Annotated in this window: 51 protein-coding genes and 1 pseudogene (2 of these 52 running past the window's edge); 20 read left to right on the forward strand and 32 right to left on the reverse strand. The window is 71.3% G+C overall.

Annotated elements, in window-relative coordinates:
- A protein-coding gene (locus ACH5AO_RS11295) for an AAA family ATPase (protein ID WP_398923989.1) crosses the window boundary here: on the reverse strand, positions 1–910 show its 5' portion. The gene continues 200 nt to the left of window position 1, outside the view; 910 of the gene's 1,110 nt are visible here — the first part of the coding sequence; its start codon is at positions 908–910; its stop codon lies off the left edge, out of view.
- A 302-nt stretch (positions 911–1,212) separates the two neighbouring features.
- Positions 1,213–1,398, reverse strand: a complete 186-nt coding sequence (locus ACH5AO_RS11300) for a helix-turn-helix transcriptional regulator (RefSeq protein WP_398923990.1) — start codon at positions 1,396–1,398, stop codon at positions 1,213–1,215.
- Positions 1,399–1,734: 336 nt separating this feature from the next.
- Here ACH5AO_RS11300 and xerC point away from each other — a divergent pair, with 336 nt between their 5' ends.
- Together xerC and ACH5AO_RS11310 are read left to right on the forward strand one after the other, a co-directional pair.
- Positions 1,735–2,901, forward strand: coding sequence for a tyrosine recombinase XerC (gene xerC / locus ACH5AO_RS11305; RefSeq protein WP_398923991.1), 1,167 nt, complete (start codon positions 1,735–1,737; stop codon positions 2,899–2,901).
- A 157-nt stretch (positions 2,902–3,058) separates the two neighbouring features.
- Entirely contained in the window at positions 3,059–3,265 is a 207-nt protein-coding gene (locus tag ACH5AO_RS11310) for a hypothetical protein (RefSeq protein ID WP_398923992.1), read from the forward strand.
- A gap of 82 nt (positions 3,266–3,347) precedes the next feature.
- On the opposite strand, the pseudogene ACH5AO_RS11315 reads toward ACH5AO_RS11310, so the two are convergent.
- Positions 3,348–3,896 (reverse strand): annotated as a pseudogene (locus ACH5AO_RS11315) (DUF4192 family protein); the annotation flags it as partial.
- A gap of 140 nt (positions 3,897–4,036) precedes the next feature.
- Between ACH5AO_RS11315 and ACH5AO_RS11320 the strand changes: the two are divergent.
- Together ACH5AO_RS11320 and ACH5AO_RS11325 are read left to right on the forward strand one after the other, a co-directional pair.
- The gene (locus ACH5AO_RS11320; protein WP_398923993.1) at positions 4,037–6,202 is read left to right on the forward strand and encodes a RecQ family ATP-dependent DNA helicase; all 2,166 of its coding nucleotides are present in this window, start codon (positions 4,037–4,039) and stop codon (positions 6,200–6,202) included.
- Positions 6,203–6,416: 214 nt separating this feature from the next.
- Positions 6,417–7,031, forward strand: a complete 615-nt coding sequence (locus ACH5AO_RS11325) for a hypothetical protein (RefSeq protein ID WP_398923994.1) — start codon at positions 6,417–6,419, stop codon at positions 7,029–7,031.
- Between the two features lie 222 nt (positions 7,032–7,253).
- Here the strand turns inward: ACH5AO_RS11325 and ACH5AO_RS11330 are convergent, their stop codons facing one another.
- From ACH5AO_RS11330 to ACH5AO_RS11340, 3 genes are all read right to left on the reverse strand, one after another.
- Entirely contained in the window at positions 7,254–7,853 is a 600-nt protein-coding gene (locus tag ACH5AO_RS11330; RefSeq protein ID WP_398923995.1) for a hypothetical protein, read from the reverse strand.
- A 67-nt stretch (positions 7,854–7,920) separates the two neighbouring features.
- Positions 7,921–8,622 carry a ribonuclease HII gene (locus ACH5AO_RS11335; protein WP_398923996.1) on the reverse strand — a complete coding sequence of 234 codons (702 nt, stop codon included), beginning with the start codon at positions 8,620–8,622 and terminating at the stop codon, positions 7,921–7,923.
- A gap of 81 nt (positions 8,623–8,703) precedes the next feature.
- A complete protein-coding gene (locus ACH5AO_RS11340; RefSeq protein WP_398924055.1) occupies positions 8,704–9,327 on the reverse strand; it encodes a TetR/AcrR family transcriptional regulator in 624 nt (207 codons plus the stop codon).
- A gap of 183 nt (positions 9,328–9,510) precedes the next feature.
- On the opposite strand from ACH5AO_RS11340, the gene ACH5AO_RS11345 reads away from it, so the two are divergent.
- A complete protein-coding gene (locus tag ACH5AO_RS11345) occupies positions 9,511–11,058 on the forward strand; it encodes an MFS transporter (protein WP_398923997.1) in 1,548 nt (515 codons plus the stop codon).
- A gap of 301 nt (positions 11,059–11,359) precedes the next feature.
- Here ACH5AO_RS11345 and ACH5AO_RS11350 read toward each other — a convergent pair whose 3' ends face one another.
- The 3 genes from ACH5AO_RS11350 to ACH5AO_RS11360 form a co-directional block, all read right to left on the reverse strand.
- Positions 11,360–12,268: an ADP-ribosylglycohydrolase family protein gene (locus tag ACH5AO_RS11350; RefSeq protein ID WP_398923999.1), complete on the reverse strand. Its 909-nt coding sequence runs from the start codon at positions 12,266–12,268 to the stop codon at positions 11,360–11,362.
- Between the two features lie 31 nt (positions 12,269–12,299).
- Positions 12,300–12,959, reverse strand: coding sequence for a histidine phosphatase family protein (locus ACH5AO_RS11355; protein WP_398924000.1), 660 nt, complete (start codon positions 12,957–12,959; stop codon positions 12,300–12,302).
- A 118-nt stretch (positions 12,960–13,077) separates the two neighbouring features.
- Positions 13,078–13,683 carry a YdbC family protein gene (locus ACH5AO_RS11360; RefSeq protein ID WP_398924002.1) on the reverse strand — a complete coding sequence of 202 codons (606 nt, stop codon included), beginning with the start codon at positions 13,681–13,683 and terminating at the stop codon, positions 13,078–13,080.
- Between the two features lie 157 nt (positions 13,684–13,840).
- Here ACH5AO_RS11360 and ACH5AO_RS11365 point away from each other — a divergent pair, with 157 nt between their 5' ends.
- Positions 13,841–14,374, forward strand: a complete 534-nt coding sequence (locus tag ACH5AO_RS11365) for a TerD family protein (RefSeq protein ID WP_398924003.1) — start codon at positions 13,841–13,843, stop codon at positions 14,372–14,374.
- Positions 14,375–14,468: 94 nt separating this feature from the next.
- Here the strand turns inward: ACH5AO_RS11365 and ACH5AO_RS11370 are convergent, their stop codons facing one another.
- Both ACH5AO_RS11370 and nrdR read right to left on the reverse strand, forming a co-directional pair.
- Positions 14,469–17,363: a vitamin B12-dependent ribonucleotide reductase gene (locus ACH5AO_RS11370; RefSeq protein WP_398924005.1), complete on the reverse strand. Its 2,895-nt coding sequence runs from the start codon at positions 17,361–17,363 to the stop codon at positions 14,469–14,471.
- 165 nt (positions 17,364–17,528) lie between these two features.
- A complete protein-coding gene (gene nrdR, locus ACH5AO_RS11375) occupies positions 17,529–18,095 on the reverse strand; it encodes a transcriptional regulator NrdR (protein ID WP_398924006.1) in 567 nt (188 codons plus the stop codon).
- 521 nt (positions 18,096–18,616) lie between these two features.
- Between nrdR and lexA the strand changes: the two genes are divergently transcribed.
- The gene (gene lexA / locus ACH5AO_RS11380) at positions 18,617–19,396 is read left to right on the forward strand and encodes a transcriptional repressor LexA (RefSeq protein ID WP_398924007.1); all 780 of its coding nucleotides are present in this window, start codon (positions 18,617–18,619) and stop codon (positions 19,394–19,396) included.
- Positions 19,397–19,565: 169 nt separating this feature from the next.
- Here lexA and ACH5AO_RS11385 read toward each other — a convergent pair whose 3' ends face one another.
- The 3 genes from ACH5AO_RS11385 to ACH5AO_RS11395 all read right to left on the reverse strand — a co-directional run bounded on the left by ACH5AO_RS11385 (position 19,566) and on the right by ACH5AO_RS11395 (position 24,528).
- The gene (locus tag ACH5AO_RS11385; RefSeq protein ID WP_398924009.1) at positions 19,566–21,554 is read right to left on the reverse strand and encodes an ATP-dependent DNA helicase; all 1,989 of its coding nucleotides are present in this window, start codon (positions 21,552–21,554) and stop codon (positions 19,566–19,568) included.
- A 212-nt stretch (positions 21,555–21,766) separates the two neighbouring features.
- Positions 21,767–22,438: a GNAT family N-acetyltransferase gene (locus tag ACH5AO_RS11390; RefSeq protein ID WP_398924056.1), complete on the reverse strand. Its 672-nt coding sequence runs from the start codon at positions 22,436–22,438 to the stop codon at positions 21,767–21,769.
- Positions 22,333–24,528: an aminotransferase class III-fold pyridoxal phosphate-dependent enzyme gene (locus tag ACH5AO_RS11395; protein WP_398924057.1), complete on the reverse strand. Its 2,196-nt coding sequence runs from the start codon at positions 24,526–24,528 to the stop codon at positions 22,333–22,335. Before ACH5AO_RS11395 ends, ACH5AO_RS11390 begins: the two co-directional genes overlap by 106 nt.
- A gap of 808 nt (positions 24,529–25,336) precedes the next feature.
- Between ACH5AO_RS11395 and ACH5AO_RS11400 the strand changes: the two genes are divergently transcribed.
- The gene (locus tag ACH5AO_RS11400) at positions 25,337–26,551 is read left to right on the forward strand and encodes a trypsin-like serine peptidase (protein ID WP_398924010.1); all 1,215 of its coding nucleotides are present in this window, start codon (positions 25,337–25,339) and stop codon (positions 26,549–26,551) included.
- Between the two features lie 128 nt (positions 26,552–26,679).
- Entirely contained in the window at positions 26,680–27,888 is a 1,209-nt protein-coding gene (locus ACH5AO_RS11405; protein WP_398924011.1) for a trypsin-like serine peptidase, read from the forward strand.
- A gap of 488 nt (positions 27,889–28,376) precedes the next feature.
- Here ACH5AO_RS11405 and hflX read toward each other — a convergent pair whose 3' ends face one another.
- The 6 genes from hflX to miaA all read right to left on the reverse strand — a co-directional run bounded on the left by hflX (position 28,377) and on the right by miaA (position 36,632).
- A complete protein-coding gene (gene hflX / locus ACH5AO_RS11410) occupies positions 28,377–29,870 on the reverse strand; it encodes a GTPase HflX (protein WP_398924012.1) in 1,494 nt (497 codons plus the stop codon).
- A 159-nt stretch (positions 29,871–30,029) separates the two neighbouring features.
- The gene (locus ACH5AO_RS11415) at positions 30,030–31,577 is read right to left on the reverse strand and encodes a M1 family metallopeptidase (RefSeq protein WP_398924013.1); all 1,548 of its coding nucleotides are present in this window, start codon (positions 31,575–31,577) and stop codon (positions 30,030–30,032) included.
- 100 nt (positions 31,578–31,677) lie between these two features.
- Complete coding sequence (locus ACH5AO_RS11420) at positions 31,678–33,843, reverse strand: RelA/SpoT family protein (protein ID WP_398924014.1); 2,166 nt, start codon at positions 33,841–33,843, stop codon at positions 31,678–31,680.
- Positions 33,844–34,141: 298 nt separating this feature from the next.
- Positions 34,142–35,011 (reverse strand): diaminopimelate epimerase, encoded by an 870-nt coding sequence (gene dapF / locus ACH5AO_RS11425; RefSeq protein ID WP_398924015.1) that lies wholly within the window; start codon positions 35,009–35,011, stop codon positions 34,142–34,144.
- A gap of 67 nt (positions 35,012–35,078) precedes the next feature.
- Entirely contained in the window at positions 35,079–35,585 is a 507-nt protein-coding gene (locus ACH5AO_RS11430; RefSeq protein WP_398924058.1) for a hypothetical protein, read from the reverse strand.
- Positions 35,586–35,693: 108 nt separating this feature from the next.
- Positions 35,694–36,632, reverse strand: coding sequence for a tRNA (adenosine(37)-N6)-dimethylallyltransferase MiaA (gene miaA / locus ACH5AO_RS11435; RefSeq protein WP_398924016.1), 939 nt, complete (start codon positions 36,630–36,632; stop codon positions 35,694–35,696).
- A 182-nt stretch (positions 36,633–36,814) separates the two neighbouring features.
- On the opposite strand from miaA, the gene ACH5AO_RS11440 reads away from it, so the two are divergent.
- Complete coding sequence (locus tag ACH5AO_RS11440) at positions 36,815–37,078, forward strand: hypothetical protein (RefSeq protein ID WP_398924017.1); 264 nt, start codon at positions 36,815–36,817, stop codon at positions 37,076–37,078.
- A gap of 23 nt (positions 37,079–37,101) precedes the next feature.
- A complete protein-coding gene (locus ACH5AO_RS11445) occupies positions 37,102–37,374 on the forward strand; it encodes an antitoxin (RefSeq protein ID WP_398924018.1) in 273 nt (90 codons plus the stop codon).
- 74 nt (positions 37,375–37,448) lie between these two features.
- Here ACH5AO_RS11445 and ACH5AO_RS11450 read toward each other — a convergent pair whose 3' ends face one another.
- From ACH5AO_RS11450 to ACH5AO_RS11465, 4 genes are all read right to left on the reverse strand, one after another.
- Positions 37,449–38,165: a class III extradiol dioxygenase subunit B-like domain-containing protein gene (locus ACH5AO_RS11450; RefSeq protein WP_398924019.1), complete on the reverse strand. Its 717-nt coding sequence runs from the start codon at positions 38,163–38,165 to the stop codon at positions 37,449–37,451.
- A gap of 49 nt (positions 38,166–38,214) precedes the next feature.
- A complete protein-coding gene (miaB, locus tag ACH5AO_RS11455) occupies positions 38,215–39,732 on the reverse strand; it encodes a tRNA (N6-isopentenyl adenosine(37)-C2)-methylthiotransferase MiaB (protein WP_398924020.1) in 1,518 nt (505 codons plus the stop codon).
- A 576-nt stretch (positions 39,733–40,308) separates the two neighbouring features.
- Positions 40,309–40,647, reverse strand: a complete 339-nt coding sequence (locus tag ACH5AO_RS11460) for a DUF7010 family protein (protein WP_398924021.1) — start codon at positions 40,645–40,647, stop codon at positions 40,309–40,311.
- Positions 40,648–41,360: 713 nt separating this feature from the next.
- On the reverse strand, positions 41,361–41,768 hold the full coding sequence (locus ACH5AO_RS11465; RefSeq protein WP_398924022.1) for a MazG nucleotide pyrophosphohydrolase domain-containing protein: 408 nt from the start codon (positions 41,766–41,768) through the stop codon (positions 41,361–41,363).
- A gap of 87 nt (positions 41,769–41,855) precedes the next feature.
- Between ACH5AO_RS11465 and ACH5AO_RS11470 the strand changes: the two genes are divergently transcribed.
- Complete coding sequence (locus ACH5AO_RS11470; protein WP_398924023.1) at positions 41,856–42,851, forward strand: TAXI family TRAP transporter solute-binding subunit; 996 nt, start codon at positions 41,856–41,858, stop codon at positions 42,849–42,851.
- Here the strand turns inward: ACH5AO_RS11470 and ACH5AO_RS11475 are convergent.
- Together ACH5AO_RS11475 and ACH5AO_RS11480 are read right to left on the reverse strand one after the other, a co-directional pair.
- A complete protein-coding gene (locus tag ACH5AO_RS11475) occupies positions 42,830–44,263 on the reverse strand; it encodes a sensor histidine kinase (protein WP_398924024.1) in 1,434 nt (477 codons plus the stop codon). The genes ACH5AO_RS11470 and ACH5AO_RS11475 overlap by 22 nt on opposite strands.
- 9 nt (positions 44,264–44,272) lie before the next feature.
- On the reverse strand, positions 44,273–44,959 hold the full coding sequence (locus ACH5AO_RS11480; protein ID WP_398924025.1) for a response regulator transcription factor: 687 nt from the start codon (positions 44,957–44,959) through the stop codon (positions 44,273–44,275).
- A 285-nt stretch (positions 44,960–45,244) separates the two neighbouring features.
- Between ACH5AO_RS11480 and ACH5AO_RS11485 the strand changes: the two genes are divergently transcribed.
- The 8 genes from ACH5AO_RS11485 to ACH5AO_RS11520 all read left to right on the forward strand — a co-directional run bounded on the left by ACH5AO_RS11485 (position 45,245) and on the right by ACH5AO_RS11520 (position 51,752).
- Positions 45,245–46,021 carry an amino acid ABC transporter ATP-binding protein gene (locus ACH5AO_RS11485; RefSeq protein ID WP_391791146.1) on the forward strand — a complete coding sequence of 259 codons (777 nt, stop codon included), beginning with the start codon at positions 45,245–45,247 and terminating at the stop codon, positions 46,019–46,021.
- A gap of 82 nt (positions 46,022–46,103) precedes the next feature.
- Positions 46,104–46,946 carry a glutamate ABC transporter substrate-binding protein gene (locus ACH5AO_RS11490; RefSeq protein WP_398924026.1) on the forward strand — a complete coding sequence of 281 codons (843 nt, stop codon included), beginning with the start codon at positions 46,104–46,106 and terminating at the stop codon, positions 46,944–46,946.
- A gap of 109 nt (positions 46,947–47,055) precedes the next feature.
- The gene (locus ACH5AO_RS11495; protein ID WP_398924027.1) at positions 47,056–47,733 is read left to right on the forward strand and encodes an amino acid ABC transporter permease; all 678 of its coding nucleotides are present in this window, start codon (positions 47,056–47,058) and stop codon (positions 47,731–47,733) included.
- A complete protein-coding gene (locus ACH5AO_RS11500) occupies positions 47,730–48,632 on the forward strand; it encodes an amino acid ABC transporter permease (protein WP_398924028.1) in 903 nt (300 codons plus the stop codon). Before ACH5AO_RS11495 ends, ACH5AO_RS11500 begins: the two co-directional genes overlap by 4 nt.
- A gap of 293 nt (positions 48,633–48,925) precedes the next feature.
- The gene (locus ACH5AO_RS11505; RefSeq protein WP_398924029.1) at positions 48,926–50,536 is read left to right on the forward strand and encodes an FAD-dependent monooxygenase; all 1,611 of its coding nucleotides are present in this window, start codon (positions 48,926–48,928) and stop codon (positions 50,534–50,536) included.
- A gap of 104 nt (positions 50,537–50,640) precedes the next feature.
- Positions 50,641–50,712: a putative leader peptide gene (locus ACH5AO_RS11510; RefSeq protein WP_311710492.1), complete on the forward strand. Its 72-nt coding sequence runs from the start codon at positions 50,641–50,643 to the stop codon at positions 50,710–50,712.
- Between the two features lie 90 nt (positions 50,713–50,802).
- The gene (locus ACH5AO_RS11515) at positions 50,803–51,330 is read left to right on the forward strand and encodes a cysteine dioxygenase (protein ID WP_398924030.1); all 528 of its coding nucleotides are present in this window, start codon (positions 50,803–50,805) and stop codon (positions 51,328–51,330) included.
- Positions 51,327–51,752 (forward strand): rhodanese-like domain-containing protein, encoded by a 426-nt coding sequence (locus ACH5AO_RS11520; protein ID WP_398924031.1) that lies wholly within the window; start codon positions 51,327–51,329, stop codon positions 51,750–51,752. The genes ACH5AO_RS11515 and ACH5AO_RS11520 overlap by 4 nt, the downstream gene beginning before the upstream one ends.
- Before the next feature lie 382 nt (positions 51,753–52,134).
- On the opposite strand, the gene recX is transcribed toward ACH5AO_RS11520, so the two are convergent.
- The 6 genes from recX to ACH5AO_RS11550 all read right to left on the reverse strand — a co-directional run.
- Positions 52,135–52,920 carry a recombination regulator RecX gene (gene recX, locus ACH5AO_RS11525; protein ID WP_398924032.1) on the reverse strand — a complete coding sequence of 262 codons (786 nt, stop codon included), beginning with the start codon at positions 52,918–52,920 and terminating at the stop codon, positions 52,135–52,137.
- Between the two features lie 3 nt (positions 52,921–52,923).
- Positions 52,924–54,042, reverse strand: a complete 1,119-nt coding sequence (gene recA, locus ACH5AO_RS11530; RefSeq protein ID WP_398924033.1) for a recombinase RecA — start codon at positions 54,040–54,042, stop codon at positions 52,924–52,926.
- Positions 54,043–54,281: 239 nt separating this feature from the next.
- Complete coding sequence (locus ACH5AO_RS11535) at positions 54,282–55,544, reverse strand: AI-2E family transporter (RefSeq protein WP_398924034.1); 1,263 nt, start codon at positions 55,542–55,544, stop codon at positions 54,282–54,284.
- A gap of 58 nt (positions 55,545–55,602) precedes the next feature.
- Positions 55,603–55,797, reverse strand: coding sequence for a DUF3046 domain-containing protein (locus tag ACH5AO_RS11540; RefSeq protein ID WP_217128365.1), 195 nt, complete (start codon positions 55,795–55,797; stop codon positions 55,603–55,605).
- Positions 55,798–56,218: 421 nt separating this feature from the next.
- The gene (locus ACH5AO_RS11545; protein ID WP_398924035.1) at positions 56,219–56,527 is read right to left on the reverse strand and encodes an AzlD domain-containing protein; all 309 of its coding nucleotides are present in this window, start codon (positions 56,525–56,527) and stop codon (positions 56,219–56,221) included.
- Positions 56,524–56,714: the 3' end of an AzlC family ABC transporter permease gene (locus ACH5AO_RS11550; protein ID WP_398924036.1), read on the reverse strand. Its footprint extends 559 nt past the window's final position; 191 of the gene's 750 nt are visible here — the last part of the coding sequence; its start codon lies beyond the right edge, outside the window — the gene reads right to left on this strand; the stop codon is at positions 56,524–56,526. Before ACH5AO_RS11550 ends, ACH5AO_RS11545 begins: the two co-directional genes overlap by 4 nt.

Here is a 56,714-nt window from a genome sequence, read left to right on the forward strand (position 1 = left end):
TTCTCACGGTCTCGTGAGAGAGAATCACGCTCTCCGCTACCATCTGGACGCGAAGAGTGATCGACGGGAAGTTGGCGGAGTCCTTCTGCTTCTCCGACTTCATCGTGATGAGCCCGGCAGTCTTGTCGCTTTCTACCTTGATCATCGCGTCGCCTGCGCCGTCCATCGCCGACGCGCCTCGGGCGTTCTTCCCGTCGCGGCCGGTGTGGTGGACGAACAGGACGCAGGCCCCCGTCGCTTCGCGTATCCGGTCGGCGGCGGCGACGACTTGCCCCATCTGGCCGTTGCTGTTCTCGTCCACACCGACGGTGCAGCGCGCCTGGGTGTCGATGACCACCAGCACAGGGCCGGCCTCCCGGCAGACGCGCACCAAGGCGTCGAGCTGTTCGGCGTCGAGCAACTGGACGGCCACCGGCAGAAACCTGACGCCGGACATGGGTCGGCCGTAATGCCGCTCCCATGCCTTAACCCGCTTCTTGAGCCCTCGCTTGCCCTCGGCGCAGAGGTACAGCACGGTTCCCGGCCGTTTCACGGAGTGGCCGCAGAACCGTTCGCCGGTCGCGACGCACGCACTCATATGGAGCGCCAGGAACGATTTGAACGATCCGGGCGCCCCGTAGATCCAGGCGACCGTGTCCGCGTCGAGAAGGCCGTCAATGAGCGGCACCGGGTCGGGGAGGGTGTCGACGGCGTCGGCGTCGACGACATTGCGCACGAGCTTGCCGTAGACCCCCTCTTCCGCCCGGTCCTGGGCGACGGCCACCTCGGCGTCGAACGCGGCGAGAAGGTGCGGCATGAGCCTTGCGACTTCGTCCCGTATCTTCTCGGCTTCGCCGTGGTACGTCACAGCTCGTTCCGCCAGCACGGCGATAGCGGTATGCGCGGATGCATTACCGTCGGTTACACTCATGGGTGATCTCGCTTTCACTGTTCGGGGCTGGTCACCTCCGGTGCGGCGGGGTTCGCAGAAGTTGCATTGATTCCGCCCCCGGTCGACCTCTCCTGGCCGGGGGCGGAGTCGCGTTCAGGCGTCCTTTTCCTTCGCCGCTCTGCGCCGTTCGGCGAGGTGCTGCCGGTAGCGGCGGTTGTACTCGGGCTGCCGTTGCTGGCGGCATTTACGGTATTGCCGGTAGGGCTTCGGGTGCGACGGCGACGCGGGTGCCCAGTACTCGTTTCCGAGCCACGGATGACCCCTGTGGCATGTGCCGCCCGTCATGCGGCCTTCTCTACGGTGTGCTCTTCGAGCCACTTCTCGACGTCGGTGCGGCGGTAGCGCACGTGCTTGCCGAACTTGATGCGACGGGGGCCGCTGCCGTCGTAGTTGTAGCAGTAGATCGTCTGGATGGGGACGCCGAGGAATTCAGCGAGTTCCCGGATCGACAGGAGTTCGGTTGCCATGGCGCGGCCTCTCTCACGTTTCGGTGGCCTGTGATGAAATCACCATGCGCCGCCCCTCCCAGGAAAAGCGAAAGCGCCGAAAACCCCAACAACACCAATCGCGACACGCGAATTCACGGAAATTCGAGATCAACAATGCCGCTGACCTGGACATTCGGAGCCGGAAAGCCTTATCCGCTTATGTGAAGCTACAAAATCTTCGGGCAGCAGTAGGCTGGACGTGGACACCAGCACGGAATGAGCACCGCCATGGCCACCGTCGAAGATCGCTGGCATTCCCGGAATCCCCGCCGGAATGTCGACCCCTGCACCGAACACACAACCAGCAATGGCGAGTTGTTCCCCTCAGACATCCACGGCACCGGCAAGCGCTACGCCGTCCGCTGGCGGGATGAGGGGCGTCGGGAGCGGCGGAAGTCCTTCACGAAGAAGGGCGACGCCGACAAGTTCGCCCGGAAGGTCACGACCGACCTGGAACGCGGCCACTACATCGACCCCGATGCCCCGAGGATGCCGCTGCGGAAGGTCTGCGAGGGGTGGCTGGCTAGCGCCGACCACCGGCCTCAGACCGCCCAGGGAGCCGAGCGGCAGTTCCGGATCTGGGTATACCCGTACCTCGGCGACCGCGCCGTCGGCGGCCTCAAGCGCGGCGACATCGAACAGTGGCTGAAGATCCTGCGTCAGACGCTGGCCGAGTCGACGACGGCGATCATCTACGGCCGGCTCAAGGCGGTCCTCACCTGGGCGGTGCACAACGACGTGATCGTCAAGAACCCGTGCGCGGGCATCAAGGCTCCCAGCGCACGCCGCCCGGAGATCGTCCCGCTGCCGCATGAGGCGGTGGCGGCACTCGTCGCGGCGGCCCCGCCCAGGTACCGGGCGATGGTGCTGCTGGCGGCCGGGTCGGGCTTGCGGATGGGCGAACTCGTCGGCCTCGAACTCCGGGACCTCGACCTCGACAAGGGCGAGGTGCACGTGCGGCAGCAGGCGGTGCGGCTCGACCAGGGGGAGCCCTACATCGGCCCGCCCAAGACGGACAGCAGCTACCGGACGGTGCCGCTCGCCAAGGGCGTCGTGGAGGCCCTGAACGAGCACGTGAGGCGCTTTCCACCGGTACCCGTGGAACTGGTCGACCGGACCGATTCCCGCCGCCCTCACGCGCGTACGGCGCTCCTCGTCTTCGCCAACGGCAGCGGCAGGGCGGCGATCAACGGCGGCAACTGGTCCGGTGTGTGGGCGAACATGCGCACGCGGGCGAACGAGGCACTGGCAGAGGCGGACTCGCCGATACGGATACCGCAGTCGGCGTCCATGCACGATCTTCGGCACTACTACGCGTCCCTGCTAATCGCCCACCGGGAATCGATCAAGACAGTGCAGAAGCGGCTGGGGCACGCCAAGCCCTCCGTGACGCTCGACGTGTATGTGCACCTCTTCGACGAGGTCGAGGACACCACGCGCGACGCCGTCCAGAGCGCCCTCGGTGGCCTCACGATTGAGTGACGGAGGCACTACGCGCTGTGTGGTAACTTCTCCCCCGGCGGCGCTCACTTCGCGAGAAGCAGCGCCACCTCAGGAAAGGTGACGGGTTCCCTTCCTGAGGCATGCCTGGAAGCAAGGGGCCCTCACCCGGTCTATCGGGAAGAAGGGCTCCTAGTTCATGTTCACCAGCGTTTCAGCGGTGGTCATCGCGATCCTGCTCGCCGTCGTCGTCGCTCTGCTGCGCGCGCTCCTTGTCCGCGAGTCGGGCGGCTCGGGTCGTGAGGCCATCGATTCGTCCGCCCGCGCCTTCCGCTGGACCCTGGGCGTCATCGTCACGGTGATCGTGATCTACGTCGTCCCCGACGGCATCACCATGATTCAGTGAGCCGCCGTGCCGGTGTGTCCTGGTGGTGTCCGGATCATGCGGGATCAGAGACAAGTGCCTGCTCAGCGCGGCGACTGGGCCAGTACGACCAGAAGCGGCCGTCCGAGACGCACAGGGCCTCCACCACCGGGATGTCCAGGGCACCGCACTCCAGGCGCAGGGTGTGGGCGAGCGGCCCCAGCCGCTCCTTGACCTGCCGGCCCGATTCGCCCGGGCCCGGTTCGTGGCAGAGGAAGACGACCATCTGCTCGGGCCGGGCGCCCCGGCGCTCGCTGCCCGTCACCAGACCGTGGACCAGCTGCCGGGCGGCGGAGGGCCAGTCGTCGGGGTTGGCGGGGACGCCGAGCCGGGCGCGGCCGCCGAACCGGCCCCGTCCGTCCTTGTCGTGCAGGGCGACCAGCACGATGCTGTCCTCGGGACGGTAGCCGAGCAGGTAGGGCAGGGCGTCGGCGAGCTCGGCCGGGGAGCGCAGGGTGACCTGCTGTCCGTCGCCATGGCTGTCGTACGCGGTGCAGGTGATGTCCTGCGGACGCGGTGCGCGGTCTTCGTCGCCGGGTGTCCGGGGACCGGTGTCGCGTCCGCGGATGTCACCGTTTTCGGGGGATCCAGTGGTTTCGCCGTGGTTCGTCATGCGAAGACGATCTCGCGGATTGCAGCCTTCCGGTTTTCCCTGTGGATAAATCCGACCAGGGACATGTCACCGGCTTCGGGGTCCGAGGACCGCTCCCGCGCGCCCGCCCGCATGTCAGTGGTGTCCTGTTGGATGGACCCATGGAGCACACGAGCAACGCGGATCTCCGCACGGCCGCCGACGCGGTTCTCGCCCGCCTCGTCGGGGACGCCTCGGGCGGGGCCCGGCTGCGCGAGGACCAGTGGCGGGCGATCGAGGCACTGGTCGCCGACAAGCGCCGGGCCCTGGTCGTGCAGCGCACGGGCTGGGGCAAGTCCGCCGTCTACTTCGTGGCCACCTCACTGCTGCGGGCCCGGGGCAGCGGCCCCACCGTGATCGTCTCCCCGCTGTTGGCGCTCATGCGCAACCAGGTGGAGGCCGCGGCCAGAGCCGGAATCCGCGCCCGGACCATCAACTCCTCCAACAGCGAGGAATGGGAGTCCGTCCAGGCGGAGATCGCCGCGGGCGACGTCGATGTGCTGCTGGTGAGCCCGGAGCGGCTGAACAACCCCGACTTCCGCGACCAGGTGCTGCCCAGGCTCTCCGCCGCGACCGGGCTCCTGGTCGTCGACGAGGCGCACTGCATCTCCGACTGGGGGCACGACTTCCGCCCGGACTACCGCCGGCTGCGCACCATGCTCGCCGACCTCCCGGACGGCGTGCCCGTCCTCGCCACCACCGCCACCGCCAACGCCCGTGTCACCGCCGACGTAGCGGAACAGCTGGGCACGGGAGGCTCGTCGGACGCGCTGGTGCTGCGGGGCCCGCTGGACCGGGAGAGCCTGAGCCTGAGCGTGCTGCGCCTGCCGGACGCCGCGCACCGGATGGCCTGGCTCGCCGACCACCTGGACGAGCTCCCGGGCTCGGGGATCGTCTACACGCTCACCGTGGCCGCCGCCGAGGAGGTCACCGCCTTCCTGCGGCAGCGCGGGCACACCGTCGCCCCGTACACCGGCAGGACGGAGAACGCCGACCGGCAGCAGGCCGAGGAGGACCTGCTCGCCAACAAGGTGAAGGCCCTGGTCGCCACCTCCGCGCTCGGCATGGGCTTCGACAAGCCCGACCTGGGCTTCGTGGTGCATCTCGGCTCACCGTCCTCCCCCATCTCCTACTACCAGCAGGTCGGCCGCGCCGGACGCGGTGTCCGGCACGCCGAGGTGCTACTGCTGCCGGGGAAGGAGGACGAGGCGATCTGGGAGTACTTCGCGTCGCTCGCCTTCCCCCCGGAGGACCTGGTGCGCCGTACGCTCGACGTCCTCGCGCGCTCCGACCGGCCCGTGTCGCTGCCGGCCCTCGAGCCGCTGGTGGAGCTGCGCCGCTCCCGCCTGGAGACCATGCTCAAGGTGCTCGACGTGGACGGGGCGGTGAAGCGGGTCAAGGGCGGCTGGATCGCGACCGGGCAACCGTGGACGTACGACGCCGAGCGGTACGCGTGGGTGGCGCGCCAGCGCAAGGCCGAACAGCAGGCGATGCGCGCGTACGCGGCGAGCACGGACTGCCGGATGGAGTTCCTGCGGCGCCAGTTGGACGACGAGGGCGCCAAGCCCTGCGGCCGCTGCGACAACTGCGCGGGCGCGCGGTACACCCCCGAGGCCTCCTCGACCGCCCTCGAGGCGGCCCGCGTGGATCTCGGCCGGGCGGGCGTCGAGGTGGAGCCCCGGCGGATGTGGCCCACCGGGCTCCCGGCGATCGGCATGGACCTCAAGGGGCGCATTCCGGCGGGGGAACAGGCCGATCGGGGCATGGCGCTGGGGCGCCTGTCGGACATCGGCTGGGGCAACCGGCTGCGTCCGATGTTCGCGCCGCAGGCACCGGACGAGCCGGTGCCGGACGACGTCGCCCGGGCCGTGGTGGGCGTACTGGCGGACTGGGCCAAGGGGCCCGGCGGCTGGGCCCCGGGGGCGACGGAGCCCCGGCCCCGGCCGGTGGGAGTGGTCACCCTCGCCTCCCGCAGCCGACCCCGGCTGATCCACTCGCTGGGGGCGCGCATCGCGGAGATCGGACGGCTGCCGCTGCTGGGATCGGTGGCCTACACGGGCGAGGCCCGCTCCGTCTCCCGGAGCAACAGCGCGCAGCGCCTCAAGGCCCTGGACGGGGCGCTGACCGTGTCCGCCGACCTCGCCGCCGCGCTGGCCGAGACGCCGGGCCCGGTCCTCCTCGTGGACGACTACACGGAGACGGGCTGGACCCTCGCGGTCGCGGCGCGTCTGCTCCGGCGGGCCGGTGCACAAGGCGTGCTGCCTCTGGTGCTGGCCGTACAGGGCTGATGGTTCGGCCCGTCCAACAGGTGGGGATATAAGACGTGTAACACCCGATACCGGGCCGCTTCCTCAATTTGCTCGTTGCCGCATCCAAGTTCGACAGGAAGAATTGAAGGACGCACCCGCACGGCTCGCCCGCCGATCTGGTAGGGCTCCGCTGCGTGCGCGCTCCCCCGAATCCGACCCTGCCCGCAGTCCGGGCGTAGCCGAAGGGAGGACCGTGACCTTCGGATTCGCTCCGTCCTCGGCGGCATCGCTGTCGACGTCCGCCGCTTCCGCCAACCGTGTGCTCGAACCCGCGGAGTGGGCCGCCGCGGGAATCCCGCTGCTGGGCAGCCCGCGGGAGGTCGTCAGCGGACTGCACGCCCGGCACCGTCCCGGTCCGGCGACCGCGGTCGTCGCCGTGCTCGATCCGGACGAACGTGTGCGGGCGAGCGCGTCGTTCACCCGGCGCACCACCTCCGCGGACGGCTGGCTGCTCCGTAATGTACTGCTGGACCAGTTGCGCCGGGTGATCCCGCACGACCTGCGCCGCCGCACCCCGGTGCGCACCGCCGTGCTGCTCTACTGCCGCGACGGCGACGCGCGCTGGACGGAGGAGGACGGCGCGTGGATGTGGGGACTGCGCGACGCCTGCACCCTGCACGGGCTGCGCTGCGGGGCGTACATCACGCTGACCCGTGACGGGTGGCAGGTTCTCGGTGAGGGGCGCGGCGGCCGCCACCCCAGCGCCGGCTCGGCGCCGGAACCGTTTGCCACGACCACGGTGCCTCCCCGGATACCGCGCACGGGTGGCGCCGCGTCGGAGGTTCTGCGCCGCGCGGCGGCACGCTGACGTCACGGAGACGCCGTCGGGCATCCGGGCGACGCAGGGTGATGCGGGACGGACCGCACAACGGCGCGGTGCGCCGCCTCGGCACGACGCCCGCCCCGGCCCCGTGCCGGGGCGGCGGAGACGCAGGAGCATCGCTCCTCCGGTCCCGGGCACGCCGAACCGCCGATCGTGCGGACGCCGCGACCGCGGCGTCCGCGTCCGGCCGGATGCCGAGGCGTCGGCTCAGACGCCCGCGCCCAGCACCGAGTTGATGCGCTGCGGGTCGCCGCAGACGATCAGCAGGGCGCCGGCCCGGGCATGCGCCGCCGACAGGGCGGAGGCGGCCACGGATTCCGGGCCTCCGTTGACGGCGACCACGACGACAGGCCGCGCACCGGCACGCTCGGCGACCTTGGCGTCCGTGTAGAAGACGTCGTCACCGGCGTCGTGCTGGGCCCAGTAGGAGGCTTCGCCGAAGGACAGTTCGTGGGTGGCCCACGGGTGCGGGTCGCCGGTGGTGATCACCAGCACGTCGCCGGGGGCGCGGCCCGAGTCCAGCAGCAGGTCCACGGCCTCTTCGGCGGCGTCGAGCGCCCCCTGGGCCGAGGCCGGGATCAACTGGAGCTGCGGGGTGGCCGCCTTGGACGCGGGCGGGCCCGGAGGAACGGGCTTGGCCGCGTCACGCGACGCGCGCTGCACCGGTGGCGCGGGCCGCGGCGGGCCGGGGCGACCGGGACGCGACGAAGCCGCGGGGCGGGGACCGGGTACGGGGCGGGGGGTCGGCGCGGTGCGGGGACCCTGGGCACTCTCGTGAATCTGAGGCTCCTCGGGAATGAGAGGCATGAGCTGATTTTTATCAAACGTTGGTACGGCTCGCGCCGCCGGGTGGCACATGAGTACGAGCGGCCCGTCAGAAATCGAAGCCGAGTTGCCCCTCGATCTCCCGAACGCGCCCTTCTGTCCAGCTGCGGGCCTTCTTGAGGTGCCGCCACTGGGGCAGCGCATCAAGATACGCCCACGACAACCGGTGGTACGGAGTGGGGCCCCGGACCTCCAGTGCGGCCTTGTGCACGGGCGACGGATACCCGGCGTTGTCCGCAAAACCGAAGTCTGCATGGTCGGCACCCAGTTCGGCCATCATTTTGTCGCGCTGAACCTTGGCGATCACCGAGGCCGCCGCGACGGCCACGCACGACCGGTCGCCCTTGATGACCGTACGGACCTTCCAGGGCGTGCCGAGATAGTCGTGCTTGCCGTCGAGGATCACCGCGTCCGGCCGGACCGGCAGCTCCCCCAGCGCACGCACCGCCGCCAGCCGCAGCGCGGCCGTCATCCCCAGGGCGTCGATCTCCTCGGGGGAAGCGTGCCCCAGGGCGTACGAGGTCACCCAGCTCCGCAGTGTCTCGGCGAGCTCGGTGCGTCGCCTGACGGTGAGGAGCTTGGAATCGGTGAGGCCCTCCGGGGGCCTGCGCAGTCCGGTGACCGCCGCGCAGACGGTGACAGGGCCGGCCCACGCGCCGCGCCCCACCTCGTCGACACCTGCAACGATCTTCGCCCCGGTCGTGGCGCGCAGAGAGCGCTCGACGGTGTGAGTAGGTGGTTCGTACGGCATGGCGCCCTTAGCGTACGCCGCCCGTGCGGGCCCGCGACACCCCGGCCCCCGAGCGGCGCCGGCCGCTCACGGAAACCGCGGTCAGAAGCTCTCCGGCCGCAGCAGCGGAACCATCAACTGGTCGATCATCTCCTCCAGATCGACGTCCGACCATTCACTGCCGCACACCTTCGAGCGATACATCATCATCGCCGGAATGGCGTCGAAGACATATCCGTTCGCCGCGTCGGCACGCACCTCCCCCCGCTCGATTCCGCGCTCGATCACGGCGCGCAGCATCTTGATGGTGGGTTCCACGACCCCGTCGAAGATGACGGCATGGAAGCGCTCGGCCTGAAGCGTGTCACATTCGTGAATGACCGAACGCAGAGCACATCCCGGCTGGGAGAACATCGCGTCACGCGCCCGCAGGCACAGGTCCAGCAGATCCTCGCGCACGCCGCCCAGGTCCGGCGCCTCGTCGAACCGCGGCAGCCCGGCCCGCAGCGCGTCGGCGACCAGGTCCTCCTTGGACGGCCAGCGCCGGTAGACGGCGGCCTTTCCGGTCTGGGCGCCCGCGGCGACGCCCTCCATCGTCAGGCCGTTCCAGCCGACCGTACTGAGCTGCTCCAGGGCGGCATCGAGGATCGCGCGTTCCAGTACGGCACCGCGGCGGCGGGATGCGGCCGTCCGATCCTGGGCGGCCACCCAGCTCGAAGAAACCATCTGACTCTCCAACGAGCAGAGGAAGCGGGCATTCGGGGATGAAGCGCGCACCGCGCGGCGACCGAGGGGGACACGCCGAGCGGTAACGCATTAAGTGAACGCTTGCGTTCACTGTCGGGGACTCATACCGTTGACGCAACAGTGAACGCGAGCGTTCACTGACGCACTCGTGGGGGACCCATAGTGACAACCTCTCCTTTGATCCAGGACCAGAAGCCAGGCGCGGCCCGCCGGGCCGGCCGTCCCGGCATCGCACTCACCGTCATCGCGGCCTGCCAACTCATGGTGGTCCTCGACTCGACGATTGTGAACATCGCGCTGCCGCACATCCAGAACGCTCTCGAGTTCAGCACCACCGACCTCACCTGGGTGATCAGCGCCTACACCCTGACCTTCGGCGGCCTGCTGCTGCTCGGCGGCCGGGCCGGCGACATCCTCGGCCGCCGCCGCGTCTTCATGACCGGCATCCTGCTGTTCACCCTCGCCTCCCTGCTCGGCGGATTCGCCCAGGAACCGTGGCAGTTGCTGGCCGCGCGCGTCCTGCAGGGCGTGGGCGGCGCCATCGCCTCGCCCACCTCGCTGGCGCTCATCACCACCACGTTCCCGGAAGGCCCCGAACGCAACCGCGCCTTCGGCATCTTCGCCGCGGTCTCCGCGGGCGGCGGCGCCATCGGCCTCCTCGCGGGCGGCATGCTCACCGAGTGGCTCGACTGGCGGTGGGTGCTCTTCGTCAACGTGCCGATCGGCCTGCTGATCGTCGTCCTCACACCGATGTACATCAACGAGTCCGAGCGGCACACCGGCCGTTTCGACATCGCGGGCGCGGTGGCCTCGACGGCCGGTATGGCCTCCCTCGTCTACGGCTTCATCCGCGCGGCGGAGGAGGGCTGGCGGGACGGGCTGACCATCGGCTCCTTCGCGGCCGCCGTGGTCCTGCTGGTGGCCTTCGCGCTGATCGAGTCCCGGGCCAAGGAGCCGATCACCCCGCTGCGGATGTTCACCGACCGCAACCGCGCGGGCACGTACGTGATCATGCTCAGCCTGGCCGCGGCGATGTTCGGCATGTTCTTCTACATCGTCCTCTTCGTGCAGAACGTGCTCGGATACAGCCCGATCGAAGCCGGACTCGCCTTCCTGCCGGTGACAGTCGTCATCGCGCTCGGGGCCGGTCTGTCGCAGCGCTTCCTTCCCGTGTTCGGCCCCAAGCCGTTCATGCTCGTCGGGTCGGCGCTCGCCGCGATCGGACTGACCTGGCAGACGCTGATCAGCTCCGACAGTTCGTACGCCGGCGGCATCCTCGGCCCCATGCTGGTCTTCGGCTTCGGCATGGGACTGAACTTCGTGACGCTGACGCTCACCGCGGTCTCCGGCGTGGCCCAGCACGAGGCCGGCGCCGCGTCCGGACTGCTCAACGCGACCCAGCAGGTGGGCGGGTCGGTGGGACTGGCCCTCCTGACGACGGTGTTCGGCACGGCCAGCAAGGACGAGGCGGAGAAGCAGATCCCGGGCTTCCTCGCGGAAGGAACGGCGCAGCAGAAGGCGGAGTTCGCCCAGACGCAGCAACTGCCCGCCCCCTGGGGTCACGAGGTGCTCACCGAGGGCATCTCCACGGCCTTCGTCCCGGCTGCCGCGATGGCCGTACTCGCCCTGGCCACCGCCTGGTTCGTCATCCGGGTCCGCAAGAGCGACCTGGAGGCGCTGTCCGGCTCCGCCGGACCGGGCATGGGCTGAGAAGGGAACACCACGGAGCCGGCCCGGCAGCGCACCCGCCGACGTCTTCGGACTCGGCCGGCGAACGCCCGGCCGGCTCGTGCCCATCAGGGCGAACAGGACCCTGGGCAACGCCTTCACGATCACCACCACGGCCCCTCCCCCGCACCGCTCCCGTACGACAGACGTGTCTACACGTGTCAGGCCCCATGCCTCACACAGCGGACACTTCGACAACGGCCGCCGGTCACGGAGAGTTCCCGGCGTGCACAGAGAGTTCCGGACTTCGTCCTCGAGCCGGGGCGGTGTCCGGTCCCCGCCCTCAGACCGCGGTCCGCATCCAGTCCGGCAGGGGCTCGACCCGGTCGGCCCACTCCGCGGGCGGTGCCCCCGCCCTCCCGGCGGCGACCACGCCGCCCACGATCGCACAGGTCGTGTCGACGTCCCCGCCCACCTGCGCGGTCGTCCAGAACGCCCGCTCGTAGTCACCGAGGGACCGGGCCGCCGACCAGAGCGCGAAGGGCACCGTGTCGTGCGCCGTCGTACGCCGTCCGCAACCGAGCACGGCCGCGACGGTGGCCGCGTCGCCGTAGTCGAGCATGTCCCGGGCCCTGCGCAGCCCCGCACCGACCGCGCTCCTCGCGGGCACCAGCGCGATGACCCCGTCGAGGAGGGCCTCCGAGCCGGGCGGCCCGCCGGGCGCGGCGGCCAGCGCGGCCGCCGCCGCGACGGCCATGGCACCGACCACGGCCTCACGATGCTGATGCGTGGGATAGGCGGAGATCTCGGCCTGGTGGGTGGCCTGCTCCGGGTCGTCCGCGTACCAGGCGCCCAACGGCGCGATCCGCATCGCGGCGCCGTTGCCCCACGACCCCTGCCCGTCGAAGAGCGCGGCGGCGAGTTCCCGCCAGTCGCCGCCCTCGCGGACCAGTCGCAGCAGCCGGTTGACCGCGGGCCCGTACCCCCGGTCGAAGTCGTGGTGCGTGGCGAAGGACCACGCGAGGGCGTCCTGGTCGATCCGGTGGTGCGTGGCCAGGACGGAGACGACGGAGCACGCCATCTCCGTGTCGTCCGTCCACTGCCAGGGTGCCGGAGGCAGTTCGCGACGCTTGAGCAGCGGGTAGTTCACCGGCACGAAGAACTGGGAGCCGAGCGCGTCTCCCACGGACACGCCGCGCAGACTGGCCAGGGCGCGGTCCAGGCGCCCGGCGGAAGAGGAATCAGCGGTCATCGCCCTGCCACTCTATCCGGTGACCCTCTGTTCATCCGGTGATCCCGTAGGGTTCCGGATCCCGCCAGCGCCCGAAAGGCCGGTCGAGGGTGTACTTGCCGTTCTCCCCCAGAACGAGCATCCGCATCTCGGCGTTCCCCGGGTTCGAGAGCGACTCGAACTCCGCCACGGTCCAGTGGAACCACCGCATGCAGAACAGCCGCATGGCCAGACCGTGGGTGACGATCAGGACGTTCGGGGGGTGGTCGGGGGCCTCGAAGCTGCGGAACAGGCTCTCCAGGAAGCCGCCGACCCGGTCGTAGACGTCGGCTCCGGACTCCCCCTGGGCGAACCGGTAGAAGAAGTGCCCGTAGGCGTCCCGGTAGGCCTTCTGCAGACGCACGTCCTCCCGGTCCTGCCAGTTGCCCCAGTCCTGCTCGCGCAGCCTCGGTTCCTCGCGCACGCGTATCCGCTCCGGGTCGAGCCGGAAGGCGCTCAGCGTCTGGTGCGTGCGGCGGTAGGGGGAGACGTAGACGCTGACGTGTTCGCGGCCGAAGAGTTCCCGCAGCCGCTCACCCGTCTCCGCCGCCTGCCGCGTGCCCCGCTCGGTCAGGGCCAGGGCGTGATCGGGTTCGCGTTCATAGACGGAGTCATCAACATTGCCCGTTGATTCGCCGTGTCGGACAAGGACGATGCGCCGTGGTCGTGCCATGCCGAAACCCTAGATCGAGTGACGGCCGGACGAGCACCCGTGCGGGCCGTGTACGGCGTAGGTCACACACGTCCCACACCCCGCGCCACGCCGGCGCGCACCTTCGCGAGCCCGGACGTCACACCGTCCAGGCCGACTCCATCTCCACGATGTCCCCCGCCAGGGCCGCGACGTCGGCCTCCGTCTGCGCCCTCAGCGCGAGGCGCTCCACCCGCTCGGTGCGGTACTTGCCGTGCTCGGCGGCCGACCGCCACATCGACAGCACCAGGAACTCGTGCCCGGGCGCCTCCGCGAACAGTCCCCGGACCATACCGGGCGATCCGGCCATGGCCGGGTTCCAGACCTTCTCCTGCATCAGCACGAAGTGTTCCGACCGCTCCTCGTGCACGCGGCACAGCGCCACCCTGAGCAGATCGGCGTCCGTGAAACGCGGTTCGAAGCCGGTCTTCACGTCGAAACGGTGGTCGAAGAGCCTGACCTGGGCGTCCTTGAACGTGCCCGACTGGGCCGAGGCGAGCCGGTCGTGGGAGCGGGCCATGAACGAGTCGTAGAAGGCGCGGCTCTCCCAGAAGGAGAAGACGTGCGCCACGTCCGGCCGCCCCCGGCTCCAGCCTCCGCCCTGTCCGCGAAACCCCGGCTCCCCCAGAAGCCCCGCCCACTTCCGCTGCCCCCGCTCGAACCCGCGGCGGTCCACCACGGTGCAGCGAATCCACTTGACCAGCACCGCGCCATCGTAAGGCCAGGGAGCATGGCGCCGGTCACCCCCGGAGTGACTGCTTACCGTCGTCCGCCGCCACGCGCGTGGCAGGATGGACAACCCGTCGGGATTTCCCGGCAATTGGGGTGAGCGGGCAGGACGGTCACGGGGAAGGGGAAGACTGGTGAACGGCCTCAACAAGGGCATCCGTAAGGTCGAGATCGCGCTGAGGTGGGACCCGAGTCCGTCGGGGCAGCCCTCCACCGACCTGGATCTCGTCGCCGCGCCCTATCCGGCGGGCGAGACGCACGGCACTCCCGCCTACGTGGTGCACTTCGACAGTCGTTCCCCCGACGGCACCATCACGCTCAACCGGGACAGCAAGGACGGCCAGGGCTTCGGCTACGACGAGGTCATGACGCTGGAACTGGACCGGCTCGACCAGCGGTACGCGCGCGTGGTGGTGGGCGTCGTCATACAGCAGCACCAGGGCCGACGGACGTTCTCCGGGGTGGGCAACCCCGGTCTGCGCATCCGTGAGGGCTACACCGTGCTGGCCGAGGACGACTTCGGCGGCGTCCTCGGGGCCACGGCGGCGACGGTCGCGGAGTTCGTCCGGGGCGGGTCGGGGGCCTGGGAGTTCCGCCCCGGTGTCCAGGGCTTCGAGGGCGACCCGGCGGACTTCACCCGTGCGATGGGGTCCTCGCGCCGGGCCTGACCGGAAAACACCGAGGGCGGTGGCGCCGGAACACCGGCACCACCGCCCTCAGCCGTCCCTCACGTCCGGGCAGCGCCCGGACGTGCCGGCCGCGTCAGCTGCAGCCGCTGGTCGAGCCGCAGCCCTCGCAGATGTAGCAGGAACCGGCGCGCTGCATCTTCGTACCGCAGGAGAAGCACAGCGGGGCGTCGGCCTGGATGCCCAGCTGCATCTCGACCAGCTCGGCGCTGGTGTGGGCCTGCTTCGGGGCCGGCTTGACCGCCTCGGCCTCGGCCTTCGGCGTGGACACCGCCTTCAGCTCCTGGGCCCGCGGTGCCGACTGGGCCAGGCCCTCGACGTCGACCTCGTCGTCGGACGGCTCGTACGAACCGGTCTCCAGGTGGCGCTGGCGCTCCTCGGCGGAGTGGATGCCGAGCGCGGAGCGCGTCTCGAAGGGCAGGAAGTCCAGCGCCAGGCGGCGGAAGATGTAGTCGACGATCGACTGCGCCATCCGCACGTCCGGGTCGTCCGTCATGCCGGCCGGCTCGAAGCGCATGTTGGTGAACTTCGAGACGTACGTCTCCAGCGGCACGCCGTACTGGAGGCCCACCGAGACGGCGATGGAGAAGGCGTCCATCATGCCCGCGAGCGTCGAACCCTGCTTCGACATCTTCAGGAAGACCTCGCCGAGACCGTCGTCCGGGTAGGAGTTGGCGGTCATGTAGCCCTCGGCGCCGCCGACCGTGAAGGAGGTGGTGATGCCGGGGCGGCCCTTGGGGAGGCGCTTGCGGACCGGGCGGTACTCGACCACCTTCTCGACCGCGGCGCGGATCGTCTCCTCGGCCTTCTCGGTGACCTCGGCCTTCTCCTTCTCCTTGGTCTTCGCGGAGAGCGGCTGGCCGACCTTGCAGTTGTCGCGGTAGATCGCGAGCGCCTTGACGCCCAGCTTCCAGGCCTCGAAGTAGATCTCCTCGACCTCCTCGACGGTCGCCGTCTCCGGCATGTTGACCGTCTTGGAGATGGCGCCGGAGATCCAGGGCTGGATCGCGGCCATCATGCGGACGTGGCCCATCGGGGAGATGGCGCGCTCGCCCATGGCGCAGTCGAACACCTCGTAGTGCTCGTGCTTGAGGCCGGGGGCGTCGATCACATTGCCGTGGTCGGCGATGTGGGCGACGATCGCCTCGATCTGCTCCTCCTGGTAGCCCAGGCGGCGCAGGGCCTGCGGGACGGTGCCGTTGACGATCTGCATCGAGCCGCCGCCGACCAGCTTCTTGAACTTCACCAGCGCCAGGTCGGGCTCGACGCCGGTGGTGTCGCAGGACATCGCCAGACCGATGGTGCCGGTCGGGGCGAGCACGGACGCCTGGGCGTTGCGGAAGCCGTTCTTCTCACCGAGGCGGACCACGTCCTGCCATGCCTCGGTGGCGGCGGCCCACACCGGGGTGTCCAGGTCGTCCATGCGCACGGCGGTGCCGTTGGCGTCGGCGTGCTGCTTCATGACGCGCTTGTGGGCGTCGGCGTTGCGGGCGTAGCCGTCGTACGGGCCGACGATCGCGGCGAGTTCGGCGGAGCGCCGGTACGCCGTGCCGGTCATCAGGGAGGTGATGGCGCCGGCGAGGGCGCGGCCGCCGTCGGAGTCGTAGGCGTGGCCGGTCGCCATCAGCAGGGCGCCGAGGTTGGCGTAGCCGATGCCGAGCTGGCGGAAGGCGCGGGTGTTCTCGCCGATCTTCTGGGTCGGGAAGTCCGCGAAGCAGATCGAGATGTCCATCGCGGTGATGACCAGCTCGACGACCTTCTGGAAGCGGTCGACCTCGAAGGACTGGTTGCCCTGGCTGTCGTCCTTGAGGAACTTCATCAGGTTCAGCGAGGCCAGGTTGCAGGACGTGTTGTCCAGGTGCATGTACTCGCTGCACGGATTCGACGCGGTGATCCGGCCGGACTCGGGGCAGGTGTGCCAGTTGTTGATGACGCCGTCGTACTGGATGCCCGGGTCGGCGCAGGCCCAGGCGGCCTCGGCGAGCTTGCGGAAGAGCGCCTTGGCGTCGACCTCCTCGATGACCTCGCCGGTCATCCGGGCGCGCAGGCCGAACTTGCCGCCCTGCTCGACCGCCCGCATGAACTCGTCGTTGACGCGGACCGAGTTGTTGGCGTTCTGGTACTGGACGGAGGCGATGTCGTCGCCGCCCAGGTCCATGTCGAAGCCCGCGTCACGCAGGACGCGGATCTTCTCCTCCTCCTTGACCTTGGTCTCGATGAAGTCCTCGATGTCCGGGTGGTCCACGTCGAGGACGACCATCTTGGCCGCGCGGCGGGTGGCGCCGCCGGACTTGATCGTTCCGGCGGAGGCGTCGGCTCCGCGCATGAAGGAGACCGGGCCGGAGGCGTTGCCGCCGGAGGACAGCAGCTCCTTGGAGGAGCGGATCCGGGAGAGGTTCAGGCCGGCGCCGGAGCCGCCCTTGAAGATCATGCCCTCTTCCTTGTACCAGTCGAGGATCGACTCCATGGAGTCGTCGACGGACAGGATGAAGCAGGCGGAGACCTGCTGCGGCTGGGGCGTGCCCACGTTGAACCACACGGGGCTGTTGAAGCTGAAGATCTGGTGCAGGAGGGCGTACGCCAGCTCGTGCTCGAAGATCTCGGCGTCGGAGGGCGAGGCGAAGTAGCCGTGGTCCTCGCCGGCCTTCCGGTACGTCTTCACGATGCGGTCGATCAGCTGCTTGAGGCCGGTCTCGCGCTGCGGGGTGCCCACGGCTCCCCGGAAGTACTTGCTGGTGACGATGTTGACCGCGTTCACCGACCAGAAGTCGGGGAACTCGACGCCACGCTGCTCGAAGTTGACCGAGCCGTCGCGCCAGTTGGTCATGACGACGTCACGGCGCTCCCAGGCCACCTCGTCGTACGGGTGGACTCCGGGAGTGGTGTGGATGCGCTCGATACGCAGTCCCTTGCCGGCCTTGTTGCCCTTGGCTCGGGAACTCCGTGCCGGACCGCTCGCCGTCTCTGTCATGCCGCCTCCCTGTACGGGCGAAAACGCCCTGAAGTGCCCCGATTGTTCCCGTGGCACGGTGTTCTGTCTGGTGCTGCGGGCACCCACTCGTCTGCCCGCAACAGGTCTTCTGGTCGCCGCCGCCCGGCCGGTCCCCGCGTCTGGCGTGCCGGGCCGGCCCGCCGGTCAGTCGGCGGCGGGAGCGGGCGCGGGGACCTGGACGGCCCCGCCGGGCCCGCTGTCGTCTTTCCGGCCCCCCGGGGCGGCTCCCTCGCCGCCCCCGTCGTGCCTGCCGTCCGCGGCGGGCCGCTCCGCCCGCCTGAGTTCCGCGATCGCGGCCTCGAAGTCCTCCAGCGAGTCGAACGCCCGGTAGACGGACGCGAACCGCAGGTAGGCGACGAGGTCGAGTTCCTGCAGCGGGCCGAGGATGGCCAGCCCTACGTCGTGGGTGGTCAGCTCGGCGCTCCCGGTGGCCCGCACCGCCTCCTCGACGCGCTGCCCGAGCTGGGCGAGGGCGTCCTCGGTGACGGGCCGCCCCTGGCACGCCTTGCGCACACCGTTGATGACCTTGGTGCGGCTGAACGGCTCGGTGACTCCGGACCGCTTGACCACCATGAGCGAACACGTCTCCACGGTCGTGAAACGACGGGAGCAGTCCGGACACTGGCGGCGCCTGCGGATCGACGTGCCGTCGTCGGTCGTACGGCTGTCGACGACACGGCTGTCGGGGTGCCTGCAGAAGGGGCAGTGCATGAACTCCCAACCCTCCTCACAGCAGACTCGATGGCCTCGCAGGGCCTCTCGGGCCTCACGAAGCAGCACCAGCATAGGCGATCTCCAAAGGCCCGAAGACCCGGGGGACCACAACTTCTGGGCTGCTGCCGCAATCCAACCACTAGATGTGGTGATTGACTCATACATCCACGACTGCACGCGTGTCGCGCGTGTCGGGGCGGGCAGGACACGCCGGAGGACAGGGGGATGCCGTGCGGGAGGCGGGGACGGGGTGTGCGGACCCCGAAGAAAGCGGGGCCGCTCCACGCGCCACGGAGCCCCCGGTGACAGACTGAGGGCCCGCGACCGCGAGGCCGTCGCCTCAGCGGTGAAGAGTACAACCCCCGGCCCGTCCGCCCGACGGGAAGCGCGGCGACCGATACACCTTGACGAGAGATGGCGCACGACGATTCGCGATTTTTCACTCGAACGTGTGTTTGGCGCAACCTTTCGAAAGCAACTACCGTTGTGCTGCAGGGAGACCATCGAGAGGGGCCGACGTGACCACCACCGCAGACAGTGCCGCCATCACTGCCCAGGACCGCCCCCAGGGCCGGATCGAGCCGGTGCACGCGATGAACGAAGCCATGAATCCCGAGGGGCACAAGCGCTCCTTGCCGGGCCGACCTCCCGGCATCCGGGCGGACAGCTCCGGACTCACCGACCGCCAGCGCCGGGTGATCGAGGTCATCAGGGACTCGGTGCAGCGTCGCGGCTACCCGCCGTCGATGCGCGAGATCGGCCAGGCGGTCGGTCTCTCCAGCACGTCCTCCGTGGCCCACCAGCTGATGGCCCTGGAGCGCAAGGGCTTCCTGCGCCGCGACCCGCACCGCCCGCGCGCCTACGAGGTGCGCGGCTCCGACCAGGCCGCCTCCGTGCAGCCCACGGACACCGCCGGCAAGCCGGCCGCGTCCTACGTGCCCCTGGTCGGCCGTATCGCCGCCGGTGGCCCGATCCTCGCCGAGGAGTCCGTCGAGGACGTCTTCCCCCTCCCCCGGCAGCTCGTCGGTGACGGTGAGCTGTTCGTGCTGAAGGTCGTGGGCGACTCCATGATCGAGGCCGCGATCTGTGACGGCGACTGGGTGACGGTCCGCCGCCAGCCGGTGGCCGAGAACGGGGACATCGTCGCGGCCATGCTCGACGGCGAGGCGACCGTCAAGCGCTTCAAGCGGGAGGACGGCCACGTCTGGCTGCTCCCTCACAACGCGGCCTACGAGCCGATCCCGGGCGACGACGCGACCATCCTGGGCAAGGTGGTGGCCGTTCTACGGCGCGTCTGAGCACGGCGCGGGGACGGCCCGGACGGCCCGCCCCGCCCCTGACCGGGCCCCGGGACCCCTGCGCCGGTTCCGGGGTCCTGTGCTGTCCGGACGGACCGGTTGCGGCCGCCGCTTCCGACGGGTGGCGTGTGCTTCCGGTGAGGTGGCGTGCCGCGGCACGCCACCTCACTCACTGCGACGTCGTCCCCGCCTCCGCCCGTTGCGCCGTCGCGTCGATCGCGGCCAGCGACTTCCTGACCTGGTTGCGGTCCGTGGTGTACCAGAAGTCGGGCAGCGAGGCCTTCAGATAGCTGCCGTACCGGGCAGTGGCCAGCCGCTGGTCCAGTACGGCCACCACGCCCCGGTCGCCCGAGGCGCGCACCAGACGGCCGGCGCCCTGCGCCATCAGCAGCGCCGCATGGGTGGCGGCGACCGCCATGAAACCGTTGCCGCCGGCTTCCTCCACGGCCTTCTGGCGGGCGCTCATCAAGGGGTCGTCCGGGCGCGGGAAGGGGATCTTGTCCATGACCACCAGCTGACAGCTCGGACCCGGTACGTCGACACCCTGCCAGAGCGACAGCGTGCCGAAGAGACAGGTCTTCGGATCGGCCGCGAAGTTCTTGATCAGTTCGCCGAGGGTCTCCTCCCCCTGGAGGAGGATCGGGAACTCCGGGATGCGGGAGCGCAGCTCCTCGGCGGCGAGCTGGGCGGCCCGCATCGAGGAGAACAGCCCCAGGGTGCGGCCGCCCGCCGCCTGGATCAGCTCGGTCAGCTCGTCCAGCATGTCCCCGCGGTCGCCGTCACGGGCCGGGCGCGCCAGGTGCTTCGCGACGTAGAGGATGCCCTGCCGGGGGTAGTCGAACGGTGACCCCACGTCGACGCCCTTCCACCGGGGAAGGTCATCGCCTTCGGCGCCCTCGGGACCGAGCCCCAGGGAGGCTCCCACACCGTTGAAGTCGCCGCCCAGCTTCAGCGTCGCGGAGGTCAGGATCACGGAGCGTTCGGTGAAGAGCTTCTCCCGCAGCAGGCCCGAGACGGACATGGGGGCGACGCGCAGGGACGCCCCGAAGCGGTCGTGCCGCTCGTACCAGACGACGTCCCACTCGGAGCCGTGCGTGATCCGCTCCGCCACGTCGTGCACGCTCTCCACGGAGGCCAGCGCCTGTTTGCGGACCGCGTCCTCGTCCTGGACGGACTTGTCGCGGGTGTTGCCGAGGGCGGAGATGACGGTGCGGCAGGAGTCGCGCAGCGCCATGAGCGCGTATCCGAGGTCCTCCGGGATCTCCTCCAGCCGGCCCGGAAGGGCCAGCTCCATCAGCCGTTCGAACCCTTCGGCGGCGGTCTGGAGCTGGTCGGCGGCCTTCTCGTCGACGAGCTTCGCGGCGCGCCGCACCGCGCGGTTGACCTGCCCGGGGGTGAGCTCCCCGGTGGCGACCCCGGTGACCCGGGAGACCAGCTCATGGGCCTCGTCGACGATCAGCACCTCGTGCGGCGGAAGCACCGGGGCGCCCTCGATGGCGTCGATCGCGAGCAGGGCGTGGTTGGTGACGACCACCTCGGCCAGCTTGGCGCGCTCACGGGCCGCCTCGGCGAAGCACTCGGCCCCGTAGGCGCACTTCGTGGCGCCCAGGCACTCCCGTGACGACACCGACACCTGGGACCAGGCCCGGTCGGACACGCCCGGCGTGAGGTCGTCCCGGTCACCGGTCTCCGTCTCGTCGGACCAGTCGCGCAGGCGCAGCAGGTCCTGGCCCAGTCTGCTGGTGGGCGCGGCCGCCTCGAACTGGTCGAAGAGCCCTTCCTCCTCGTCCTGCGGCACGCCCTCGTGCAGCCGGTGCAGGCACAGGTAGTTGGAGCGGCCCTTGAGCATCGCGAACTCCGGGCGACGGCGCAGCAGCGGATGCAGCGACTCCACCGTGCGCGGCAGGTCACGCTCCACCAGCTGGCGCTGCAGGGCCAGGGTGGCCGTCGCCACCACCACCCGCTCCCCCTGCGCGAGCGCGGGCACCAGATAGCCCAGCGACTTTCCGGTGCCGGTGCCGGCCTGGACCAGCAGATGGGCTCCGTCGTCGATCGCCTCGGCGACGGCTTCGGCCATGGCCACCTGGCCGGGGCGCTCCGTGCCGCCGACGGCGGTGACGGCGGCGTGCAGGAGTTCGGGGAGTGAGGGCTTCGTCATAGCGCGACCACCCTACGGCCCGGCACCGACATTCGTGCGATCACCGCGAGGGCTGGGGATGTGATCAAGACGGGGGCTCCTCCGTCGGGTGGGGTGGGGGCTGGAGAGTCGCTGGGGCGGGGCACGGGCAGGTGGCCGGGGGACCGCCGCGGCGTGAGGGGGAACCGCGGCAGCGTGGGCGGCGCACCGGTCGCGAGGGCACGGGGACGGAGCTACATCAGATGGCGCAGGGAGCGGTCCCGGACCATGAGGGCGGCCCGCTTGGTGGGCAGATCGACCTCGGCCGAGAAGCGGAAGCCCGCGTTGAGGAAGGCGGTGACGGAGGGAACGTTGCGCAGGTCGGGTTCCGCGACGACACGCGGTGAAGCGGGCCTCCTGGCGAGGGCGAGGTCGGCGACCGCCCTGAGCAGGACGCTGCCGAGGCCCCGCCCCCGGTCGCCCGCGGCGCCGATGAGGACGTGGAGTCCGGTGTCGTGGGGCCGGGCCGGGTAGTGGAGGGCCAAGGGGTCGAGGTCCGCGCGGTAGACCTCCCAGTAGCTCATCGGCGTGCCGTCCAGGACGCCGAGGCACGGAACGCTGTGTCCGTCACCGGTGAGCTGGGCCCGCAGGTGGCGGGCCGTCACGGCCGGCGGTCCGGAGAGTTCCCAGTACACGGCGACGGCCGGGTCGTTCATCCACCGTGACAGAAGAGGCAGATCCCGCTCGACGCGAACGGGGACGAGCCGGAACAGGCCCGCGGGAGTGCGGGCCGGGCCCCAGGCGCCGATGTGGTCGGACATCACAGGTGCAGGGGGTTGGCGATGGTGACGTAGACGGACTGGGTGTCGACCGGGCCGACGAGTTCGTCGAGGCCGTGCAGCCGGGTCAGCAGGTTCGCCTTGCAGCGCAGGACGGGTGAGTCCAGCAGGCGGGCGGGCAGCGTGCTGCGCGTCCGGGCCGGTCCGGTGGACACCGTGGTGAGGAACCGGCGGAAGGCGGCGAGCAGCAGCCGTTCGTCGGCCAGGCGCTGGGAGCCGAAGGCGCCGATGAGCCCGAGGACGTTGTTGACGCCCAGGTAGTAGGCGAAGCGTTCGTCGGTGACCTCGTCGGAGACGAAGGTGTCGCTGTGCTCGCCGATGCCGGGCAGCCGGGCGTCGAGTTCCGCGCGTCGCGACGCGCGGAAGTAGTAGCCCTGGTTGTCCCGGTGGCGTCCGCCCGCGGGCCAGCCGTCGGCGTCCAGCAGCAGCAGGGTGTTCTGCTGGTGCGCCTCGAGGGCGATGCCGGCTTCTCCGTCCAGCCACAGCACGGGCCGCACCACGTGTTCCAGGTACCGCAGGAACCACTCGGCGGCGACGGCCGCGGACGGCCGCCCCGTGCGACCGGTGAGGCGGGTGACGATCTCGGCCAGCCGGGATCCCGTACGGCCACCGGGCCGGGGCCGCGGCGAGAGCAGTCCGGCGACGCAGGCGACGTCGTCACGCGGCTGGAACGGGTTGTGCCGGATCACCGCGTCGAGTCCGGGCACGGGGTCACCGGCCGGCGTGTCCACGGCGATCCAGGCCGGGTCCCGGACGATGTCGAAGCCGGGGTGCGCGGCCCGCCACCGCTGGGACAGTCCGGTGCGCAGCAGGCGGTGGACCTCGACCCCCCGGTGGAGTTCCTTGCGGAGGTTCTCCCGGCGGGAGTTGGTGATGCGCAGGCCCAGGGAGAGCTTGAGCATGGCCGGAGCGCCGGTCCGGTGGACGGTGCGTACGGAGGAGGTGGGGTGCCACGGAGCACCGTGGCCGCCGAGGTCCCGGAGCAGTCCGGCGTCCAGCAGCGCGGCGGCCTCGGGACGGTGGCGGATCTGGTTCAGTTGCCAGGGGTGCACGGGGAGGGCCGCGTAGCCGTCGGGCAGCGACAGTCCGGGACCGGCGAGACGTGCGGTCAGGCGGGCCGCGGGGACGGGGCGTCCGCGCTCGGTCCAGGCGGAGTCGGTGGCGAGCAGGGACGGTGCGACAGCCATCCAGTGCAGCGGGAAGGAGCCGCGCGACTCGGGAGAGTACCGCTGCGCCTCGGCGTCGGAGAGGCCCTCGCGGCTCTTCGGGTCCGGGTGCAGCGGATGCCCGAGGACGAGTGACTGTTCGGCGGCGAGGAAGAGGTCGGGGTGGTCGGCCGTGTCCGCCCGCCGGTCGCTGACGAAGGCGCTGACACGCCGTACGGAGTCGGCGACGCGCGCGACCAGGTCGGTGCCGTCGCCGGCCGGGGGACGTACCGGTTCCGGGATGCCTGCGTTCTCCCTGCCGAGGAGGGCGGCGAGCAGGACGGCGTCGACCGGTGGGGCGAGGGCCGGGGCATCGGCCAGGCGGGGAGGACCGAAGCGGTGCCAGCCGGTCGGGGACCAGTGGAACACGGGGACCAGCAGGGACGTGCCGCTGGCCGGCAGGGGGATGTGCAGGGTGTCGCCGTCCGGGGCGGGGAGGCCGGTTTCGCGCACCCAGCAGCGCAGGAGGTTCTCCAGGGCCGCCGTGTGGGCCGCCCGGCGCGGGTCGGGGTGGTCCAGGAGGTCGCTGCCGGGCCGCTCGGTGCCGGGTGGTGTTGTCCCCTGGTGGGGAGCCACGGGGTTCGTGCGGTCAGCCGGTGCGGAGGTCGTGTGCAAGGCGGGTCCTCGGGAAGTGGTGCGGTGACAGGGTGCGGGGGTTCGTGCCGTCAGCCCGTCCGTGCCCGCCGCCGGGGCGAGTGGGCTGCCGGTGTGGATGCGGGAGGCGGGCAGGGCGAGGCCGTCGCGGTGGACCACGACGGCCAGGGGCAGGCCGCCGCCGGTCACCGCGGACAGCCCCCTCGCGTCCGGCGTGGTGCCGCCGTGCTCCACGGCCCGGAAGGTGCCGGTCCGTCCGATCCCCGTGAGCGTCTCGTCGGCGATCAACGGGACGGACCGGTCGGCCGTGAGCCGCCGAGGCCGGGCGTCCGGCGCCGGGAGCGGCCCGCCGTCGTCCCGCACGGGCTCAACGATCATCCCGGCAGGACGGCGCACGTCCGGCGCGGTGCCGCCGAGCGCGGACTCCGGCCGGTGGTCGGCGAGTTCGGCACCGGCCCGTCCGGTCGCCGCCCGTACGGGCCGGAGGGCGGTGGCCACCGCGTCGTCACGGCCCGGTCCGCGGAAGCGCACGCGGGCGCGTTCGGCGAGTCCGGGGGGCGGGGTGCGCGACAGTCCGGTGACGAAGGCGCCCCTCACCGGGGTCACCGGGCCGGGGGCGTGGAGCGGTGCGCCCGAGTCGATGACGCCGCGGATCGCCTCCGGCACGGCGGGACGGTCGTGCCCGGGCGCGAGGGTCCCCGCGCCGAAGGGGCAGCCCGGACAGCACCGGCCGTCAGCGCCCTCGACGGTCGTCCCGCGCGCCCGTACCGGGACGGCCGACAGGACACCGGTCCCTCGCCCCTCGTCCGTGGATTGCGCCACCGTCCTCGGTCCTCCCCGGTGTTCCCGCCGAACCACGACACGGGGAATCCGGGTTCGGGCAGCGGATCCCCCACCCCTACCAACCGCGGACCACCCACCGGGTTACGGGTCGCTCCGGGATCCCTGCCCCGTGGACCGGCAACTCGGGGGCCACCGGCCTCAAATGGGCGTATCTCCGGAAGATCGACCAGGTCAGACGGCTTGTAGCCGAACCGTTGCCGTTCCGTCTGACGTCCCCCACGGCGAGCGCATAGTGTGTGGTGCCGTTCCCGAAGGCCGTGGGAGCGTCCCCGAACTCCGCGCGGAGCAGGGGCGGGACCACGTCCGAAGCGCCAAGTCCGTTCGTTCCAGGGGGAGTCAGATCATGCGATCCATACGGCCGTCGTCCACCACTCGCCGAGGAGGGCGGGCGCGGCGGACCTCCCCCGTTCTGGCCGCTGTCGCGCTCGCCTCGGCGCTCGCCCTCACCGCCACCGCCTGCGGATCGGGGGACACCGACGCGAGCGCCGGGGCCTCCGCGACCGCCGCCGACGACGGCAAGTTCAAGATCCCGGACGACATCAAGGACCGGCTCAAGGAACACGGGATCGACCTCGACAAGTGGAGGGACGGCGCCTGGAAGGACTGGAGCAAGGACGACTGGCTGCGCGAGGCGCAGGACTACGTCAACCCGATCATCGAGGGCCTGTGGGACCCGGACCGCATGCGGGACGCCGAGGAGCCGGACCAGGGGGTCGACGAGAGCGACATCTCCGGTGACCAGGGCGTGACGGACCCGACTCCGGAGCCGGTGCAGGCGGAGGCCGTCGCGCCGTCGTACCACGCCAACGCCCCGACTGCGGGCAAGGTGTTCTTCGACTCGCCCGAGGGCACGATGGTCTGCTCGGCCACGGTGGTGCAGGACCCGGCCAACCCGGGCAAGTCCAACATGGTGTGGACGGCGGGCCACTGTGTGCACGCGGGCAAGAAGGGCGGCTGGTACCGCAACATCGCCTTCGTGCCGTCGTACAACGACGCGGGCAGGTCGGCGAAGGAGCTGGAGACCGCCACGAAGGAGGAGGTCGCTCCGTACGGCGTCTGGTGGGGCGACTGGGCGCAGACCTCGGACCAGTGGATCGAGCAGGGCGGTTCCACGGGCGGTGACGGCGCCTCGTACGACTACGCGGTCATCCACGTGACGCCGGAGGAGGGCGGCGACGGCAAGTCGCTGGAGGAGACGGTCGGTTCGGCGCTGCCGGTGGACTTCGACGCTCCCGCGGTGCCGGACGTGGAGGAGATCACGGCGATCGGCTACCCGGCCGCCTCGCCGTACGACGGTGGGACGCTGTACCGCTGCCAGGACAAGCCCGGACGGCTGTCGCTCGACGCGTCGGACCCGACGATGTACCGCATCGGGTGCAGCATGACCGCCGGTTCGTCCGGTGGCGGCTGGGTCGCGACGGGTTCGGACGGGAAGCCGGCACTGGTGTCCAACACCTCCATCGGCCCGGTGACGTCGGGCTGGCTGGCCGGTCCGCGACTGGATGACGCGGCCAAGGGCCTGTACGACGCGGTCAGCGAGAAGTTCTCCGGTCGGTGACCGGCGCGGCCGGTCCCGCGTGCCGCCGCGCGGGACCGGCCGGGGCGACGGCACCCGGTGCCGAGGCCCCGGAGATCCACGCACGCGGCGGCAGGGCATTCATTCACGTCAACGGGGGTCATCGCACCATGCGTTCCACACGTACGTCCGCGCCGCTCGGACGCGGCCGTCGCACCATCCTCGGCGCCGCCGGGCTCGTCGTCACCCTGGCGCTCACCACGACCGCCTGCGGCGGTTCCGGGGAGGACGAGGCGAACGACAAGCCCGACGCCACCACCTCCCAGGCCGCCGGCGGCGACGGCGGCAAGGTACGGATCCCGGACGACATCAAGGACCGGCTCAAGGAGCACGGGATCGACGTCGACGAGTGGAAGGACGGCGCCTGGAAGGACTGGGACAAGGACAAGTGGCTCAGTGAGGCCGAGGACTTCGTCAATCCGGTGATCGAGGGCCTGTGGAAGCCCGACCGGATGCGGTCCGCGAAGGAGGCCGACAAGACCGTCTCGGTCAAGGACGCGTCGGCGGCCCGGGGCGTCAGTGACCCGGAGCCGGCCCAGGTCCGGGCGGAGGCCGAGAAGACGCCGTACCACGAGAACGCGGCGCCGGTCGGCAAGGTGTTCTTCGACTCCCCCGAGGGCCCCTCCGTCTGTTCCGGCACGGTCGTCAAGGACGTGAACCACCCGGGCAGGTCCAACCTCGTCTGGACGGCCGGACACTGCGTCCACGCAGGCGGCAACGGTGGCTGGTACCGCAACCTCGTCTTCGTGCCGGCCTACAACGACCTCGGCAAGTCGGAGGCGGAGCTGGGCGACGCGAGCGCCTCCGAGACCGCCCCCTACGGCAACTGGTGGGCGGACTGGGCGTCGACCTCCAACGGCTGGATCCAGGGCGGCTCGGAGTCCGGCGGCGACGGGGCCGCGTACGACTACGCCGTGCTGCACGTGAAGCCGGAGCAGGGGTCGAAGTCCCTGGAGGAGACGGTCGGCGCCGCGCTGGACGTCGACTTCTCCGCGCCGTCCGCGGCGGAGGCGGGCGAGATGGGCGCCTGGGGCTACCCGGCCGCCCCGCCCTACAACGGCCTGCAGATGTTCAAGTGCCTCGACGCCCCGGGACGGTTCTCGCTCAGCGCGGACCTGCCGACGATGTACCGCATCGGCTGCTCCATGACCGGCGGCTCGTCCGGCGGCGGCTGGTTCCGGGTACTGGACGGCGAGACGGTGCTGGTCTCCAACACCTCGATCGGCCCGATGGACAACACCTGGCTGGCGGGCCCGCAGCTCGGCGAGGACGCCGAGGCGCTGTACCAGAACATGAGCGAGACCTACGGCGGTCAGTGATCCGCACGGGGCGAAGGCACGCCTCCTGCCGTGGGCTTCCGTTCCCGTGGTCGTCGTGGCCCCCCGGTTCAGCCGCCGAAGAAGCCGCCGTGTGAGCCGGAGACGTGCTTCCGGCTCACACGGCGGGGGGAGCGACGGCCAGGCGTGCCAGATCGTCGGTGTCGGCCCGAAGACGGGTCGCCGAGGGCGTAACGGTCGCAGTGCCGCCCCCTGCCCTGTCCAGGCACCCGCGCGAGAACGGACGGATCCACGTCGCCGACCGGCTCCGGGAGAAGGCCACGGTTCGTGCGACAGCGGTGAGCCGGGCAGAAGCCCGTCGGCCGCCGTCGCCGCGGAACCGGACGGTCGCCCACGCGGAACGCTCGGCCGGGAAACCTCGGCCGAGCGCCTGCGTGAACTGCTCGCGGCCCGGTCGACACGACCACGTGTCGCGGCGCCCCCTGGGAAGCGCCGGGCAGGGGCGGGCCTTCGCCCCCGCCGTGCGTGGTTCAGCCGGCCGGGGTGGGAACGTACGGCGTGAGTTCCGCCGCCAGTTCCTCGTGCACCCGGACCTTGAGCAGGGTGCCCTCCGGGGTGTGCTCCTCGGAGATCACCTCGCCCTCGTCATGGGCGCGGGCGACCAGCTTGCCGTGGGTGTAGGGGACGAGTGCCTCGATCTCCACGGACGGGCGGGGCAGCTCGGCGTCGATCAGTGCCAGCAACTCCGCGATGCCCCGGCCGGTGCGGGCCGAGACCGCGATGGAGCGCTTCTCCACCCGCAGCAGCCGCTGGAGCGTCAGCGGGTCGGCCGCGTCGGCCTTGTTGATCACGACGATCTCGGGTACGTCGGTGGCGCCGACGTCCCTGATCACCTCGCGCACGGCCGCCAGCTGCTCCTCCGGGACCGGGTGCGAACCGTCCACCACGTGCAGGATCAGGTCGGCGTCGCCGACCTCCTCCATCGTGGAGCGGAACGCCTCGACCAGGTGGTGCGGCAGGTGCCGGACGAAGCCGACCGTGTCGGCCAGCGTGTACAGCCGGCCGCTCGGGGTCTCGGCCCGGCGCACGGTCGGGTCGAGGGTCGCGAACAGGGCGTTCTCGACCAGGACGCCCGCACCCGTGAGGCGGTTGAGCAGCGAGGACTTGCCCGCGTTGGTGTAGCCCGCGATGGCCACGGACGGCACCTTGTGGCGCTTGCGCTCCTGGCGCTTGATCTCGCGGCCGGTCTTCATCTCCGCGATCTCCCGGCGCATCTTCGCCATCTTCTCGCGGATCCGGCGCCGGTCCGTCTCGATCTTGGTCTCACCGGGACCACGGGTGGCGAGGCCACCGCCCTTGCCGCCGCCCATCTGCCGGGACAGCGACTGACCCCAGCCGCGCAGCCGCGGCAGCATGTACTGCATCTGCGCGAGCGCGACCTGCGCCTTGCCCTCTCGGGACTTGGCGTGCTGGGCGAAGATGTCCAGGATCAGGGCCGTACGGTCGATGACCTTGACCTTGACGACGTCCTCGAGGTGGATCAGCTGGCCGGGGCTGAGCTCACCGTCGCAGATGACGGTGTCCGCGCCCGTGTCGAGCACGATGTCGCGCAGTTCCTCGGCCTTGCCGGAGCCGATGTAGGTGGCGGCGTCGGGCTTGTCGCGGCGCTGGATCACGCCGTCGAGGACGAGGGCGCCGGCCGTCTCCGCGAGGGCGGCGAGCTCGGCCAGGGAGTTCTCCGCGTCCTGCACGGTTCCCGAGGTCCACACCCCGACGAGCACGACCCGCTCCAGGCGGAGCTGCCGGTACTCGACCTCGGTGACGTCCTCGAGCTCGGTGGAGAGACCCGCGACACGGCGCAGGGCCGCGCGCTCGGAGCGATCGAACTGGTCGCCGTCCCGCTCTCCGTCGATGTCGAGACTCCAGGCGACGTCCTCTTCCATCAGGGCATCGGCCCGAAGACCCTCGGGATAGGTGTGCGCGAGGCGCTTGGTGTCCTGGGAAGGGGAAGAAGAGGAGGTCATTGGGTCCTTACGTCGTCGGTAAACCTTCTGTGGCGACGGAGCCGGTCCGTGGGACCCTCCGTCACTGTCCACAACGTCCGGGGCGCCCGGGAGATTCCCGGTCCCCGAGGGGCGCGGACCTGACGATGGTCGCACGGTACGGCCCGTCTCGTCACCGTGTTATTCCCGGTCCCCGTCCGGTCGATGCGCGGGCGGGAGCGGCTTCCGGTCGGGTGTCGCGGCCCGGGCCGCGGACTTCCACTCGGGGCGGCCGGGCATCGGCGGGGTCGTGGCCCCATACAGCCAGGGGTGCAGGAAGCCGGTCAGGTCGCGTCCGGCGACGCGGGACGCCAGCCGGACGAAGTCGGAGGTGGTGGCGGTGCCGTTCCGGTGGCGGGTGACCCAGTCGCGCTCCAGGCGTTCGAAGGCGGCACGGCCGATCTCCTCGCGCAGGGCGTACAGCACGAGCGCGGCGCCGGAGTAGACGTTCGGCCGGAAGATGCCGGTCTTCCGGCCTGGCTCCGGGGGCTTCGGCGCGGCGGGCGGTCCGCCGGCCGCGCGCCAGCCGTCGGACGCCTCGTAGGCGGCCTTCATGCGTTCGTCCAGGGACCCGCCGCCCCGCTCCTGGGCGTACAGCGCCTCGTACCAGGTGGCGTGGCCCTCGTTGAGCCACAGGTCGGACCAGGTGCGGGGACTGACGCTGTCGCCGAACCACTGGTGGGCCAGCTCGTGCACCATGATCGATTCGACGTACCAGGCGGGGATGGCGGGATCGGTGAACAGGCCGCGTTCGAAGAGGGAGAGGGTCTGGGTCTCCAGCGCGAAGCCGGTGGACGCGTCGGCGAGGAGCAGGCCGTAGGTCTCGAACGGGTAGCGGCCGACCCGTTCCTCCATCCAGGAGATCTGGGCGGGGGTCTTCGCCAGCCACGGTTCGAGCTCCGCGCGGTGCGCGGTGGGCACGACGTCCCGCAGGGGCAGCCCGTGCGGGCCGGTGCGGTGCGGGACGGTGGAACGGCCGATGGAGACCTGCGCGAGTTCGGTCGCCATGGGGTGCAGGGTCTTGTACGTCCAGGTGGTGGACCCGCGGGTGCGGTCGGTGTCGGCCGGCAGGCCGTTCGCGACGGCCGTGTGGCCGTCGGGCGCGGTGATCCGGAAGGTGAACACCGCCTTGTCCGAGGGGTGGTCGTTGCACGGGAACACCAGGTGGGCGGCGTCGGCCTGGTTGGCCATGACGAGACCGTCCGCGGTGCGCACCCAGCCGCCCTCGCGGTCCTCGGCGGCCACGGGGACGCTGGTGTGCCGGACGGTGATCCGGGCCCGCTCGCCCTCGACCAGGTCGTCCGTGGGCGTGATCACCAGGTCCTCCCCGGCACTGGTGAAACCGGCCGGACCGCCGTCGACCTCGACGGAGTGGACCGTACCGTGGGCGAAGTCGAGGTTGATCCGGTCCAGGTCGGCGGTGAGGCGGGCGTCGATCGTGGTGACGGCCGGCAGCGGCCGGTCGTTGCGGCCGGGGTAGTCGAGGGCGATGTCGTACGACAGCACGTCGTACCCGGGGTTGCCCAGGTGCGGGAAGAGCCGGTCACCGATGCCGAGCGGGACGGCGGGGGCGCTCGCGGCGATCAGGCAGACGGAGACGGCGGGGGCGAGCAGCACCGTGGCCGTCCGGCGGTGACGTGCGCGACCGGTTCCGGCGCGGGGGGTTCGTCTGTGGGGGGTGCGCAGCATTCCCCACGGCTATCAGGGCGCGTGTGCGCCGTGGTGACGGCGCGCTTCCGGCCCACCCGATCGGGTAGTCGCACCGCCGCTCGGACGTTCCGTGCTCCGGTCAGGTGCCCGGTGCCTGCGGCTGGGCCCGGCTCACGTCGTACACGCCGGCCACATTGCGCATCGCGCGCATGAGAACGGGCAGGTGGGCGGCGTCCGGGAGCTGCACGGTGTAGGTGTGCCGCACCTGCTGCCGATCCGGGGGTTCGACGGTCGCGGAGACGATCTCGGCGCCTTCGAGGGCCATGGCCTCGGTGAGGTCCGCCAGCAGATGCGGCCGGACGAAGGACTCCGCGACCAGCGTGACCCTGCACTCGGCGCCTTCCCCCCAGCGCACGCCGACCTCCGCGCGCCCCGCACTCTTCATGCGCGCCACCGTGGCGCACCCGGTCCGGTGCACGGTGACCGTTTCCCCGCGCACGGCGAAGCCGGTCACCTCGTCGGGCGGTACGGGCGTGCAGCAGCCGGCGAGCCGTACGGTCGCGCCGGCCCGGTCGGCCAGGACCTGGGCAGGGGCGGGACGGCCGGGGGCCGGGGCATCCGGAGCCGGGGACGGAGCGGGGTCGTCGGCGAGCGGCCGGGCGGCCTCCTCCGGCTCGGCCCCGGGTGCCTCGTCCGGTACGGGATGGGCGGTCAGCCACCGCTGGATGGCGATCCGCGCGGCGGGGGTGTGGGCGTGCTCCAGCCACTCCCTGGAGGGCTCGGAGGCCGCGTCCTGGCCCATCAGCAACTGAACGGTGTCGCCGTCCTTGAGGACGGTGCTCAGTGTCGCCAGCCGGCCGTTGACCCTGGCCCCGATGCACGCGTGGGCGTCCTCGCCGTACTGCGCGTAGGCGGCGTCCACGCAGGTCGCACCCTCGGGCAGGCCCAGTGCGCCCCCGTCGGGGCGGAACACGGTGATCTCGCGGTCCTGGGCGAGGTCCTCGCGCAGGGTGGACCAGAAGGTGTCGGGGTCGGACGCGGCCCGCTGCCATTCCAGCAGCCGGGAGAGCCAGCCGGGCCGGGTGGGGTCGACGCGTTCGCCGTCGCTCGCGGACTGCTCCTCCGGCGGTGCGGCGTAGGGGTTGCCGAGGGCGACGACCCCGGCCTCGGCGACCTTGTGCATCTGGTGGGTGCGGATGAGGACCTCGACGACCTGTCCGTCCGCACCGGCCACCGCGGTGTGCAGCGACTGGTACAGGTTGAACTTCGGTACGGCGATGAAGTCCTTGAACTCCGAGACCACGGGCGTCATGCAGGTGTGCAGCTCGCCCAGGACGCCGTAGCAGTCGGCGTCCTCGTTCACCAGCACCAGCAGACGGCCGAAGTCGGCGCCGCGCAGCGCGCCGCGTCTGCGGGACACGCGGTGCACGGAGACGAAGTGGCGCGGGCGGATGAGGACTTCGGCGGTGATGTCGGCCTCGCGGAGCACCTTGCGCACGTCGTCGGCGACGTCGGCGAGCGGGTCGTCCGCGCGGGCGGCGTTGCGGACGACCAACTCGCGTGTGTGCTCGTACTCCTCGGGGTGGAGGATCGCGAAGACCAGGTCTTCCAGTTCCGTCTTGAGCGCCTGCACGCCGAGCCGTTCGGCGAGGGGGATCAGGACGTCACGTGTCACCTTGGCGATGCGTTCCTGTTTCTCGGGGCGCATCACGCCGAGGGTGCGCATGTTGTGCAGCCGGTCGGCGAGTTTGATCGACATCACGCGGACGTCGTTGCCGGTGGCGACGAGCATCTTGCGGAAGGTCTCGGGCTCGGCGGCGGCGCCGTAGTCGACCTTCTCCAGCTTGGTGACGCCGTCGACGAGGTAGCGGACCTCCTCGCCGAACTGCTCGCCCACCTGATCCAGCGTCACCTCCGTGTCCTCGACGGTGTCGTGGAGCAGGGAGGCGGTCAAGGTCGTCGTCTCGGCGCCGAGTTCGGCGAGGATCAGGGTCACCGCGAGCGGGTGCGTGATGTACGGCTCACCGCTCTTGCGCATCTGGCCGCGGTGGGAGGACTCGGCCAGGAGGTAGGCGCGGCGCAGGGGTTCGAGGTCGGCGTCGGGGTGGTGGGCGCGGTGGGCGTCGACCACGTGCCCGATGGCGTCGGGGAGCCGGTCGCGGGCGGTGGGGCCGAGCAACGCGGCGCGGCCCAGCCTGCGCAGGTCGAGCCGGGAACGGGCCTTCCTGCGCGACCCCGTGGGTGTGGTGACGTGACCAGATGTCACAGGGCCTGGGGTCGCAGGGTTCACGGCCTCCGCGTTCATGGGCACCTCCGGCTGCGTGGACCGGCGGACGGCGTGCCCCAGGACGGACTCGGGCTCGGGGGACGGTGTTCGTCCCCCGTCCGGGCCGGTGCTTGATGCTACCGAGCCGGACCCCCTCAGGCTGACCGCCTCCGGCCGAGCGTGAAACGGATCACCCATTCGAGCGAAGTCCGGACGGGAGTCCCTTTCACGCCATCGAGTCCTGGATCAACCATGATCTGAAGGCGTGACCCCTTCCGTACCTGCGGATACTCACATCGCGCGGACGGGAAGTTGCGATCCCCAGCCGACGCCCCGGTCAGCGCAGGGCACTCTCCAGCCACTCGGGCTCGATCACGCCCTCGGCGACGATCACCGCCGGGCCGGTCATCTCGATCTCTCCGTCGGGCCGTTCGGTGATCACGAGGGTGCCGCCGGGCACGTCCACGGTGTACGTCGCCGGGGTGCCGGTGACCCCCGGGTCGACGCCGTCGCGGCGGGCGGTGGCCACGGCGACCGCGCACGCGCCCGTGCCGCAGGAGCGGGTCTCGCCGGACCCGCGCTCGTGCACCCGCAGCGCCACGTGCCGCGGGCCGCGGTCGACGACGAACTCCACGTTCACCCCGTCCGGGTAGGCGGCGGCCGGACTGAAAGGAGGCGGGGTGTACAGGTCGCCCGCGTGGGCGAGGTCGTCCACGAAGGCCACGGCGTGCGGGTTGCCCATGTTCACGTTCCGCGCCGGCCAGCTGCGCCCGCCGACGCTCACGGTGACGTCGCCCTCGGGGAGCAGCGCCCGGCCCATGCCGACGGTGATGTCCCCCTCCTTGGCGATGTGCACGGTCTTCACACCTCCGCGCGTGGCGACCGCGATGTCCCCCTCGGACACGTGCCCGGCGCGCTGGAGGTAGCGCGCGAACACCCGCACTCCGTTGCCGCACATCTCGGCGATCGAGCCGTCGCCGTTGCGGTAGTCCATGAACCACTCGGCCTCCGCCGCCATGGCCCGCGCCTCGGGGTGTGCCGCGGACCGCACCACGTGCAGCAACCCGTCGCCGCCGATGCCCGCGCGGCGGTCGCACAGGGCGGCGACGGCGGCCGGGGACAGGTCGACGGCGTTCTCGGGGTCCGGGACGATCACGAAGTCGTTCTCCGTGCCGTGTCCCTTGAGGAAGGCGATCCGCGTGCTCATCCCCCGATCGTAAGGGGTGCCGGTGACAGCGTGTCGCCGCCGGTGGACCACCGCACGCGGGGAGACGTCAGCGGAGCCTCGCCACCCGCCAGACCGCCAGGGCCACCACCGCGGCGACCAGCACGGCGTAGGCGGCCACGACCCGCCAGTCGGGTCTGCGTCCGGAGCCCCGGGGCGGCAGGCCCGGCCAGGTGGAGCCCACCCTGCGGGCGGCCATCATGCCCCAGCCGGCCGCGCAGGAGCAGATCAGCAGCCCCAGCATGGCGATCACGGCGCCGCTGTCGCCGAAGTCGAAGGCGAGCGGGAAGGCGAACATCAGGGAGCCGAGCGCGGCCAGCCCGACGATGGGCGCGAGCTGCCAGATGCGCAGCCGGCGCTGCGGGCGCAGCTCGACCTCGACCTCGTCGCCGCCCGTGAACATCTCGTCCGGCTCGGGGCCGTCGTCGGTCACGCCGCCCTGCGTCTCGTCCGGTCCGTCCGGACTGAGGCGGTCGGTCGTCTCCTGCTCCGGTGCACCCCGCCCGGTGGTGAGGTGTTCGGTGCCGTGTGCGGTGTCGCGAGGGCCGGCCTCCATCGCCACGCGCCCTCCCAACTTAGGACTCCACTGGTCGATCGAAGCTCGATGATGGCACGGCGCCACAGGCCCGGATGACGGCCTGGGCGTCCCGATGCCAGGACGTGATCAGGCTGTAACCGGTCGTTCGACCAACGACAACGCGAGCTGCGGAAGTTCCGTCAGGTCCGCCGCGGCCCCACTCAACCAGTGCACCCGGGGATCGCGCCTGAACCATGAATCCTGACGGCGCGCGAAGCGCTTGGTGGCACGCACGGTCTCGGACCGCGCCTCTTCGAGGGTGCACTCCCCGGCGAGCGCCGCGAGCACCTGCTGGTAGCCGAGCGCGCGCGACGCCGTGCGCCCCTGGCGCAACCCCTGCGCCTGGAGTGCGCTCACTTCCTCCACCAGGCCGGCCTCCCACATCCGGTCGACCCGGCGGGCGATCCGCTCGTCCAGCTCGGGGCGGGCCACGTCGACGCCGATCTGGAGGGTGTCGTAGACCGAGTCGTGGCCCGGGAGGTTGGCCGTGAAAGGCCTTCCCGTGATCTCGATGACCTCGAGCGCGCGGACGATGCGGCGGCCGTTGCCCGGCAGGATCGCCCGCGCGGCCTCGGGGTCCGCCACGGCGAGGCGGGCGTGCAGCGCCCCCGGGCCGCGCAGCGCGAGCTCCTCCTCCAAGCGGGCCCTGACCTCGGGGTCGGTGCCCGGGAACTCCAGGTTGTCGACGGCACCGCGGACGTAGAGGCCGGAACCGCCGACGAGGACGGGCCAGCGCCCCTCGGCGAGCAGCGCGTCGATCCGCTCCCGGGCCAGCCGCTGGTACTCGGCGACGGACGCGGTGACGGTGACGTCCCAGATGTCGAGCAGGTGGTGCGGGACGCCGCCGCGCTCCTCGGGTGTCAGCTTGGCGGTTCCGATGTCCATCCCCCGGTAGAGCTGCATGGAGTCGGCGTTGACGACTTCACCGCCGAGCCGCTGGGCCAGGAATACGCCCAGATCGGACTTTCCGGCCGCAGTGGGGCCGACGACGGCGATGACGCGGGGGGCGGGGGGTGCGCTGCTCACCGATCCAGTCTCGCAAACCTTCCGCCCGGCTCTCGAACGGGTTACGTGACGCGACGGCCGCCGGGTCGTTGCCCGTTGCGAGGTTCCTGCCGCCGGATCACAGGGGCGGCTGCCCGGGTCACACGAACGGACGCACCGGGCAACGCGGAATTTCGTCCGCACGAGTAACGTATGGAGTGAATATGGGCGTTTTTGCACGGCTTTTTCGGAGGTCGAAGGCCGCGGAGGAGACGCGGACCGACGAGGTCCGGGCCGGCGAAGCCGGGGCCGGCGCGGAGAGCGCGGCCGGGGCCGCGGAGCCGAAGGGGTCGGCCGAGGCGCCGGAGACCACCGGGCCGGCGGAGAAGGAGGCCGACGAGGTCACCGGCACCGACACCGTCGAGATCCCGAAGCAGCAGTCCGCCGAGGCGGCCGACAGCGAGACCGGTGAGGGCGCCCGCACGTAGGCGGCCGCGAGGGAAGGTATGTCATGGGTCTCCTGGACAATCTGAAGGCCAGGCTCGGCCCGGCCAAGGACAAGGTCTCCGACCTCGCGCACCAGCACGAGGACAGGATCCAGCACGGCCTGGACAGGGCCGCGCGGACCGTCGACGAGCGGACCAAGGGCAAGTACAGCGACCGGATCCAGACGGGTACGGGCAAGGCCAAGGATGCCGTGGACCGGCTCGCTCACAAGAAGGACCCCGGCTCGGGCGCGGGCGGCACCACCATGCCGCCGGCCGGGCCACCGCCCGCTTCCTGAGCGGCACACCGACGGACGACCGCGGAGCACACCGAGCGCTCCCGGCCGTCCGCCGCGTTCTCCCTACGGGCCGCCTACGCCCAGGCGGCCACGAGGTAACCGACCCCGTAGAGGGCGTCCTCGTAGAGCAGCGCGCCTCCCAGGTCCGGGTTCCCGGCCGCCGCACCGGCGAGCACCTGCCAGGGGGCCCGGCCGGACACCTTCAGCTCGCGCGCCAGCCCGGTGTCCAGCGCACGCAGGGCCCCGGCGTCGGCCGCGCCCAGCGCGCGTGCGAGTTCCGCGTCGAAGGGGGCCGCGCGCTCGTCGAGGTAACCGGGCGCCTTGAGCGTGCGGCACGCGCTGGCGTCGCCCATCACCAGCAGCGCGACCCGCTCCGCCCGGCCGGCGACGGCCTCCCCCTCCTGGGCGCACCGCTCGGCCGTGAGGGATTCCCCCACGGCCAGTCCCTCCACGGGGGCGTCCGCCCATCCGGTGCGATCCAGCAGCCAGGCGCCCACGGCCAGCCCGTACGGGAGTTCCCGCCGGGCCGGCACGCCCCTGTCCGGTCCCAGCCGCACGTCCAGACCGACGCCGAAGCCCCGGAAGGATCCCGGGGTGCCCTCCGGGTAGGACTCGGGCCCCGCGCCGTCCCCCGGCCCGACGACCACGAGCAGATCGGGCCGGGCGGCGGCGAGCACGCCCAGCGCGTCCGTGCACGCGGTCCGCGCGGTGTCCAGCTCGGGGGCGGCCCCGGTGGCGATCTCCGGCACGAGCAGCGGCGGGCACGGGCAGACGGCGGCGGCGACAAGCATGATCAGCAGCCTACTGCGGCGGCCCGGAACGGTGCCGCCGCCTCACGGGTCAGTCGACGGCGCAGCCCCCGGTGGCCACCGGCAGCGGTTCGGGCACGCCCACCTTGGGCAGGCCGAGCAGCACACCCGCGGGCCGCGCCGCCTTCTCGGTGTTCCGCTTCTCCCAGGCGTCCCCCGCGCGGGTGCGGCGCACGTCGAGCACCGTGCCCTCGGCGAGGAGGTGGTGCGGGGCGGCGTACGTGATCTCGACGGTGACCACGTCGCCGGGGCGCACCTCCTGTTCCGGCTTGGTGAAGTGCACCAGGCGGCTGTCGGGGGCACGGCCGGAGAGGCGGTGGGTGGCGCCGTCCTTGCGGCCTTCGCCCTCGGCGACCATCAGCTCCAGGGTGCGGCCGACCTGCTTCTTGTTCTCCTCCCAGGAGATCTCCTCCTGGAGGGCGACCAGTCGCTCGTAGCGCTCCTGGACGACCTTCTTGGGGATCTGGCCGTCCATCTCGGCGGCCGGGGTGCCGGGACGCTTGGAGTACTGGAAGGTGAACGCCTGCGCGAAGCGGGCCTCGCGGACGACGTGCAGGGTCTGCTGGAAGTCCTCCTCGGTCTCGCCGGGGAAGCCCACGATGATGTCGGTGCTGATCGCCGCGTGCGGGATGGCGGCGCGGACCTTCTTGATGATCCCGAGGTAGCGCTCCTGCCGGTAGGAGCGGCGCATCGCCTTCAGGACCGGGTCGGACCCGGACTGCAGGGGCATGTGCAGCTGCGGCATGACGTTCGGCGTCTCGGCCATGGCGGCGATGACGTCGTCGGTGAAGTCGCGCGGGTGCGGCGAGGTGAAGCGGACGCGCTCCAGGCCGTCGATGGTGCCGCAGGCGCGCAGCAGCTTGCTGAACGCCTCGCGGTCGCCGATGTCGGAGCCGTACGCGTTGACGTTCTGGCCGAGCAGGGTGATCTCGGAGACGCCCTCGGCGACCAGGGCCTCGATCTCGGCGAGGATGTCGCCGGGGCGGCGGTCCTTCTCCTTGCCCCGCAGCGCGGGGACGATGCAGAAGGTGCAGGTGTTGTTGCAGCCGACGGAGATGGACACCCAGGCCGCGTAGGCGCTCTCGCGCCGGGTCGGCAGCGTGGAGGGGAACGCCTCCAGCGACTCGGCGATCTCGACCTGCGCCTCCTCCTGCACGCGGGCGCGCTCCAGGAGGACGGGCAGCTTGCCGATGTTGTGCGTGCCGAAGACGACGTCGACCCAGGGCGCCCGCTTGACGATGGTGTCGCGGTCCTTCTGCGCGAGGCAGCCGCCGACCGCGATCTGCATGCCGGGGCGGCTCGCCTTCTTCGGGGCGAGGTGGCCGAGATTGCCGTACAGCTTGTTGTCGGCGTTCTCACGGACGGCGCAGGTGTTGAAGACGACGACGTCCGCGTCGCCGTCGGAGCCCTCGGGGGCGCGGACGTAGCCCGCGTCCTCCAGCAGTCCGGACAATCGCTCGGAGTCGTGGACGTTCATCTGGCACCCGTAGGTGCGTACTTCGTAGGTGCGCGTGCCGCCCGCTGACTGGCTCCGGTCGATGCTGCTCATGTGCACAAGGGTAGGCGGTGCCGCGGACAGCCTCCGCCGTGCGGGCGGCTTCCTGGCCTTGGCCGGACGCGGGCGGCGGGGGTGGTGTGATGGTTCCCTCCCGGCGGCCGGAAGGCGCGTGGGAGCACGGACCGGCCCGGACACGGGGACCGGCGTGATCCGTGCCGGCCGTCGGCCCAGGGCGTCGTCCCCGGCGAAGGTCTCCTGCGGGAACGGGGACGCGTGCTCTCCGCGCGCCTCGGAGGGCGCCCGCGCGGCGAGCGTTACGGGCAGGCCCTGAACGGCGGCGCCGACGGGTCCGCTGTTCCGGTGCCCCTCACGAGAGGCCGGGCACGAAAGGACCGGGGAACCGGGCGGAGAAGGAGAACGCCCGGAAGGCTGTCGGGAACGGTCCCGGAGGCGACTTCTCGGGAATCCGTCCAAGGAATTCCCGAGCCGGCCGAAGGTACGCGATGACCGTCCTGGTCCCCCGTCCAGCACCCGCCCGGCCCGCTGAACGCGTGTGAGCGCGCGAGGTGGTGCCGGCCGGCACGAAGCAGGCCGGCACATCCCCGCGCTCGTTCCCGGGGCGGTCCGTCAGCCCCGTACGGCCAGGTGGTACGCGGAGGCCCAGAGGACCGCCGCACAGGCCAGGCCCACCACGATCCGTACGCTCTCGTCCGACGCGCCGGCCACCACCAGCACCAGGCCGACGACCGAGACGGCGGCCAGCAGCCCAGCCGTCCACCGGTACTGCCACTGGTCGTACAGGTGTGCGAGCGGGAAGAAGTGCAACCCCACGACGAGGGCGATGCCGACGGGGATGAGCTCGGGGCGGCCGGAGGCGTTGGAGCCGGCGATGACGGCGAGGACGGCCAGCACCTCGACGCCGTTGACGACACCCACCCCGCGCGCCCAGTTCTCCGGCAGGCTCACCGTCGAACAAGGGCATCCGGTATTACGAGAGGCGTAGGGACACTTGTTTCTCCGGACACCGCCTCAGCTCCCGCATCGGCGTCGCTCAGGACGCGCGGGTCCACACGGCCCTCCCCCGGAACGGCGGCACCGGCGACGGCGTCCACACCGGCCGGCCGGCGGCCGGCAGGGCGGCCGTGATCGCGTCCCTGACACCACCCTGCGGACGTATCACCGCTATTGGCGGCACCACCCGTTGGAACAGCCTCCACAACTCGTCAGGTACCAGCCGTTCGACCAAGTCGGTCATGCACGGCTCGACGAACGGTCACGCCATAAAAACGGTGCCCATGGCCGGCGAGGCCCTACGAGGTCAAACGACTGGTCGACCTTGGCAAGTCAGAGGAGCCGCGGATCGAAATCGTCCCGGCACAGCCGGAAGTGCGCCGTCTCCGCCACCTCCCGCGCGTTCGACTCATCGACGCCCCCAGGGGTGGGCGAGATGTCGAATGCCTGCTGGTTGGCATCAGCGCACGAGACCCCGCCCCGGGGCACCGCGGGGCCCGGCAGGCACACGGGAGGCCACGGGAGACACCGCCCGTGGCCTCGTGCTCTGTGACCGGGTGGCGCTACGCCGCGATGGCCACCCGGAACCGGATCGGAGCCAGAACGGCACCCCGGAAAGAGGTGCGGGGCCCGTCACCACGCTGCCGGGACAGCCGGACGGCGTCCGCTCACGCCTCCCCGCGCGGCACCCACCCCTGGCGCCGCAGCACCGCCGACACGTCCGGGGCCACGTAGTGGTCGCCCTTGAGGACCTTGCCGTCGGGGCGGCGGCTGACCTGGCCGTCGGGGCCCAGCTTGCTCATGTTGGAACGGTGGATCTCGGCGATCACCGCGTCGAGGTCGATGCCATGGACCAGCGCGGTGCCGTACGCGACGTAGACGACGTCGGCCAGTTCGTGCGCGAGCCGGTCGAGCGGGCCCGTCACCGACACCTCGGCGACCTCCTGGGCCTCCTCGGCGAGCAGCTCGCCGCGGTGCGCGGCGAGTTCCGGCGAGACCTCGGACGGTACGTCGCGGGCGTCCAGCCCGAAGGCACGGTGGAAGTCACGGACCAGGTCGGCGGGCGAAGAAGTCATGCCGCGACTGTAACGGCCGCCCACGACAGCCCTCCGCTGTGAGCTCCGCCCTGGTCAGCGGGCACCCGGGCTGGCAGGATCGCGCGCATGCCCCACACGCTGTCCCGGATCGGCAGGCGACGGGCCCTGCGGGGCGCGACCGCCGGTGTCGTGGCGCTCGGACTGCTGCTGTGGTGGCTGGCGCCCTGGAGCGAGGAGCCGCCCGGCGGGACGATCACGCTGAGCACGGGCACCCGCGCGGGGGTCTATCAGAAGTACGGCGTGCTCCTGCGCAGCTCACTCGGCAAGCACATGCCCGACCTCGACGTACGTCTGAAGACGAGTGCCGGGTCGCAGGAGAACGTGCGCCGCGTGGCGACCGGGGAGGCCGACTTCGCGATCGCCGCGGCCGACGCGGTGGAGACGTACCGGCTCAGCGACCGGCCGGGCGCCGACCGGCTGCGCGGGGTGGCCCGCCTGTACGACGACTACGTGCAGCTCGCCGTCGCGCCCGGCTCGGGCATCAAGACCGTCGACGACCTGCGGGGCAAGCGGGTCGCCATAGGGCCGCCCAAGTCGGGCGTCCGGCTCATCGCCAACCGGGTGCTCCAGGCGGCCGGCATCGACCCGGAGACGGACATCGAGCCCTCCTCCGACGGCATCGACACCGGCCCGGAGCGGCTCGGGCACGACCTGGACGCCTTCTTCTGGTCCGGCGGACTGCCCACGGACGGCCTGAAGACGCTCGCCGAGCAGTCCGCGCTCCAGTTCGTGCCGATCGACGCCGGCCTCGTCTCCAAGCTGCACGAACAGGGCGACGTCACGCGCCACTACCGCGTCACCAACATGCCGGAGTCGGCCTACCCGGGCAGTCCGCCCGGCTCGGCCGTCCCGACGATGGCGGTGTCCAACCTCCTGATCACCCGGGCGGACGCCGACCCCCGCCTCACCGAGTGGCTCACCCGCATCGTGCTCAAGAGCCGGGACAACATCGGGGCACACGTCCACTCCGCCCAGCTGGTCGACGTACGCACCGCGATCTACACCGACCCGCTCCGGCTGCACGAGGGCGCGCGCCGGTACTACCGGTCCGTCAAGCCCTGATCCGTCGCCTCACCCGTGGGGGCGTTCCTCGGCACCGTCACGGTCACCCGCAGTCCGTGCGGCTCGTGCCGCTCGTACGCGATCGAGCCGCCGCCCGCCGCGAGCAGCGCCCGCGTGATGGACAGGCCGAGGCCCGAGCCCTTGATGTTCTGGTGCCGTCCGCTGCGCCAGAAGCGGTCGCCGACGCGGGTCAGCTCCTCCTCGGTCAGTCCCGGACCGTTGTCGGTGACGACGACGGTGGACGTGTCACCGTTGGAGGCGACGGTGACCTCGACGGTCTCGCCCTCGGGCGTGAACTTCACCGCGTTGTCGATGACCGCGTCCAGGGCGCTGGACAGCGCCACCGGGTCGGCCCACGCGGTCGTCGCCGGGCAGGCTCCGGTCAGCCGGACGCCCTTGGCCTCGGCGGTGGGCGACCAGGCCGCGACGCGCTCGGCGGCCAGGGCACCGATGTCGGCGATCTGGAGGCTGGCCTCGCTGTGCTCGGCGAGCGCCAGGTCGAGCAGGTCGTCCAGGACCTGTGCCAGGCGCTTGCCCTCGGCCTGCACGGAGGCGATCTCCTCGTTGCCCTCGGGCAGCTCCAGGGCGAGCAGTTCGATGCGCAGCAGCAGCGCCGAGAGCGGGTTGCGGAGCTGGTGGGAGGCGTCGGCGACGAAGGCGCGCTGCTGCTCCAGCACGCTCTCGACGTTGTCCGCCATCTCGTTGAACGACCGGGCGAGCCGTCTGAGTTCCGGTGGTCCGCCGGCCGCCGCGACCCGGGACTTCAGCCGTCCGGTGGCGATGTCGTGGGTGGTGGCGTCCAGGATGCGTACGGGCTTGAGCACCCAGCCGGTCAGCCGCAGCGCCGCGCCGACCGCGAGCAGCATCGCGGCCGCCTCCCCCGCGGCGGTGACCAGCCAGCCCCGGAGGATGCGGGAGCGCATCTGTCCGGTGGGCGAGTCGGTGACCACGACCGCGACGACGTCGCCGTCCCGGATGACCGGTGAGGCCACCACGAGGCTGCGCCGCTGCCAGGGCCACACCTGCTCGGGGTCGTGGCTGCGGCGGCTGAGCAGCGCCTCCTCGAAGGCGTCGCGCACCTCGCCCGTGCGGGGCAGGTGCCAGTCGCGCGGCGCGTGCGCCATGGACGAGTCGCCGCGGTAGAAGACGCCCGCGCGGATGCCGTAGACCGAGTGGTAGCTGCGGAGCTCGCTGCTGAGGGTCTTGCGACGCTCGTCGATGTCGCCGCCGACCGGGTCGACGGGCTCGGTGACGAACTGGGCGAGGGCCGCGAAGCGCGCGGTGTCGTCGATCCGGTCGACGACGACCCGCTGCTGCTCCGCGCCGGCCAGGCTGACGGCCAGCGGGACGCCGAGGGCGAGCAGGACGGCCGCCATCAGGACGATGAGCAGCGGAAGCAGCCGTGTGCGCACCCGGCCCCGCTACGCCGAGGGCGCGACGAGCCGGTAGCCGACGCCGCGCACGGTCTCGATGAGGGCGGGCATGCGGAGCTTGGCCCGCAGGGAGGCGACGTGGACCTCCAGGGTGCGCCCGGTCCCCTCCCAGCTGGTGCGCCACACCTCGCTGATGATCTGCTCCCGGCGGAAGACGACCCCCGGCCGCTGGGCGAGCAGGGCGAGCAGGTCGAACTCCTTGCGGGTCAGCTGGACGGCCGAACCGTTCACGCTGACCTGGCGGGTCGGCAGCTCGATGCGGACCGGGCCGAGCCGCAGCTCGGTCTCCGTACCGCCCGTGGCCTCCTCGTGGACGGTGCGCCGGCTGACGGCGTGGATCCGCGCGAGGAGCTCCCCCGTGTCATACGGCTTGACCACGTAGTCGTCGGCGCCGAGATTGAGGCCGTGGATGCGCGAGCGCACGTCGGACCGCGCGGTGACCATGATCACCGGCGTGCTGGTGCGCTTGCGGATCTTGCCGCAGACCTCGTAGCCGTCCTGGTCGGGCAGCCCCAGGTCGAGCAGGACGACACCGAAGCCGTTGCCCTCGGGGACGAGCGCCTGGAGCGCCTCCTCGCCGCTGCGCGCGTGGGTGACGTCGAATCCGTGCCGCGCCAGTACCGCCGACAGGGCGGCGGCGACGTGGTTGTCGTCCTCGACGAGAAGCAGTCTCACCAGGGCCCCCTTCAGTTCATCGGCCGTACGCTCTCCATGTGTACAAAAACGCGTGCACGCGCGCGTGCACCTTGCAGTGACGCTGATGAACGAGGGCGGCGTCAAGAGGGTTCCGGTTGCTCTTACGTACCGTTACCCGGCCGAAATCACCCCTGCTCACAAGTGCTACGACAGGTGTCCGATTGCTATCGGATCGTGATGCTCAGATTCCCCTCAGATGTAATGACGCAGGTCTGACGGGTTACTACTGTCCTCCGAAACCGAGGAGGACGGAGCCTGAGAGCGATGACCGAAGTATCGGTGGCCAAGGAAGATGTGGCCGCGACCGGCGATCTGGTCGTCCTGAAGAGCGTCAACAAGCACTTCGGCGCGTTGCACGTACTCCAGGACATCGACCTGACGATCGCCCGTGGCGAAGTCGTCGTGGTCATCGGACCCTCCGGGTCCGGGAAGTCCACCCTGTGCCGCACCATCAACCGTCTGGAGACGATCGACTCCGGGTCGATCTCGATCGACGGCAAGCCCCTGCCCCACGAGGGCAAGGAGCTCGCCCGGCTGCGGGCCGACGTGGGCATGGTCTTCCAGTCCTTCAACCTCTTCGCGCACAAGACCGTGCTCGAGAACGTGATGCTGGGCCAGGTCAAAGTCCGCAAGAAGGACAAGAAGGCGGCCGAGGAGCGGGCCCGTGCCCTGCTCGACCGGGTCGGCGTGGGCGCACAGGCCGAGAAGTACCCCGCGCAGCTCTCCGGTGGTCAGCAGCAGCGTGTCGCCATCGCGCGGGCCCTGGCGATGGAACCCAAGGTCATGCTCTTCGACGAGCCGACGTCGGCTCTCGACCCGGAGATGATCAACGAGGTGCTGGAGGTCATGCAGCAGCTCGCCCGCGAGGGCATGACCATGATCGTCGTCACACACGAGATGGGATTCGCCCGCTCGGCGGCCAATCGCGTGGTGTTCATGGCGGACGGCCGCATCGTCGAACAGGCCTCGCCGGACCAGTTCTTCAGCAATCCGCGCAGCGACCGCGCCAAGGACTTCCTGTCGAAGATCCTTCACCACTGAGGCGCACCCCTCGCCCCGCCGACCCGCGTCACCGGACACCGCCCGGACCGCATCACTTCATCAGAGTCAAAGGATGTGCACCATGAAGCTCCGCAAGGTCACCGCCGCCTCGGCCGCCGTGTTCGCCCTCGCCCTGACCGCCACCGCCTGTGGCGGCGACGACAGCGGCGACAACGGTTCCTCCGGGGGCGGCGGCGACAAGATCAAGATCGGTATCAAGTACGACCAGCCCGGTCTCGGTCTGAAGACGCCGGACGGTTCCTTCACCGGCTTCGACGTGGACGTGGCCACCTACGTCGCCAAGGAGCTCGGCTACGAGCCCGACCAGATCGAGTGGGTCGAGACCAAGAGCGCCGACCGCGAGAACGCCCTCGCGCGCGGGGACGTGAAGTTCATCGCGGCGACCTACTCGATCACCGACGAGCGCAAGGAGAAGGTCGACTTCGCCGGCCCGTACCTGCTGGCCCACCAGGACCTGCTGGTGAAGAAGGGCTCGGACATCTCCGAGGCCACCGACCTCAACGACAAGAAGCTGTGCTCGGTGACCGGCTCGACGTCGGCGCAGAACGTCAAGAAGGACTTCGCTCCGGACGCCCAGCTCAAGCAGGTCGGCACCTACTCGGAGTGCGTCGCCGCACTGCAGAGCGGTGCCGTCGACGCGCTGACCACCGACGACTCGATCCTCGCCGGCTTCGCCGCGCAGGACCAGTACAAGGGCAAGTTCCAGCTCGCCGGCCTCAAGCTGAGCAACGAGAACTACGGCATCGGCGTCAAGAAGGGCGACACCGAGACCGTCAACAAGATCAACGACGCCCTGGAGAAGATGGTCAGCGACAAGTCCTGGGACAAGGCGGTCGAGGCGAACTTCGGCCCGGCCGAGTACAAGAACGAGCCGGCCCCGCAGATCGGCAACATCGTCAAGTAAGCCCAGGACCGCAACGCGGGTCCAGAAGGCGTGCCGCCGTCCGTCGCGATCAGGACGGCGGCGCGCCGCGTCCGCCCCGTAGGCCACACACCCGGAAGCGCGGGAGATCGTGTTCGACTTTATTTCTGACTATGACGACCCGACGTTGTTGGGTGCGTTCTGGATGACGGTGAAGCTCACCGTGTTCTCGGGCGTCGGCTCCCTGATCTGGGGCACCCTGCTGGCGGCGATGCGGGTCAGCCCCGTCCCGCTGATGCGGTGGTTCGGGACCGCCTACGTGAACATCGTCCGGAACATCCCGCTGACCGTCATCATCGTCTTCACCTCGCTCGGTCTCGCCGACATCTTCGGCATGACCATGGGAGCGCCCGACGACTTCGCGCTCCAGGGCTTCCGCCTCGCGGTGCTCGGTCTGATCGCCTACACCGCGGCCTTCGTCTGCGAGGCGCTGCGCTCCGGCATCAACACCGTGCCGGTCGGACAGGCCGAGGCGGCCCGCGCCATCGGACTGAGCTTCACCCAGGTCCTCAGCCTGATCGTGCTGCCCCAGGCGTTCCGCTCGGTCATCGGGCCGCTCGCGAACGTACTGATCGCGCTGACCAAGAACACGACGGTGGCGGCCACCATCGGTGTGGCGGAGGCCGCCCTGCTGATGAAGGAAATGATCGAGAACGAGGCACAGACGCTGCTCATCGGCGCGGTCTTCGCCTTCGGATTCGTGGTATTGACCCTGCCCACCGGCCTGATCCTCGGCTGGCTGAGCAAGCGACTGGCGGTGAAGCGGTGACCTCCGTTCTGTACGACGCCCCCGGCCCCCGGGCCAAGCGGCGCAACGTCATCCTCTCGGTCGTCTTCGTGGCCGTCCTGGCCCTCGTCCTGTGGTGGGTCTACAGGACGATGGACGACAAGGGCCAGCTGGAGTGGTCCCTGTGGAAGCCGTTCACACAGTCCGAGGCGTGGACGACCTATCTGCTGCCCGGCCTCGCGGACACGCTGAAGGCGGCGGCGCTGGCCATGGTCATCGCGCTTCCGCTGGGCGCGGTGCTCGGCATCGCCCGGATGTCGGACCACCGGTGGGTCCGCGTCCCGGCCGCCGTGGTGGTGGAGTTCTTCCGCGCCATCCCGGTGCTGCTGCTGATGCTGTTCGCCAACGAGTTCTTCGCCCGCTCCACGGACGTCACCAGTGAAGACCGGCCCCTGTACGCGGTCGTCACCGGCCTGGTGCTCTACAACGCCTCGGTCCTCGCCGAGGTGGTCCGGGCCGGCATTCTCTCCCTGCCCAAGGGGCAGTCGGAGGCGGCCCAGGCGATCGGTCTGCGCAAGAGCCAGACGATGGCCAGCATCCTGCTGCCGCAGGCGGTCACGGCGATGCTCCCGGCGATCGTCAGCCAACTGGTCGTCATCGTGAAGGACACCGCGCTCGGCGGCGTGATGCTGGGCTTCACCGAACTGCTGAACTCGCGCGGCACACTGGCGGCCAACTACGCCAACGTCATCCCGAGCTTCATCGTGGTGGCGGTCCTCTACATCATCCTGAACTTCATCCTCACCTCCTTCGCCTCCTGGCTCGAGAAGCGCCTGCGCCGCAGCAAGCGCAGCACGGGCGCGGTGCTCGGCGTGGAGGACGTCGACGACATCAACGCGGCCGAGGTGGGTGGCACGTTCGGGACCGGTGCGGAGAAGTGACGCACGCCTGACGTACGGCATGACTGTGGCCCGCCGCTCCCCGGCGGGCCACAGTCATGTCGAGTTGCCGGATGTCGTCGGCGGTACGGAGGAGCCGTACAACCCGGACTCGTGTGATGAACAGTCAAGTGGTGTGACCGGCCCCTCCCCACTTCATGATCGCCACTGTCCTTCGGTCACTTGACGCAAGCACCGGCAATAGGTTGCATACGTTCTGTGATCGTGCACCCTGCTCCATCTTCCTGTTCCTCCACGTCTCTTCGGGCGTCACTTCGAGCAGGGGGCGCCGCGCCGTGGACCCGGTGATCATCGTCGGAGCGGGGCCCGTCGGGCTCACCCTCGCGCTGGCGCTGGCACGCCAGGACGTGCCGTGCGTGGTCCTCGACGAAGGACCGGGCAAGGACGAACCCCGTCCGGCGCGCACGGTCGTCCTGCGCGAGGAGACCGCCGCGTTCATGGAGCGGCTGACCGGCGTGCCGCTCGCGCACGCCGGTGTCCGGTGGGCCGGATGGCGGTCGATGCGGCGCAAGCAGGTGACGGCCGAGGTCGCCTTCGGCGACACCGAGCCCGCGCCCCTGCACATCGCCCAGCACGTCCTGACCGGTGCGCTGCGCGCGGCCCTCGCCGGCGAACGGCTCGTCAGGATCGCCGTGAACAGCAGGCTGGACGCCATGGAGCAGGAGCCCTCGGGCGTCACCGCCCACACCCGCGGCGACACCGGCACCTGGTGGCGCGGCAGTTACCTGGTCGGCTGCGACGGCCCGCGCTCGACCGTGCGCAAGCTCCAGGACATCCGCTTCCCCGGCCGCACCGCGGTGGAACGTCACGCCGTGGCCGCCCTGCGCACCGAACTCCCCTGGTACGACGAAGTTCTGCTGCACCGCACGCCGCCGTGGCGCACCACCGGCCCCTCGGCCGGGGAGATCACCGCGCGCCCGTTGCCGGACGGGGTGTGGCGCCTGGACTGGCTGCTGCCGCCGGGCAAGGACCTGGTCACGCCCGAACTGCTGCTGGGCCGGATCCGGGAGACCCTGGCCGGCTGGTCGGGCGGCCAGACCCCGCCGTACGAACTGCTGGACACCGGGGTGCACACCGTCCACCACCGGCTGGCCCGGCGCTGGCGGGCCGACCGGGTGTTCCTCGCCGGGGACGCGGCCCATCTGCTCGGCTCGCTGGGCACGCACGGGCTGGAGGAAGGGCTCCGCGACGCCGACAACCTCGCCTGGAAGCTGGCGCTGGCCTGGCACCACGGCCCGCACGAGGCACTGCTCGACAGCTACCAGACCGAGCGCCGGGCGATCGTCGCCGCCCGGCTGCGCACCGCCGACCAGGCGCTGCCGCTGGTGCGCGGCGGCGGACTGCGCTCCTACGTTCCCGGGTCCGCGCGGGGGCACGACACACTGCTGATGGACGGTCATCTGGGGCGGGGTGCGTTGGGCGCGCCGGGGACGTACGCCGGCTCGCCGCTCGCTCCCGGCCGCCTCGAGGGCGAGGTTCCCATCGGAACGGCTCCCGGTTCGGTGGTGACGGACGTACGGGTCACGGCGGAGGACGGCACCTTCGTCCGGCTGCGGGACCGGTTCGGCCGGGGCGCGCTGCTGGTGGTGCTGATCGCGCCCGGTACCGGCGTGTGGGAGCGGCGGCACTGGGTGTCCGCCGGGGTCATGCCCCGGCTGGCGGCGGCCGTCTCGACGCTGCCGCACCGGGCCGAACTGCTGGTCGCCGAGAGCTACCCGGGAGCGGCGGCCCACACCGTGCTCCTCGTACGCCCCGACGGTCATCTGGTGACGGCGCTGAGCGGGGTCCGGCCGGCGGACCTGTACGCGGCGGCGGAAGCGGCGGTCGGCGGGCCCGCCACCACGGAGGCGGAGGCCAAGGCCGACGCGGGGTCCGGGTCGCGCTGAGCGGCCGTCCGGTCGAATCGTCGTCACCCCGCGGTCCACAGGGTGACGACGAGTTGAACCGGCGCGCGGCCCCGTGGTGTACTCCGCTCGTGACCGACACCTGCGTGCACCTGTGGCGGAGGGTCCACATGGACCTCGTCCGCTATGCGGGCTGCGTGTGTCGCCCGTCCTGCTGATTCGCGTCTCTCCACCCCTACCCGCGCGCCGTTCGTCGTCCCGTACGCCGCTGCCGCGCGCCTCCGCGAACCTTCTCCAGGACGGTGCACATGTCTGTCTCCTCACCTGTTCCGGCTCCCGTCTCCGCACCCATGCAGGCGGACCTCCTCGACTTCGTACGGCGTACCGTCGCCGACGCCGGATTGATCGCCTCCCTTCCGCTCGATCCCGAGGGGCGCACCTGGGTGCGGCTCGACGGGCCCGGTGGCAGCGAGGCCTGGCTGATCGGCTGGCCGCCCGGCACCGGTACCGGCTGGCACGACCACGCCGACTCCGTCGGTGCCTTCATGACCGCGTCGGGCGAGCTGAAGGAGAACGCGCTCGCCGTACGGCTGCCCACCGACGGCTGGACGACCCTGGAACTCACGGACGGCGTGGACCGGGAGCGCCGGCTGGGGACCGGACAGGGGCGCGCCTTCGGCCGGCATCACGTGCACGAGGTCCTCAACGAGTCCCCGGACCGGCACGCGGTCTCCGTGCACGCCTACTACCCGCCGCTGCCGCGGATCCGCCGCTACAGCCGCAGCGGCCGGATCCTCCGTCTGGAGCAGGTCGAACGCCCCGAGGACTGGCAGTGAGCGGGACCGACGAACCGGCCGACGGTGTCGTGGGCATCGACGAGCTGCTGGAACGGGTACGCGCCGGTTACGAGCGCGTCGGCCCCCGGGACGCGTACGAGGCCGCACGGGCCGGTGAGGCGCTGCTGGTGGACATCCGCTACGCCGCGCTGCGGGAACGGGACGGGCTCATTCCCCAAGCCCTCGTGGTCGAACGCAACGAACTGGAGTGGCGTCTGGACCCGCGGGGCAGCCATCGACTCCCGGAGGCCACGAGCCACGACCTGCGGATCGTGGTGGTCTGCAACGAGGGCTACGCCTCCAGCCTCGCGGCGGAGTCCCTCCACCGCCTGGGCCTGCACCGGGCCACGGACCTGGTGGGCGGCTTCCAGGCCTGGCGGGGGGCAGGCCTGCCGGTGGTGCCTGCGCCTGCGCCCGCGTAGGCGTCGCGTCGGAGGCGGCCGGTACGGTGCCGCCGCCGAGACGGGCGGGAGTCACCGCCCTGATCGGAGGCTTCCGGGCTTGGCCGCCCATAGGGCCCGCTTCGCGCAAGGTGCCGCGTCGGCGCGGCGACCGGGTGCGGTGTCGCCACTGCGACGCCAACGGGCCACACGTCCGCTCGGCAGTTCCCGGGCCTGCGGTACACGGGGCTGCCGGTGGTGCCTGCGCCCGCGCAGGCGTCGCGTGAAGGGCGACCGGGTGCCGGACTCTCCGCCGGTCCACGGATCCGGGCCGGCGGAAGACCGGGGCCGCCGGTGGCACCGAGGCCCGCGTGGGGCGTGGTAGCGGGATCAGCCGGGGCGGGCCGCGTTCCCCCGCGCCGGCTCAGAACCCTTCGTCGCCGAGGAACTCCGCGTCCTCGCCCTCCTCCTCCAGCGCCTGCCGGACGACGCGCAGGGCGAGGCCCTCGGGGTAGCCCTTGCGGGCCAGCATGCCGGCGAGGCGACGGAGCCGCTTGTCGCGGTCGAGTCCGCGGGTGGCGCGCAGTTTGCGGGCGACCAGTTCCCGGGCGGTCGCCTCCTCCTGTTCGGAGTCGAGCTGGGAGACGGCCGCGTCGATCAACGTGGGGTCGACCCCTTTGGTACGCAGCTCCTGGGCGAGCGCGCGCCGGGCGAGCCCTCGGCCGTGGTGCCGGGACTCCACCCAGGCGTCCGCGAAGGCGCTGTCGTTGATCAGTCCGACCTCCTCGAACCGGGACAGCACCTCCTCGGCGGCCTCGTCCGGTATCTCCCGCTTGCGCAGGGCGTCGGCGAGCTGTTTCCGGGTGCGCGGGGTGCCGGTGAGCAGGCGCAGGCAGATCGCCCGCGCCCGCTCGACCGGGTCCGCCGGAGGTTCCTCCCGTTCGGCCCTCGACGAGGAGGAGGCGCCCCCGTCCTCCGCGGCCGCCTCGCCGAAGGTCCGGCGTCTGCGCCCGCGTCCACCGCGCGGCCCGCCGTCACGCGGGCCGCCCGCCCGTCCGCCACCCCCGCCGCGGGGGCCGCCCCCGCCGGTGATGTCGTCGTACGCCGCGTCACCGTCCACGGCCGGGCCGTCGCCGCCCTCGGTGCCCCTCCCCCGTGGGGCACCGGAGGCGGCGAGCTCGTACTCGGCCCAGTCGGTTCGTCGCGTCACGGGTCAGCTCTTGGCCGCCGCGGCCTTGGACTTGGAGGCCTTGGCCGCCGGTGCCGGTACCGCGGCCGGCTCGGCCGGAGCGGTGCTCGTGGCGTCCGCACCCGGTTCGGCGGCGGCCTCCTCCGGCCGTACGCCGACGCCCAGCTTCGTCAGGATCTTCTTCTCGATCTCGTTGGCGAGGTCGGGGTTGTCCTTCAGGAAGTTGCGGGCGTTCTCCTTGCCCTGGCCGAGCTGGTCCCCCTCGTACGTGTACCAGGCGCCGGCCTTGCGGACGAAGCCGTGCTCCACGCCCATGTCGATCAGGCCGCCCTCGCGGCTGATGCCCTGGCCGTAGAGGATGTCGAACTCGGCCTGCTTGAAGGGCGGCGCCACCTTGTTCTTGACGACCTTGCAGCGGGTGCGGTTGCCGACCGCCTCGGTGCCGTCCTTCAGGGTCTCGATGCGGCGGATGTCGATACGCACCGAGGCGTAGAACTTCAGCGCGCGGCCACCGGTCGTGGTCTCCGGGGAGCCGAACATCACGCCGATCTTCTCGCGGAGCTGGTTGATGAAGATCGCGGTGGTCTTGGACTGGTTGAGGGCACTGGTGATCTTCCGCAGGGCCTGGCTCATCAGGCGGGCTTGCAGACCCACGTGGCTGTCGCCCATCTCGCCCTCGATCTCCGCGCGCGGGACGAGCGCGGCGACGGAGTCGATGACGATGAGGTCGAGGGCACCGGAGCGGACCAGCATGTCCACGATCTCCAGGGCCTGCTCACCGTTGTCCGGCTGGGACAGGATCAGGTTGTCGATGTCGACGCCGAGCTTCTTCGCGTACTCGGGGTCGAGGGCGTGCTCCGCGTCCACGAAGGCGACCTGGCCGCCGGCCTTCTGCGCGTTCGCCACCGCGTGCAGAGTCAGGGTCGTCTTGCCGGAGGACTCCGGTCCGTAGATCTCCACCACACGGCCGCGCGGCAGGCCACCGACGCCGAGGGCCACGTCGAGCGCGGTCGATCCCGTCGGGATGACCTCGATGGGCTCGTTCGTCCGGTCGCCCATGCGCATGACCGCGCCCTTGCCGAACTGCCGTTCAATCTGTGCGAGCGCGGCGTCGAGCGCCTTCTCGCGGTCGGTTCCTGCCATGGGTTCCACCCGATTTGCTTGATTCGATCGCTTCACGTCAAAGACGCTAACGCCTGCCACTGACAACGCGCCCCGACGCACGTCCGGCCTGTGAATAACGGGGGTGCACTCCAGCTCGAACCAAGACATAACACCCGCCGCTGAGCCTCACCGGCGCTTCCATGAGAATGGATGTTCGATTTTCGTGTCAAGCGCATCACACGGCACCGCAGTCCTGCCCGCGACGCGGACGGCCACCCTCAGGAGGCCGCCCCGGTGTCTCCGCCGCGGGCCCGCACCGCGTCCGTCCGGTGGCCCCGCAGACGACGGAGGCGGGCGAGTACGCCCGGCCCGCCGGGGCCGCGGTGGCCGAGCACACGGGGGTCGTCCGTGACGTCGTACCGCCGCACGTACGCACCCAGGAACGCCTGGAGGGTGGCGACGGCGGGGATGGCGATCAGCGCGCCGACGGCACCGAGCAGGGCGGTGCCCGCGACGACCGAGCCGAAGGCGACCGCCGGGTGGATGTCGACGGTCTTGGAGGTCAGCTTGGGCTGCAGCACGTAGTTCTCGAACTGCTGGTAGACCACCACGAAGATCAGCACCCACAGCGCGTACCAGGGGTCCACCGTGAACGCGATCAGCATGGGCAGGGCGCCCGCGAGATAGGTGCCGATGGTGGGGATGAACTGCGACACCAGGCCCACCCACACAGCGAGGACGGGCGCGTAGGGCACCTCGAGGAACTCCAGCAGAACGTAGTGCGCCAGGCCGGAGGCCAGTGCCATCAGTCCGCGCGAGTAGAGGTAGCCGCCCGTCTTGTTCACGGCGATCTCCCACGCGCGCAGCACCTCGGCCTGCCGGGCGGGCGGCAGCAGGGAGCAGACGGTGCGCCGCAGCCGCGGGCCGTCGGCGGCGAAGTAGAACGAGAACAGGCCGACGGTCAGCAGTTGGAAGAGACCGCCGAGGACCTGCGCGGAGACGTCCAGGACACCGGTGGCGCTGTTCTGGACGTAGTTACGCAGCCAGTCGGAGCGCAGCAGGCCCTCCTGGATGTCCACGCGCCGCAACTCGGTGTGGAAGTGCGTGTTGATCCAGTTGATCACAGAGTCGAGGTAGTCCGGGAAGTCCTCGACGATCTTGATGATCTGTCCCGCCAGCATGGACCCGAGCAGCGTGACGAAGCCCGCCGCCGCGACCAGCACGCCCAGGAAGACGAGGAAGGTGCCCAGGCCCCGGCGCACCCCGCGCGCGGCCATCCAGCTCACCGCGGGCTCGACGGCGAGCGCCAGGAAGAACGCGATGAGGATGTTGATCAGCAGGCCGATGAGCTGGTGGAAGGCCCAACTGCCCAGCTGGAACACGGCATACAGCGCGAGGGCGAGCACCATGGCGCGCGGCAGCCAGCGCGGCATGCGGGCGCCCGGCCCGGATATGGGGGCCGCCGGAGGCCCGGCGGGCGGCTGCGCGCCGGACGTGATGGGGTGCCGGGCCGCCTGCCCGGTCTCGTCAGTGGATGCCACGGACCAAGTCTCGCCCACGCCGACGGCAGCCATGCGCCACCGGCGGTCCCTGTGACGATCAGCGCTTCTCCGCGGGGACGTTCATGACCGTGCAGACCACCTGCCAGACGTCCTTGGCGTTCCAGCCGGCCGCCAGCGCCTCGTGCACGGTGCGCCCGCCGAGCTCGGACATGACATGGTCGCGCGCGAAGGTGTCGGCGTACCCCGCACCGAAGTGCTCCGCCATCCGCTCCCAGAAAACCGTCAACCGCATGCGTCCAGTATCCCGCCTGCGGGAACGGCCCCGAGCCGGGGCGCCTGCCGGCGCCGTCTTCCGCCCACGGCCGGGCCCGGAGCTGCCCCACTGTCCCCGACGCCCCTGCCGCAGGGCTCGCTCGCGCGGGCGGAGCGGCTCATCCGGCTCACCGCGCGGGTGCTCGAGCAGCACCTCTTCGCCCGCCCCTTCCGGGGCGGCGGCACCGGTCCGGTGGAGACGGCGCCGGACGCCTACCGCAACGAGGTGTGGCACGCCCGGCTGTTCCGTGCGGCCGGCCCGCCGGCAGGCCGCGGGGATGCTGCCGGCACCCCTCCAGGGCGAGCAAGCGGAACCCGCTCCCGGTCAGCGGTCACGCCGTCCGGGTGCCCCGGTGCCGGCGGATCCCCGCACGGCACCGCCGGGCACCGTGTCCACCGCCTCACCCGCCCAGTGCCCGCACCCCCGCCGTCACCACGACGGCCGCTGTGACGACGAGCAGGAACGGGGCGCGCAGGGCCAGCGCCACGGCGGCGGCCGCCACCCCGGCCGCACGGGCGTCCAGGACCAGGACCCGGCCGTCGGAGAAGGTCTGCTGGGCCGTCAGGGCGGCCAGCAGGGCGACCGGAAGGAGCGCGGCGAGACGCCTGACGAGGGGCCGTTCCAGGACCCCGGCGGGTACCAGCAGCCCCGCGAGCTTGACGGCGTAGCAGCCGACGGCGGTCACACCGATCGCGATCCAGATGTTCAACGGTCCCCCTCCGTCGTGTCACCGCGCGGGGCGCTCTTCCGGCCCCGCGCCCACAGGACGGCCGGTGCCGCGAGCGCGGCCACCAGGACCGGCACACCGGCCGGCAGCACGGGCAGCAGCCCCAGCCCCAGGAGGACGGCGAGCCCGGCGACGGCCCGTTCGGTGCCGGTGCGCAGCATCGGCGCGA

Source organism: Streptomyces sp. NPDC018964, assembly GCF_044390325.1.
Taxonomy (GTDB): domain Bacteria; phylum Actinomycetota; class Actinomycetes; order Streptomycetales; family Streptomycetaceae; genus Streptomyces.

Coding starts and splice junctions, on each gene's coding strand:
- ACH5AO_RS11350 (WP_398923999.1), bottom strand. CDS start 12,268: ATGACCGCTGATTCCTCTTCCGCCGGGCGCCTGGACCGCGCCCTGGCC.
- ACH5AO_RS11395 (WP_398924057.1), bottom strand. CDS start 24,528: ATGATCGTTGAGCCCGTGCGGGACGACGGCGGGCCGCTCCCGGCGCCG.
- ACH5AO_RS11310 (WP_398923992.1), top strand. CDS start 3,059: ATGTTCACCAGCGTTTCAGCGGTGGTCATCGCGATCCTGCTCGCCGTC.
- ACH5AO_RS11405 (WP_398924011.1), top strand. CDS start 26,680: ATGCGTTCCACACGTACGTCCGCGCCGCTCGGACGCGGCCGTCGCACC.
- ACH5AO_RS11490 (WP_398924026.1), top strand. CDS start 46,104: ATGAAGCTCCGCAAGGTCACCGCCGCCTCGGCCGCCGTGTTCGCCCTC.
- ACH5AO_RS11300 (WP_398923990.1), bottom strand. CDS start 1,398: ATGGCAACCGAACTCCTGTCGATCCGGGAACTCGCTGAATTCCTCGGC.
- ACH5AO_RS11415 (WP_398924013.1), bottom strand. CDS start 31,577: ATGCTGCGCACCCCCCACAGACGAACCCCCCGCGCCGGAACCGGTCGC.
- ACH5AO_RS11400 (WP_398924010.1), top strand. CDS start 25,337: ATGCGATCCATACGGCCGTCGTCCACCACTCGCCGAGGAGGGCGGGCG.
- ACH5AO_RS11385 (WP_398924009.1), bottom strand. CDS start 21,554: ATGACGAAGCCCTCACTCCCCGAACTCCTGCACGCCGCCGTCACCGCC.
- ACH5AO_RS11370 (WP_398924005.1), bottom strand. CDS start 17,363: ATGACAGAGACGGCGAGCGGTCCGGCACGGAGTTCCCGAGCCAAGGGC.
- recA (WP_398924033.1), bottom strand. CDS start 54,042: ATGGCAGGAACCGACCGCGAGAAGGCGCTCGACGCCGCGCTCGCACAG.
- ACH5AO_RS11470 (WP_398924023.1), top strand. CDS start 41,856: ATGCCCCACACGCTGTCCCGGATCGGCAGGCGACGGGCCCTGCGGGGC.
- ACH5AO_RS11320 (WP_398923993.1), top strand. CDS start 4,037: ATGGAGCACACGAGCAACGCGGATCTCCGCACGGCCGCCGACGCGGTT.
- nrdR (WP_398924006.1), bottom strand. CDS start 18,095: ATGCACTGCCCCTTCTGCAGGCACCCCGACAGCCGTGTCGTCGACAGC.
- ACH5AO_RS11485 (WP_391791146.1), top strand. CDS start 45,245: ATGACCGAAGTATCGGTGGCCAAGGAAGATGTGGCCGCGACCGGCGAT.
- ACH5AO_RS11340 (WP_398924055.1), bottom strand. CDS start 9,327: ATGGTTTCTTCGAGCTGGGTGGCCGCCCAGGATCGGACGGCCGCATCC.
- ACH5AO_RS11355 (WP_398924000.1), bottom strand. CDS start 12,959: ATGGCACGACCACGGCGCATCGTCCTTGTCCGACACGGCGAATCAACG.
- ACH5AO_RS11465 (WP_398924022.1), bottom strand. CDS start 41,768: ATGACTTCTTCGCCCGCCGACCTGGTCCGTGACTTCCACCGTGCCTTC.
- ACH5AO_RS11420 (WP_398924014.1), bottom strand. CDS start 33,843: ATGAACGCGGAGGCCGTGAACCCTGCGACCCCAGGCCCTGTGACATCT.
- ACH5AO_RS11450 (WP_398924019.1), bottom strand. CDS start 38,165: ATGCTTGTCGCCGCCGCCGTCTGCCCGTGCCCGCCGCTGCTCGTGCCG.
- hflX (WP_398924012.1), bottom strand. CDS start 29,870: ATGACCTCCTCTTCTTCCCCTTCCCAGGACACCAAGCGCCTCGCGCAC.
- ACH5AO_RS11540 (WP_217128365.1), bottom strand. CDS start 55,797: ATGCGGTTGACGGTTTTCTGGGAGCGGATGGCGGAGCACTTCGGTGCG.
- ACH5AO_RS11515 (WP_398924030.1), top strand. CDS start 50,803: ATGTCTGTCTCCTCACCTGTTCCGGCTCCCGTCTCCGCACCCATGCAG.
- miaB (WP_398924020.1), bottom strand. CDS start 39,732: ATGAGCAGCATCGACCGGAGCCAGTCAGCGGGCGGCACGCGCACCTAC.
- ACH5AO_RS11330 (WP_398923995.1), bottom strand. CDS start 7,853: ATGCCTCTCATTCCCGAGGAGCCTCAGATTCACGAGAGTGCCCAGGGT.
- dapF (WP_398924015.1), bottom strand. CDS start 35,011: ATGAGCACGCGGATCGCCTTCCTCAAGGGACACGGCACGGAGAACGAC.
- ACH5AO_RS11440 (WP_398924017.1), top strand. CDS start 36,815: ATGGGCGTTTTTGCACGGCTTTTTCGGAGGTCGAAGGCCGCGGAGGAG.
- ACH5AO_RS11335 (WP_398923996.1), bottom strand. CDS start 8,622: ATGCCGTACGAACCACCTACTCACACCGTCGAGCGCTCTCTGCGCGCC.
- ACH5AO_RS11445 (WP_398924018.1), top strand. CDS start 37,102: ATGGGTCTCCTGGACAATCTGAAGGCCAGGCTCGGCCCGGCCAAGGAC.
- ACH5AO_RS11430 (WP_398924058.1), bottom strand. CDS start 35,585: ATGGAGGCCGGCCCTCGCGACACCGCACACGGCACCGAACACCTCACC.